Here is a 57,671-nt window from a genome sequence, read left to right as displayed (position 1 = left end):
TACAAATATGTCGTAAAGTTAGGATTCTGGCAGGAAGGACAAAAACCAGACGAAGCCGAAGGGGTCGAGATGAACTCTGATCCGGAATTTGCCGGAAATGGAGCCGGACCGGCTGGGGATGAATCTTTAAAGGCTAAGAGTGGTCCGGCATCGGAAGTGCCGTAAGAAAACGTGGTGGCAGCAGGAATTTGCCGTATGTAAATGCAAAGCCGCGGCAAATTCCGTTACTGGGCACGTATGCGTGAACAGTAACCACTACTCTGCCAATTCCTCCCACTTCTCATACAATCCCTCTAACTTTGCATTCAGTTCTTCCTTCTCTTTATTCAGTTTCATCAAACGCGGAACATCGGAAAAGACAGTCTCATCGCAGAGAAGCGCATCGATCTCCTGATCGCGGGTTTCAAGAGTGTGGATTTCTTCCTCGACGCGTTTCAATTCATTCTGTTTCTTACGAAGCCGCGTCTGTTCTTCCTTCTGCTGTTTCCAGTCCAATTTGCCGGAGGAAGCGCTGGCTGCCGCTTGAACTGCAGCGGTCACGGCAGAAGCGGACGAAGCAGCAGAGGTACCAGTGCCATTTCCGGAAAGAGCAGTCGGATTTGCGCCTGCCGCAGCGGTCAGATGGCTGGAAGTCCCTGTGTTTCCGGCTCCGGAAGATTTTGCAGAGCGGTTGGCTGCCTGTGCGGCGGAAGCCAGATAGGCTTTCTCCTGCGTCTCCTTCTTTTCCAGATAATAATCGTAGTTTCCAATATAATTAATCAGTGTTCCCATCGTCAGATCGAGAATCCGGGTCGCAGTTTTGTTGATGAAATATCGGTCATGGGAGACGTAGAGAACGGTTCCGGTATAATGAACCAGCGCGTTTTCCAGAATCTCCTTCGAGGCGATATCCAGATGGTTGGTCGGCTCATCGAGGATCAGGAAGTTCGCCTCCGAGAGCATCAGCTTCGCCAGGGAAACACGTCCGCGTTCGCCGCCGCTCAGATCGCGGATGCGCTTAAAGACATCGTCGCCGGTGAAGAGAAATGCCGCCAGCACATTTCGGATCTGCGTGTTGTTCATATCCGGGTAGGTGTCCTGTAGCTCGTCAAAGAGCGTCTTGTCCATGTGCAGAACCTGGTGTTCCTGATCGTAGTAACCGATATGCACCTTGGAACCTAACCGGATCTCGCCGTTGTCCGGGGTCAGAAGACCGTTGATCATCTTGAGAATTGTGGTCTTGCCGGTTCCGTTGTTGCCGATGATGGCGATGCGCTCGCCGCGTTTTACCTCAAAGTTCAGATCCGTGAAGAGTGTCATGCCGTCGAAACTCTTGGCAAGCTCACGGACGGAGAGAACGTCATTTCCGCTGGTAACGCACGGTTCCAGCGTAATATGCATCGCGTCGTTGATTTCGGTCGGTTTTTCCAGAAGATCCATCTTGGAAAGCATTTTTTCACGGCTCTCGGCACGCTTGATGGATTTCTCACGGTTAAAGGATTTGAGTTTGGTGATAACCTCCTCCTGATGGCGGATCTCCTGCTGTTGGTTTAGGTAAGCCTTGAGCACACCGGCGCGGATGATCGCTTTTTTCTCGCTGTAGGCGGTGTAATTGCCCTGGAAAGAGGTGGCGATGCCGCCGTCCAGCTCGACGATCTTGGTCACGACGCGGTCCAGAAAATAGCGGTCGTGGGCGACGATGATGACCGTCCCGGCGTAGTTCATCAGATAGGTTTCCAGCCACGCGATGGATTCCATGTCGAGGTGGTTGGTCGGCTCGTCCAAAAGGATGATATCCGGTTTGGAGAGCAGGAGCTTACCGAGGGAGACGCGCGTTTTCTGACCGCCTGAAAGTTCGGAAACCGGTTTGGAAAATTCTTCCTCGACAAAGCCGAGTCCCTTTAAGACACCGGTGATCTCGCTCTGCCATGCGTAGCCGTTTAAAAGTTCAAATTCATGGTTTAAGCGGCTGTAAGTGTTGAGCATCGTTTCGAGCTTTTCGCCCTCGGCGTGCTTCATCTGGAGTTCCAGCGTGCGGATCTGCTGTTCCATTTCCAGAATCGGACGTTTGACCTCCAGAAGAGAGTCATAAATGGTGGTCTGGCTATGCAGATCCTGGTGCTGTGCCAGGTAACCGAGGGTTTTGCCCTTGGCGATGGTCACGGAGCCTCGTCTGCTGCGAGTTCTCCGACAATTATTTTTAAAAGAGTCGATTTACCGGCTCCGTTGATGCCGACGATGGCGGCTTTTTCGTGATCTTCTACATGAAACGATACGTGTTTGAGGATTTCCTCCGTACCGAATGCTTTTGAAATATTGCTGCAAGATAAAATCATAGATTCCTCCTGTGGTTGTATCCATGTATTTCGGTTAAAAAATATACCGTCAATCTTAAATTATAATATAAATAAAGAAGCAATGCAAGAATGAGAACGGTTAATGGCTGTTTCTGGTCAGAAAATTTTGCAAAATACAATGTAAAATCCCTCATATAAAATAAAAAAAATTGACAATTATTTATCATATGACTATAATAAATTTATCAGATTGTCCGAAGGTTTGCGTAAACCATATGGACAACGTTATAGGAAAGAAAGGTGGAAGAAAGCCGTGGAACAGAAAGAGATATCTAAAGCGGTCATTTCTAGGCTACCCAGATACTATCGTTACTTGGGCGAATTGCTCGAGGAGGGAGTAGAGAGAATCTCATCGAATGATTTGAGTATCCGCATGAAGGTGACAGCGTCCCAGATTCGTCAGGATCTGAACAATTTCGGCGGATTTGGTCAGCAGGGATATGGTTATAATGTAAAGTATTTATATTCGGAGATTGCCCGGATTCTGGGAATTGACCGTCAGCATAACCTGATTATTATCGGTGCGGGAAATCTGGGTCAGGCGATCGCGAATTATACAAATTTTGAGCGGCGTGGTTTTTTAATCAAAGGCATGTTTGATGTGAATCCGCGTCTGGTCGGTCTGGTAGTCCGAGGAGTGGAGATCCGTGGTATTGAAGATTTGGAGCAGTTTATCAAGGACAATGAAGTGCAGATCGCAGCGCTGACGATTCCGAAGTCGAAAGCACCGGAGATTGCGGATCGGCTTGTCAAAGCCGGAATCAAGGCGATCTGGAATTTTGCCCATACAGATTTACAGGTTCCAGATGACGTTGTGGTGGAAAATGTCCATCTGTCGGAGAGCCTGATGCGCCTTTCTTACCGCGTATGCAGTATGCAGGATCAGAAAGCGAGAGAAGAAGCGCAGAGAAAGCAGGAAGAGGCAGCTGGTGCTGGAGAAATAAAATGATCGTCGGAATTGGTACGGATCTGATAGAGATAGAGCGAATCAAAAAAGCCTGTGAAAAAGAGGCTTTTTTGGTGCGTGTATATACAGAAGAAGAGCGTCGGCAGGCTGGGGGAAATGCGTCCCGGCTCGCCGGCGATTTTGCGGTAAAAGAGGCAGTCTCGAAGGTGTTTGGAACAGGCTTTAGGGGCTTTGGACTGCTGGATGTAGAAGTGCTCCGGGACGAGTTTGGAAAACCGTGGGTGCAGCTTCACGGGGGAGCGAAGAAACTTGCGGACAGCCTGAAAATCACCCGGATTCACGTGTCGATCACGAATACAGGCAGTCTGGCATCTGCTTACGCAGTCGGAGAGGGGGAATGGAAATGAGACGTCTGGTGACAGGAAAACAGATGAAAGAGATAGATGGATATGCAATCCGGAAAGTGGGTATTCCCTCTCTGGTACTGATGGAGCGAGCGGCGCTGGCGGTTGCAGACGAGATGGAAAAACGGTATGGGAAGCTTTCAGGGCAGAGGCTTCTGGTATTTTGCGGAACGGGCAATAACGGTGCGGACGGCGCGGCGCTGGCTAGGATTCTCTTTCTGCGCGGCGCGCTTCCGACGGTGCTCACGGTCGGTGACAAGGCACACTGGACGGGGGAGATGACCTGTCAGGTGGCGATTGACCGGAATCTGGGGATCCCGGTGGAGGCGTTTGAAAATTATGTGCCGGGGCATGTGGAGATCATGGTGGATGCGATCTTTGGCGTGGGTCTTTCCAGAGAGGTCGGCGGTGAATTTGCCGAGGCGATCCGTTTTATGCGTGAGCAGGAGCCAAAGGCGGTAGTTGCGGTTGATATTCCGTCCGGCGTCAGCTCAGAGACAGGGGCGGCGCTTGGCGAGGCAGCTGAGGCGGATCTGACCGTTACTTTCGGCTATGAGAAGCTGGGAATGGTGTTCTATCCGGGACGGAAGCTGTGCGGCGAGATTGTGATTGCCGACATCGGGTTTCCGGCGTATACAAAATATGAAGGGCATACCTATTATGCCTATGATCCGGAGGATCGGAGCCAGATCCCGAAACGGCGGGCAGACGCCAACAAGGGAACGTATGGAAAAATCCTGATCGCAGCCGGTTCGGAGGGAATGTGCGGCGCAGCGTATTTGAGCGCCCTGGCTGCGTACCGGATGGGCGCAGGACTTGTGAAGATCCTGACCGTCCGGGCAAATGTGCCGATTCTGCAAAATCTCCTTCCGGAGGCGATCCTGACGCCGTATGATCCGGAACAGGCACAGACGGATCCGGCAGGTTTTAAGAGCCTGGTGGAACAGGAGTGCGGCTGGGCGAGCGCGATCGTGCTGGGACCGGGACTGGGAAAGGAAGCCCATGTCGCAAGTCTGGTGCAGAACGTGCTGCTTTCCGCCTATGTGCCGATCATTGTGGATGCGGATGGATTAAATGCTGTCGCACAGCATCCGCATTTGTCCGGGTATTTTACGGAAAATGTGATCGTTACTCCACATCTGGGGGAGATGGCGCGTCTGACGGGACGCTCGATTGAGGATCTGAAACGGGATCTGGTCGAGTCAGCGGTGCGGTATGGCGAAGAAAAAGGCGTGACCTGCGTGCTCAAGGATGCCGTGACGGTGACGGCGGGGCGCGATGGCAATGTGTATATCGGCGACAGCGGCTGCGCCGCGATGGCAAAGGGCGGTTCCGGCGATGTGCTGACCGGTGTGATTGCCGGGCTTCTGGCGCTGGGATTTTCAGAGGATGAAGCGGCGGCGCTCGGCGTGTTCCTGCACGGAAGAGCTGGGGCGCAGCTGCCTGTAAAAAGGGAGAGCATTCCGTGCTGGCAAGAGATATCGCGGACTGTCTGCTTGAAAAGATAGATTGAAAATAAAAAGGAAGACAAAAAGATGGAAAAAGCATATACAATGGCAGAAGAACCATATACCCGGATTTATGCGCGGATTGACCTGGATGCGATTGTGAAAAATATGGAGGCGATGCGCGAAAATCTTCCGGCAAAAACGAAGATGATCGGCGTGGTTAAGACGGATGGTTACGGTCACGGGGCTGTCCCGGTGGCGAAGACGATCGCGTCGTTTGTCTGGGGCTATGCGGTGGCAACCTTGGAGGAAGGACAGAACCTGCGCCGCCACGGCATTGACAAACCGATTCTGGTGCTTGGTAGCACGCACCCGCGCCATTTTGCGGAATTGATTGAGGGCGATATCCGTCCAGCGATCTTTGAGGAAGACAAGGCAGAGCTGCTCTCAAAACTTGCGGTTTCGATGGGAAAGACGGCGAAAATGCATATTGCGCTCGATACCGGCATGGGACGAATCGGATTTCACCCGGATGAAAATAGCCTGGAAGAGATAAAGCGGATTGCAAAGCTTCCGGGCATTGAGATCGAGGGAATGTTTACACATTTTGCGCGTGCTGACGAGGCGGATAAGGCATTTACCCATTTACAGTATGAGCGGTACCAGAAATTCCATGAAGGTCTGGAAGCTGCAGGTGTTCATATTCCGATGTGCCACTGTGCGAACAGCGCGGCGATCATGGAACTGCCGCGGATGGGACTGGATGCGGCGAGAGCCGGTATCACGGTATACGGTCTGTATCCGTCGGATGAGGTAGAGCGGAACATGAAGATTTACCCGGCGATGGAGATCCGCAGCTTTATTACCTATGTTAAGGAAGTGGAGCCGGGCACGCCGATCAGCTACGGCGGAACCTTTGTGACGGACCGTCCGATGCGGATCGCGACGATTGGCGCCGGATACGGCGATGGCTATCCGAGAAATCTCTCTGGAAAGGGTTATGTCCTGATTCATGGACACCGCGCACCGATTCTGGGACGCGTCTGCATGGATCAGTGCATGATCGATGTGACCGATATCCCGGAGGCTGCTGAGGACACGCGGGTAACGCTGGTCGGACGCGACGGGGACGACGAGATCACGATGGAAGAGCTGGCGGAATGGAGTGGCGGTTTCCACTATGAGATCCCATGCGTGCTTGGAAAACGTGTGCCGCGCGTGTACGTGAGAGGTGGAAAGATCGTCGGGAAAAAGGATTATAATGATGATCGGTATGAGGATTTTATGGAGTAAAGCCGGTGTTTGAACCATTTAGAAAAAGGATTCATAAGATAAAGTAGATAGCTTCGGCAAAGCGGGAACCTGGACTGCCGGATGCATTTGTGGGACGACCCGCGTATAGGCGGTGTAAATCTGTCCATACTAACGGTATAAACGGACTGTGGAGCTGTGAAAGTACAAAGCAGTTATTTATATCTTAAAATAGTTTGGACGGAGTGTGAATCGAGTGGTTATCAGACGAGGAGATATTTATTACGCAGATTTAAGACCGGTCATCGGCTCAGAGCAGGGCGGCGTCCGCCCGGTGCTGGTCATCCAGAATGATATCGGCAACAAGCACAGCCCGACCGTGATCTGCGCGGCGATCACATCAAAGATGAACAAAGCCAAGCTGCCGACGCATGTGGAATTAAACACGCGCCGCTGTGCGATGGTGAGGGATTCGGTTATTTTACTGGAACAACTCCGCACGATCGATAAGCAGCGGCTGAAAGAGAAAATCTGTCATATCGACGGGGCGCTTTTACAGGAAGTGGACCGTGCGCTGAAGGTCAGTCTGGAACTGGATACATAAAATCAGCCGCGAACCCCTTGTCAAGCATACAGAATGGTGTTAAAATAGTTAAGATGCAGCTTTTTAGTGCCGAAATCGGCGTGATATAAAAGCTGATGAGCGAAAAGATACAACAAAGAAGATAGAAAGAGGAGTGTTATTTTATGTCAGGACATTCAAAGTTCGCCAATATTAAGCACAAAAAAGAGAGAAACGACGCAGCAAAGGGAAAAATCTTTACCGTTATCGGTCGTGAGATTGCCGTAGCTGTTAAGGAAGGTGGTTCGGATCCGGCAAACAACAGCCGTCTGCGTGATGTGATTGCAAAAGCAAAAGCGAACAATATGCCGAACGATACCATCGATCGTGGTATCAAGAAAGCAGCCGGAGATGCAAACTCTGTCAATTACGAGAATCTTACATATGAGGGATATGGTCCGAATGGCGTCGCTATCATCGTAGATACCCTGACCGACAACAAGAACCGTACCGCAGCGAATGTCCGCAGCGCATTTACCAAGGGCGGCGGAAACGTAGGTACTCCGGGCAGCGTGTCTTTCATGTTTGATAAAAAAGGTCAGATCATCATCGACAAAGAAGAGTGCGAGATGGATCCGGATGAGCTGATGATGCTTGCACTGGATGCAGGAGCTGAGGATTTCTCCGAGGAGGAGGACAGCTACGAAGTGATCACCGCACCGGAAGATTTCTCTGCAGTCCGCGAGGCGCTGGAGAAGGCTGGCGTTCCGATGATGGAAGCAGACGTTACCATGATTCCGCAGAACTGGGTAGAGCTTACCGATGAGGAATCCATCAAAAAGATGCAGAGAATCCTGGATCTTCTGGATGAGGATGATGACGTACAGGCTACTTACCATAACTGGGATGAGTAATTAATATCATATTTGATATAGATTTAAAAAAATAAAGATACGATTCATATAAAAACTGTCGCTGGAATACAATGGCGGGCTGGACTTTTCAAAGAAGAGGGCTGGCAGCCGGATGTATTTGGCGGCAGTTTTTGTGTAATAGGAATTTCCTTGGAGACACATTCGTTTTTATTTTGCAAATTTTATGGAAGCGTTAAAGAAAAAAATACCATGTCCGGCAGCAATAAACTTGCCTGAACATGGTATTTACTCGTATTTTATCTACTAGTTGCTTGTATAATGATAGCTGTCTAACAGCTGTGCCTTCATATGCCACAGCTCGTTGGAGAGATCCACATGAATCTCATGCGGGTTTACCAGACGGCGGGACTCATCCCACAGCGTCTCCTGTTCTTTCTTGCAGTATTCGCGGATGTCCATAACCTTTGGAGACTCGTAAACGCATTCGCCGTTTTTGAAGATTGGAACGAGAAGTTCGCGCATAGTGTAGGTGCCCGGCGCGAGGTGTGTCTTTTTCCATGTCTCGATCGGATCGAAGAGCAGAAGGGAATTCTTCTCATCGAACTCTTCATCCACGAGACAGATCAGATCTGCGATAATCTTGCCAGTCTCCTTGTCATAGATTCGCTGGATGGTCTTGTTGCCCGGATTGGTAACCTTTTCTGTATTTTCCGAAAGCTTGATCTTCGGGATAAATTTGCCTGTGTGACGGTCCATGATGGCAGCCAGCTTATAAACGCCGCCGAAGGAAGGACAGTCCTTGGAGGTAATGAGGTTTGTGCCGACACCCCAGGACGTGATGGCAGCGCCCTGAATCTTCAGGCTGTCGATCAGGTATTCATCCAGATCGTTGGAGGCGGAGATGACTGCATCCGGGAATCCGGCGTCATCCAGCATCTTGCGGGCTTTCTTGGAAATATATGCAAGGTCGCCGCTGTCGAGGCGGATGCCGTAGAAAGTCAGCGGGATACCGGCGTCGCGCATCTCCTGGAAGACGCGGATCGCGTTCGGAACACCGGAACCCAGGGTATCATAGGTATCGGCTAACAGGATGCAGGCACTCGGATAGAGCTTTGCATAAGCGCGGAATGCAGTCAGCTCATCTGGAAAACTCATGATCCAGCTGTGTGCGTGGGTTCCCTTGACCGGAACGTCAAACAGTTTTCCGGCCAGTACATTGGAAGTGCCGATACAGCCGGCGATCATGGCAGCGCGGGCGCCATAGGTACCGGCGTCAGCACCCTGCGCGCGGCGAAGCCCGAACTCCATGATTCCGTCCCCGCGTGCGGCGAAGACGATACGGGAGGTTTTGGTCGCGATCAGGCTCTGGTGGTTGATGATGTTTAAGATGCAGTCTCAACCAGCTGTGCTTCCATGATCGGCGCGATGACCTTGACGAGAGGCTCACGCGGGAAGACAACGGTGCCTTCCGGGATTGCGTAAATGTCACCCGAAAATTTGAAATTGTGAAGATATTCGAGGAAATCTTCATCAAAAATGCCGAGTCCGCGTAAGTATTCGATGTCGGCATCATCGAAGTGAAGATTTTTCACATAGTCAATGACCTGCTCTAAGCCGGCGCAGATGGAAAACGCATTTCCATCTGGGTTTGTGCGGTAGAACGCATCAAAAATGACGGTTTCGTTGGCATCTTTCTCCCGGAAATAGCCCTGCATCATCGTCAGTTCATACAGGTCGGTCAATAGGGTAAGGTTTCTTGGCTCCATAATATTCTCCTTTGTTGCGAAAGACGGCTGCGGGCACGCCCTTCTTTTTATATATAGTATACTTCATTGTTTATATTTGCAATGAATGTCTGTGTCTGTTTTTTAAAGTAAATACAGACATATTTTATATACTATACCATAAAATCAGGGGAATGGCAAAATAATGATAATTTTATAACATGTGAATCATATCCGAAACATTCCTTGACAACCATCTGGAAAAAAGATACAATGTCCATGTTAGTGATTTGATTACTAATTATGATAGGAAAAGCAATGATGGAGACAGTAGCGCCGCACGGAAAGCGGGAGCGAGGCAGGGACGGTGAGAGCCTGCTGTGAGTAAGGCGGATGCGAAGATCACTCCGGAGCTTCGGGCTGAACCATTTTTGGAAGTCTGAGCGCCGTTTCTGACAGCGCCCGGAAGGAAAATTCAGTAAGTACCGACGGTTTCCTCCGTTATAGGGAGCGCATATAAAGGTATGCAGTAATAGGTGGTTAAAAGCAAGTGGGCCCTTGTCCTGTTACAGGATGGGTCCATTTTTATTTCATATTTTTAGGAGGAATTTATCATGTACAACAAAGTTCCGGCAAACATGAATTTCGTGGAACGTGAAAAGAACATTGAGAAGTTCTGGGAAGATGAGCAGATTTTTAAGAAGAGTATCGACAGCCGTAAGCAGGGACCGACCTATACATTCTATGACGGACCGCCTACCGCAAACGGCAAGCCGCACATCGGACACGTGCTGACCCGTGTTATCAAGGATATGATTCCGAGATACCGCGCGATGAAGGGCTACATGGTTCCGAGAAAGGCTGGATGGGATACCCACGGTCTTCCGGTTGAGCTGGAAGTAGAGAAGATGCTGGGACTGGACGGCAAGGAGCAGATTGAGCAGTATGGTCTGGAACCGTTCATCGAGCACTGTAAAGAGAGTGTCTGGAAATACAAAGGAATGTGGGAAAGATTCTCCAACACCGTTGGTTTCTGGGCAGACATGGAGCATCCGTATGTTACCTACCACAACAGCTTCATTGAGTCTGAGTGGTGGGCATTAAAAGAAATCTGGAACAAGGGACTTCTTTATAAGGGCTTCAAGATCGTACCGTACTGCCCGCGCTGCGGCACCCCGCTGTCCAGCCATGAGGTGGCACAGGGATATAAGGACGTCAAAGAGCGTTCTGCGATTGCTAAATTCCCGGTAAAGGGCGAAGATGCATACATTCTTGCATGGACGACCACCCCGTGGACACTTCCGTCCAACGTGGCGCTCTGTGTAAATCCGGACGAGACATATGTAAAGGTAAAAATGAAAGAGGATGGCACGGTTTATTATATGGCGCAGGCGCTGTGTGATACCGTTCTGGGCGAGGGCACTTACGATGTTCTGGAAACCTTTGTCGGAAAAGATCTGGAATATAAAGAGTATGAGCCATTATTTGACTATGCCGTAGCAACCTGTGAAAAACAGCATAAGAAAGCATTCTACATTGTCTGCGATAATTATGTAACACTGACCGATGGTACCGGTGTCGTACACATTGCGCCGGCATTTGGTGAGGATGACTCCAAGGTCGGCAGAAAATATGACCTTCCGTTCGTACAGTTGGTAGACGGCAAGGGCGAGATGACGAAGGAGACTCCGTGGGCTGGTATGTTCTGCAAGAAAGCCGATCCGGAGGTTCTGAAAGCATTAAGAGAAAGCGGACTTCTGTTCTCTGCACCGGTATTTGAGCATAGCTACCCGCACTGCTGGCGCTGCGATACACCACTTATCTACTATGCACGTGAATCCTGGTTCATCAAGATGACCGCAGTCAAGGATGACCTGATCCGCAACAACAACACGATCAACTGGATTCCGGAGAGCATCGGTAAAGGGCGTTTCGGCGACTGGCTGGAGAATGTCCAGGACTGGGGCGTGAGCCGTAACCGTTACTGGGGTACTCCATTAAATATCTGGGAGTGCGAGTGCGGCTGCCAGCACGCGATCGGAAGCCAGGCAGAATTAAAATCTATGAGCCCGAACTACACGGACGTTGTGAAAAAATATGCAAAAGAGATGGATCAGGAGGCAAATGGAGAGGTTGAGCTTCACCGCCCATTCATCGATGATGTGACGATCACCTGCCGAAGTGCGGCAAACAGATGCACCGTGTACCGGAGGTTATCGACTGCTGGTTTGATTCCGGTTCCATGCCATTTGCACAGCATCATTATCCATTTGAAAATAAAGAACTGTTTGAGCAGCAGTTCCCGGCAGATTTCATCTCCGAGGCGGTTGATCAGACGCGTGGATGGTTCTACTCCCTGTTAGCTATCTCGACCCTGATCTTTAACAAGGCGCCGTACAAGAATGTTATCGTTCTGGGGCATGTCCAGGATGAGAACGGACAGAAGATGAGTAAGTCCAAGGGCAACGCGGTTGACCCGTTCGATGCACTGCAGACTTACGGCGCTGATGCGATCCGCTGGTATTTCTACATTAACAGTGCACCGTGGCTGCCGAACCGTTTCCACGGAAAAGCCGTTATCGAGGGACAGAGACGTTTCATGGGTACTCTCTGGAATACCTATGCATTCTTTGTACTCTATGCGAATATTGATAATTTTGACGCAACCAAATATACGCTGGAATACGATAAACTTCCGGTTATGGACAAATGGCTGCTGTCTAAGTTAAACAGCCTCATCAAAGAGGTAGACGACGATCTGGGCAACTACCGAATTCCGGAGGCTGCAAGAGCGCTCCAGGATTTCGTCGATGATATGAGTAACTGGTATGTCAGAAGAAGCCGTGAGCGTTTCTGGGCGAAGGGCATGGAGCAGGATAAGATCAATGCGTACATGACACTCTACACCGCACTGGTAACTGTAGCGAAGGTAGCGGCTCCGATGATTCCGTTCATGACCGAAGACATTTACCAGAATCTGGTTCGCAGTCTGGATAAAGAGGCACCGGAGAGCATCCATCTGTGCGACTTCCCGGTTGCAAATGAGGCGCACATCGACAAGGATCTGGAAGCGAAAATGGAAGAAGTCCTGAAGGTTGTCGTTCTGGGCCGTGCAGCAAGAAATACTGCTAACATCAAGAACCGTCAGCCGATCGGACGTATGTTCGTGAAGGCAGAGACCGCTCTGCCGGAGTTCTATCAGGAAATCATCCAGGATGAGCTGAATGTGAAGAAGGTAGAGTTCACGGATGATGTCCGCGCATTTACCTCCTACAGCTTCAAGCCGCAGCTTCGTACCGTTGGACGCAAGTATGGCAAGTATGTAAACGAGATCAAAGAGATTCTTGCAGGTCTGGACGGAAATCAGGCGATGGATACCTTAAATGAAACCGACCTTTTAAGCTTTGAGACGCAGGACGGTACAAAGGTAGAGCTGGCAAAAGAAGATCTTCTGATTGACATGGCACAGGTACCGGGCTTTGTATCTGAGGGTGACAATTTCGTTACCGTTGTTCTGGACACCAATCTGACACCGGAACTCATCGAAGAGGGCTTTGTCCGCGAGATCATCAGTAAGATTCAGACGATGCGTAAGGAAGCCGGTTTTGAGGTAATGAACCATATCAACGTCTTCCAGGACGGAAATGATAAACTTGCAGAAATTTTAAAGAAGCATACAGAGGAAATCAAGAAAGAGGTTCTGGCTGATAATATCCTGATTGGCACCATGAGCGGATACACAAAAGAGTGGGATATCAATGGCGAAAAAGGTATGTTTGGTGTTGAGAAAACGACTGACTGATGTGCCTGGCGGGAAACCGTGATACTACGAATATTAGGAGGACAGGATGCGCGAGATCAGCAAAGAAGAGTTTAAAAAGAGTATTATCGAAAATGTAAAGAACCAGTACCGCAGAACGATCGACGAGGCGACACCGCAGCAGATATTCCAGGCTGTGTCCTATGCGATCAAGGATGTGATTATCGACGACTGGATTGCAACCCAGAAGCAGTTTGACGAGACAGGCGCAAAGAAGGTATATTACCTTTCTATGGAGTTTCTGATGGGACGTGCGCTTGGTAACAATATCATCAACTTGGGTGCGAAAAAAGCAGTGAAGGAAGCACTGGAAGAGCTTGGTTTTGACCTCAATGCGATTGAGGATCAGGAGCCGGATCCGCACTTGGAAACGGCGGTCTGGGGCGTCTGGCAGCATGTTTTCTGGATTCCCTGGCAACTCTTGGTTATCCGGCTTACGGCTGCGGCATCCGTTACCACTACGGTATGTTTAAGCAGAAAATCAAGGACGGCTACCAGGTGGAGGTGCCGGATGAGTGGCTGAAAAACGGTTATCCGTTCGAGCTTCGCCGCCCGGAGTATGCGACCGAGGTTAAATTTGGCGGTTATGTCAAGACCGAGTGGGACGGTGAGCGCAACCATTTTGTACAGGAAGGTTATCAGTCTGTTCTGGCAGTTCCGTATGATATGCCGATTGTCGGCTACGGCAACAACGTAGTCAACACCCTGCGTATCTGGGATGCACAGCCGATCGACACGTTCAGCCTTTCTGCATTTGACAAGGGTGATTACCAGAAGGCGGTCGAGCAGGAGAATCTGGCGAAGAACCTGGTTGAGGTCCTTTATCCGAACGACAACCACTATGCGGGTAAAGAGCTGCGTCTTAAACAGCAGTATTTCTTCATTTCTGCCAGCTTACAGGTTGCTCTGAAGAAATTCAAAGAGACCAACGATGATATTCACAAACTGCCGGAGAAGATCGTATTCCAGATGAACGATACGCATCCGACCGTGGCAGTTGCTGAGCTGATGCGCCTGCTCCTGGATCAGGAAGGCTTAAACTGGGATGAGGCGTGGGGTATCACAACAAAATGTTGTGCATACACCAACCACACTATCATGGCAGAGGCGCTGGAAAAATGGCCGATCGAGCTGTTCTCCCGCCTGCTTCCGCGTGTATACCAGATTGTGGAAGAGATCAACCGCCGTTTTCTGATCGAGGTACAGAATAAGTACCCGAATAACTATGAGAAAGTTAAAAAGATGGCGATCATCTTTGACGGTCAGGTTAAGATGGCGCATCTGGCGATCGTAGCCGGATATTCCGTCAACGGTGTGGCAAAACTTCACACCGAGATTCTGAAAAATCAGGAGCTGAAAGATTTCTACGAGATGATGCCGGAGAAATTTAACAATAAGACAAACGGTATCACCCAGCGTCGTTTCCTGCTGCATGGCAATCCGCTTCTGGCAGACTGGATCACGGAGCAGATTGGCGACGAGTGGATTACCGATCTTCCGCACCTGGCAAAATTAAAAGTATACGTCGATGATCCGAAATTCCAGCAGGAATTTATGAACATCAAGTATCAGAATAAACTGCGCCTGGCAAAATACATCAAGGAGCACAACGGCATCGACATTGATCCGCGTTCCATTTTCGATGTACAGGTAAAACGTCTCCATGAGTACAAGAGACAGCTTTTAAATATCCTTCATGTAATGTACCTGTATAACCAGCTCAAAGACAATCCAAACATGGATATGGTTCCGAGAACCTTTATCTTTGGTGCGAAAGCAGCGGCAGGTTACCAGATTGCCAAGAAGACGATCAAACTGATTAACTCCGTAGCAGATGTTATCAACAATGATAAATCCATCAATGGTAAGCTGAAAGTTGTGTTTATCGAAGATTACCGCGTTTCCAACGCAGAATTGATTTTTGCGGCAGCGGATGTCAGCGAGCAGATTTCCACCGCCAGCAAGGAGGCGTCCGGTACCGGCAACATGAAGTTCATGCTGAACGGTGCGCTGACGCTGGGCACGATGGATGGTGCGAACGTGGAGATCGTCGAGGAGGTAGGCAAGGAGAACGCATTTATCTTCGGTCTGAGCGCTGACGAGGTTATCAATTATGAGAACAACGGCGGTTACAATCCGGAGGAGATCTTCAACACCGACCAGGATATCCGTCGCGTGCTGATGCAGCTCATCAACGGCTACTATTCACCGCAGGATCCGGAGCTGTTCCGCGATATTTACAATTCTCTGTTAAATACAAAGAACAGTGCCAAGGCAGATACCTACTTCATCCTGAAAGATTTCCGTTCCTATGCGGAAGCACAGAAACGCGTCGAGGCAGCTTACCGTGACGAGAACTGGTGGGCGAGAGCAGCCATGCTCAACACAGCAAGCGCTGGTAAATTCTCCTCTGACCGTACCATCGAGGAGTATGTGCGCGACATCTGGCATCTGGAGAAGATCCATGTGGACGATGATGATGTAAAGGCACTGTAAAAGGAGTAAAAAGAGGGAGGACACACTATGAGAGGATACAGAAAAAGACCGGGGACACAAGGATTTTCGGTTCCTCTTGTGGGTGCTTCCCTCTTTTTTATCATTTCGCTGTTTTTGTTTGCTTCTTATAAAAACAGCGCCTATCAGCAGGCGAAAAAGGAAATCTATTCGCTTTATACGGCGAACCGGGCGTTTGATCTGGATGAGGTGTATCAGGACGGTCTGACGGCGATCTACGCGAAAGAGTATGGAAAGACGGCAACCGAGGCTGGATGCGAGGCGCTGGAGCAGACGGGGCTTCCGTATGTTCTTTTATTATCGCAGTTTTCCGCACCGGTGGAACGCGTGTATGTGACGAACTGTCAGCTGAGCGAGACGGGGCGGGAGAAGAAGGCGCGGACGTATGACTACACGGTTTCGGTGCGTTTCTGCCTGGAAAAAGGCGATGAGGTGCTGGCACCGGAGAAGACGATGGACTTTCATGGAACTGTGGTGATGAAGAAAAAGGGATGGTTCCGCTGGCTGCTGGATGGTGTGACGCTGGGGGAGTAAAAGAATGATAGAGGGGAAACTGGAAGAGACTGCAAAGGGCGGCGGAGGAAAAGCCGGAGCGTAGACTTGTGATATTTTTTGAGTGCCTGTCATAAGATAAGGAAGGCAGAGAAAAGAAGCTGGTTTGTAAGGCATTGAAACCATAAGTTTACTGGTATGGCAAAACAGAAAATGCGTGAAACCGTACTGGAACAGTCAAAACAGGAGAACCGAAATGAAGAAGAGAACTGCCGCCGTACTGGCGGCTTTTTTGATCCCATATATCACAACACTGGCAGTTTCCGGGCGTGTGCAGGGGGCGGATGGAGGAAAAATCGGAGGAAATTCAGATAGAACATCTGGAGGGGGAAGTCAGACGGATGGTCGGCAGATCCTTCTGGATCGGGAGGATGGCGTCCGCAACAACGGAACCGGGTATGCTGTCCCACTGGAAGAATATCTGATCGGTCTGACTGCAGTGCAGATTCCGGACGGCTATCCGAAGGAGGCAGTCAAGGCGCAGGCAATTCTGGCGCGGACGGCGCTGTACCGGGAGATGGACGGGGCAGATTCGATCGAGGAATCGGCGTTAGATATGGATTATCTGGAGCCGGAGCAGATCGAGAGCCGGTTTGAGGCGGCTGGAATGCCGGAATATTACCAGACGATCTGTGGGGCGGTGCGGGAGAGCGCAGGACAGACGGCGATCTGGGATGGGAATTATATTGAGCCGCTGTTTCATGCAGTGAGCGCGGGGCGGACGCGCGAAGGGGATGAGGCGCATCCGTATCTGGCGTCGGTTGCGGCAAAGGAGGATGAGGGCGCTGGCGGCTACCTGACGCGGCAGGGCATGACACGGGAAGAACTGAAAAAACGTCTGGAAGAAGGACTGAATGCATTGGGAGAACACCCGGATCTGGAAAATTTGGAAGAAGAGCGGATTCTGGAGGAAATTCAGATCGTGAAACGGGACAGCGCCGGTTATGTGGAAACCGTGCAGATTGGGGCGGAGACGTACAGCGGGGACGCGGTGCGCTATGCGTTAGGCGTGCCGTCGCCAGCTTTTTCCCTCGAGGAAGACGGGGATGAAATCCGCTGTGTTACTTATGGGCGCGGGCATGGTTACGGGTTGTCGCAGTACGGGGCGGGACTCATGGCGGAGAATGGGAGCAGCGCGGAAGAAATTTTAAAGCATTATTTTAAAAATATTCAAATCGTTTCTGAATAAAACGATTCACTTCGGCAAGACTAATACCGAGGTGATAAACGTGAAAAATAAAGTAAGACAGTTATTCAGGGACAAACTTGTTCTGGTAATGACAGTGCTTGGTCTGCTGACAATCGTAGCCGCAGCAGGAACCGTAAAAATTCGAAAAGATAATGCACAGGATGGAAGAAATCCGTATCTGGATGTGCCGCAGACGGAGGGAATCCTGGCGGAAGAGATGCCGCAGAACCGTTTAGAAGAAAACGACGGACAGGCGGAAACACGCGCACAGGTGGCAGGAAGTTCGGACGCTTCGTATTCGGTCAATAACCGGGATGAAGCCGATCAGAAGCCGATGGAGGAGGAAAAAGAGAGCAGTCTGGGAGCCGGAGCAGCTGCCGCACGCGCACTTTCCTACAATGGAACCGATCGCTTAAGCTGGCCGGTCCAGGGCAATGTGATTCTCGATTACAGCATGGATTCGACCATCTATTTTCCGACGCTCGATCAATACAAATGCAATCCGGCGCTCATTATCCAGGGCGATGTGAGTGAGCCGGTCGCCGCACCCGCCGAGGCGCAGGTAACCGAAGTCGGTTCTAATGAGGAGATCGGCAATTATGTTGTGCTGGATCTGGGAAGCGGCTACACGGCGGTCTGTGGACAGCTCAAAGACGTTCAGGTGGCGCAGAAGCAGTATGTGGCAAAAGATACGATACTCGGATATGTGGCAGAGCCGACCAAATACTATTCGATTGAGGGAAATAACGTATATTTCGAGCTGATGCACGACGGAGAACCGGTGGATGCGCTGGACTATCTGGAATGACAGGCTGAAATGCTGTTTATGATACGCCTTGCAGTCTGGTTCTGGCTGTGGCAGAAATTGGAAATGAAGGGATAAGTTTGTGTTTTGTGACAGGTGGTTTTGAAACAGAAAGCTGCTGTATGAAAACATGAAGACAGGGAATTTTGTTGACTTGATACTGTTTACGGGTAGGCACTTTTGGAACCGAAAGTGCCGTAAGAAAACGTGGTGGTAGCAGGAATTTGCCGTATTTGAATGCGAAGCCACGGCAAATTCCGTTACTGGGCACGCATGCGTGAACAGTAACTTGACTTGAAGCAAGGCGGGCAGCTAATTTGCTCTGCCTTGTTTTTCTGCCAATATTTGATATACTATAGGTAAAGTACGAATATTTTCAAAGATCAAAGGCTGTCAATGTAGGTTATAAATAAAAGTTACTATAAATTGAACGATTTAATAAGGAGGACAAAGATGGAACAGGAACTGCTGAAGAATAATTTTGAACGTCACGGATTTAAAACGAGTTTCTTTGATACAAAGAAGGCTGCGTCGGACTATCTGAAAGATCAGATTTCCGGGAAAAAAGTTGCGATAGGCGGAAGTGTGACGGCACAGGAGATGGGACTTTATGAGGCACTTTCCGAGAAAAATGAGGTGATCTGGCACTGGAAAAAGGCAGGGCGCGAGATGCTTGTGGAAGCGAGAAGTGCCGAGGTGTACATAACCAGCGCTAATGGTGTTTCCAAAACCGGAGAACTGGTCAATATCGATGGAACCGGAAACCGCGTGTCGCAGACCTTATTCGGACCGGAAAAAGTATATTTTGTCATTGGAAACAATAAAGTCTGTCCGGATTTGACATCTGCGATGGAACGTGCAAAACAGATCGCAGCACCGAAGAACGCAGCCCGTCTGCAGGTCCAGACCCCGTGTGCGAAAACGGGCGTCTGCGTAGACTGCAACAGCCCGGCACGGATTTGCCATTCGATCGTGATCCTGGAGCGTCCGAGCAATGGGATGGAAGTAGAGGTTGTGTTTGTGGATGAGGAGATGGGTTATTAGGAGCGGAATATAGTTACTGGTCACGGGTATGAACAGTACCGATTACAGAAAAATTTGATGGAAAAATAAGGATTTCTTTATATCTTTTTTGGACGGATTTGGTATAATCAAGAAGAACGAAGGCAGATTTGAACGAAAATATACAAAATCTACAGATACGTATGGGGGACGTATGGGGAAAGATGAAAGGAGAACAGGTAAACCATGAATATATTATTTTTTCTGACACCGAAAAGCGAAGTCATTTATGTGAATGAGGAGGACACGGTTGGGCAGGCAATGGATACGATGGAAAAGTACAAGTATTCTGCGGTGCCGATCATCACGAAGGCAGGGCGTTACGCAGGAACATTAACCGAGGGCGACTTGCTGTGGGGACTCAAAAATAAGACAGATCTGGTGCAGAAAGGACTAGAAAAAGTGCGGATCACTGAGATTCCACGCCGTTCGGATAATCAGCCGGTACTTGTCAATGCGGATATGGAAGATCTTCTGGGAAAGATCATGAACCAGAATTTCGTGCCGGTGCTGGATGATCAGAAAAATTTTATCGGTATTATTACCAGAAAAGATGTTATCAGTTACCTTTGTAAAAAATAGTACATAATGATCGCTCTGTTTTTCAGCGGCGATCGCATTTATATATTTCCTGCATAAGATAAAGTATAACTGCTTTTGTAGGAGAATGAAATATGAATGGTTATCAGGATAACTCCAGCCGGAAAAATGCCTGCCGTTCGGGAATGCCTCTTATGTCATGCCCGGTGGCAGGCATTTCTGGCAATCGTTGCATAAATACCGCACCGCCAACCTGTCCGCCGGAAATACCTTGTGCTGGTTCGGTGCATCTTGTTTCGGAAAATGGGGCATTTTGCCCGCAGGGTCCAGAAATCCGACCTGCCCGCCCGTATCCGCAGACAGGAGGGAACAGGCCGCCGCAGACATTTCTGGGAGGCGGAAATTATCCGGTCGGCATGGGATATGTACCGATTCAGTCCTGGCAGCAGCCGTATGCGCTGGAAACCGCATTCAGGCGGGGAACTATTTTTCCGGATCTGGATCTGCCGTTTATGATGGGAGGTGCCTGCTGATGAATGAGACTGCCAGAAAATTGATGAAACGGATTGATGATGCCAGCTTTGCAATGGATGATGTGATTCTCTATCTGGACACCCACCCGGATGACAGGAATGCGCTGAATTATTACCGGTATGTGGTGGCACTTCGGAAAGAAGCTGTTAAAGCGTATGAGGCATCGTTTGGACCGCTCACGATCGAGGATGCGGACGATGCATGCACATGGTCCTGGCTTACAGAGCGCTGGCCGTGGGAAGGGGAGGTGTAGCGTATGTGGAGATATGAAAAAAGATTACAATATCCAGTCAATATCAAGACGCCGAATCCGAAGATCGCGCAATATGTAATGAGCCAGTATGGCGGTCCTGACGGCGAAATCGGAGCCTCTATGCGCTACCTGTCCCAGCGGTATACGATGCCTTATAAGATGCAGAAAGGACTTCTGACCGACATCGGAACCGAGGAACTCGCCCATATGGAGATGATTGCCGCCATTGTCCAGCAGCTCACGCGCAACCTTACTCCGGCACAGATCGAGTCATCCGGGTTCGGACCATACTATATCGACCACACCACGGCAATCTGGCCGCAGGCAGCAGGCGGAATCCCGTTCAATGCGTGCGAGTTCCAGTCGAAGGGCGATGCGATCACGGATTTATATGAGGATATGGCAGCAGAGCAGAAAGCCCGCACAACCTACGACAATATTCTCCGCGTGGTCAAAGATCCGGAAGTATGCGATCCGATCCGTTTTCTGCGCGAGCGGGAGATTGTACATTTTCAGCGGTTTGGCGAAGCTTTAAGAAATGTACAGGATCACCTGAGCAGTCGTAATTTCTATACGTTTAACCCAGAGTTTGATAAAGTGAAAGCGAAGGGATAAAACAAAAACCTCCGTAAACAATGTCAAATTCATTCTTTACGGAGGTTTTCAAACCAGCACCGAGTGCGGATAAATCCGAACCCTCAACCTCCGCCAGTGTGATGGTCTTAGAACTGTTCTTACAGTTAAAAGTAAGGAATTATCTTGTCCTCATAAAGATACACCGCATTTACAAAACTGTCAATCAGTCTTTGCCGCTGTTCCCGCTTTGTCACATCAAATTTACGGAAGCGGTAAATGAAAAATGCTATCTGTTCTCTTGTAAGCAGGGGCTTGTGCATTTCCTCCTGCAAAATGCTGACTTCAAGCTGCCTTTTGGTTTCCTCCAACTCGTCCAGTCTTTGCTTGGTGGACGGAGTAAAAATCCCTGCTTGAATGGAGTTGAGCATATTGTTAATACCTTTTTCCGTTTCTGCAAGCTACTTTTTCAAAAGAGGCAGATCGGTGCTTTCTTTCTTCTGCAACTCCATCAGCGTATCAATCAGTCGTTCCATGACTTTATCATTCATAATTGCTTTCATACAGTAATTGAGCGTACATATAAATTAGAGGAGACCGAGGCAGTGATGCAGAAACAGATCCGGGTGGCAAACCATCGGATCGCAGATTTGGAAAAGCAGATGGAGGGATAAGGTATGCAGATTAAAGATTATGTAAAGCCGGAATTACTTGTGGTAGCAGTAGTGCTGTACTTTATTGGGATGTGGCTGAAGCAGAGTGAGACAGTGAAAGACAAATACATCCCACTCATTAATGGGCTGATTGGCGTTGCGATTTGTGCCATCTATGTGTTCGCCACCTGTGCCTGCGGCAGTGGTCAGGATATCGCGCTGGCAGTTTTCACGGCACTTACACAGGGCGTCCTTGTGGCGGGATTGTCTACGTATGTAAACCAGATTTTTAAGCAGTCAGGAAAAGAAGAGTAGAAGGAGGCGATCCGACTATCTCCCGCGGCAGTTCGGGGCGTGGCTGCCGTTGCGACATCGCAACAATAGGGGAAAATCGACGAAAGCCGATAGTAGGAATAAAAACCCCCAAGGAGTCGCGATCCTTGGGGGTTTTGTCGTTGCCTGTGATGGACAACTACTATCTCTTAGCCTATCGGCATTATAGCATATGCGAAAATTCTTTGCAAGATACCCCGGAAAACAAAATTTCATATTTTTTCATATCATAAAGAAAAGAGGACAAATCTATGAGAGATATCACATTATGCCATCCGCGTCTCCAGCGCATTGCGTCCGCCTGGATCAAAGCCTGTGCGACCGAGGGTATCACAGTAGCCATCGGAGAGACACTGCGGACGGTGGCGGAGCAGGACGCTCTGTACGCGCAAGGACGTACCAAGCCTGGCAACATTGTAACCAATGCCAAAGGCAGTAGCTATAGCAGTCAGCATCAGTGGGGGTTGCTTTTGATTTTTATCTTAAGATGGATGTGGACGGCGATGGCAGCGTGTCAGACGATGCCTACAATGACAGCACAGGTATGTTTAAAAAGGCCGCAGAGCTGGCAAAAGCTTTAGGACTTGCCTGGGGCGGAGACTGGCGTAGCATCGTAGACAAGCCACATCTTTATCTGCCGGACTGGGGCAGCGGCACCAATATTCTTAAACAGCGTTACGGCACCTTTGAGGCGTTTAAAAAGACCTGGCCTAAAATGGATGTAGCGACAGTCAAAGCCGACAGCGATGCCGGAGCGGCGGATCTCAAGGACATCAAGAGCGGCGCACACGGCTTGAGCATCACTGCGTCCTCACTCATCATCCGGACAGCTCCGGCAGGTGCTGACTCTGGCAAGCGATACAGTAAGGATCAGCAGGTGCAGCCGATCCGGAAGTGTTTTGTCAGCGGAGCACCGTGGATCCAGACTGCGGACGGCTGGGTGTCTGGCAAGTATCTTACTGGCTGGGTGTGCCAGGACGGGCGCTGGTGGTATCTGCTGAGTGGGTACACCTACCGGCACGATGCAGTCTGCCAGATTGACGGGCAGGCGTATGCGTTTGATTCGGATGGCTGGATGATTACCGCAGATCGGATAGCAGAGGACGGACATATACGATAAAATATGATGAAAAACACAATATAAGCGCATAATAAGGGGCTGTCATTCCTTGAAAATAAAGGAAAAACAGCCCTTTTTCGTGTGATATTTCCCCAGAAAAAGGGGTTCTTTATACTGAAATATGCTTTCGTGGTAGATGCTCCAAAAACACCGGAAACCCTTGTAAATAAAGGAAAAATCCAGCATTTACAAGGGTTTCCGCATCCGTCAAAAAAAGCAGATAACGGGAATCGAACCCGCCTTTCCAGCTTGGGAAGCTAGCGTTCTACCGATGAACCATATCTGCAAATATATATTAAGTATACTGTTTTTTCTGAAAAAGTCAAGAAATTTATCTTGCCAAAAAGGGAGGAAAGTTACTGTACACGGGTAGGCACTTTTGGGACCGAAAGAGACAAATATATTCAAAACGCCCACAAAATCCCCTCTTAACACAATTTATATTTCAAAAACTCGCAGAAGGTGTTATAATAATTCCGTATGGATTAGGGCGCGGTTTTCAGGCACCCTTTTTCCGTCATAGGAAAGTGTTAAGGCACATTTTTTATTTTGTATATAAATCTGTATCGGTATGGCGGATAAACAGAAAATAACGGAGGAAACTATGGATATAATCATTATCGGATGCGGCAAGGTTGGTACGACGCTGGCGGAGCAGCTTGTCCGGGAAGATCACAATGTGGTGATGATCGATACGTCTGCGGAGCGGATGCAGCGGGTGTCAGATGATATCGATGCGATCAAGCTGGTGGGAAATGGTGCCAGCATTTCCATGCAGATCGAGGCAGGTGTGCAGACGGCGGACATGCTGATTGCCGTGACAGGGTCGGATGAGATGAACCTTCTCTGCTGCCTGATTGCGAGAAAAGTGGGGCATTGCCACACGATTGCGCGTGTGCGGAATCCGATTTACAGCAACGAGCTTACCTTTATCAAGCAGCAGCTGGGAATTTCCATGATTATTAACCCGGAATATGCGGCGGCGACGGAGATTTCGAGAATTCTGCGCTTCCCGTCAGCGATCAAGATCGATCCATTTGCCAAGGGAAAGGTAGAGCTTCTGAAATTTAAGGTAAAACCGGAGTTTAAGCTGGACGGGCTTTCGGTCATGGATATTGACAGCCAATTCCGCTGCGATGTCCTGATCGGCGGTGTTGAGCGCGGCGATGAGGTGGCGATCCCGGATGGTAAATTTGTGATCAAAAACGGGGATATGGTGTCGATTATCGCCTCCCCGGCAAATTCGGCAGAATTTTTCCGCAAGATCGGCATTCAGACAAACCAGGTCAGAAATACGTTGATTGTCGGAGGCGGTACGATTGCTTATTATCTGGCAAAACTTTTGGCGGCGATGAAGATCCGGGTTAAAATTGTGGAGAAGGATAAAGCGCGCTGCGAGGTTCTGACAGAACTTCTGGACGATGCGTTGATCCTCAACGGCGACGGAACGGACCGGCAGCTTCTTCTGGAAGAGGGGCTGATGACGGCGGAGGCATTTGTCACTCTGACGAATATGGATGAGGAAAATGTATTCCTTGCGCTGTATGCGAAGGAAAATTCCAGCGCGAAGCTGGTGACGAAGGTTAACCGGATCGCCTTTGACGAGCTGATCAGCAAGCTGGATCTGGGAAGTCTGATTTATCCGAAATACATTACGGCGGACTACATTTTACAGTATGTGCGCGCGATGCAGAATACCATCGGTAGCAATGTGGAGACGTTGTACCATATTCTCGACAGCCGGGCGGAAGCGCTGGAGTTTGTGATCCGCGAGGAGTCGGAAGTGACGGGCATTCCGCTGATGAATCTGAATCTCAAGAACAACCTGCTGATCGGATGCATCAACCGCGGCGGTAATATCAAGATCGCGCGTGGACAGGACTGCATCCAGCAGGGCGATACAGTGATCGTCCTGACGAGTCAGAAAGGTCTGCGGGATATCCGCGACATCCTGAGAAAGTAGGCGGCATAGATGAATTATTCGATTGTATTTTATATCATAGGCTGGATCCTGAATTTTGAGGCGGCTTTTATGGTGCTTCCGACGGTAGTGGCACTGATTTACCGTGAGTCAGAGGTATGGTGTTTTCTGGCAACGATGGCAGTATGCCTGATGGTTGGTATGCTTCTGGTACGCCGGAAACCGAAAAATCAGATCTTTTATGTGGCGGAGAGCTTTGTGGCGGTTTCTCTAAGCTGGGTTTTACTCAGTGTGATGGGAGCAGTGCCGTTTGTATTAAGCGGCTATATTCCAAATCCGATCGATGCCTTGTTTGAGACGGTATCGGGCTTTACGACGACCGGTGCAAGTATTCTGAGCAATGTGGAGCAGCTGCCGAAATGCTTATTATTCTGGCGAAGTTTTACGCACTGGATCGGCGGTATGGGCGTTCTGGTATTTCTTCTGAGTGTCCTGCCGATGGTGGGCGGTTCCCATATGAATTTGATGAAAGCGGAGAGCCCAGGACCCATCGTGAGTCGTCTCGTTCCGAAGGTTCAGATGACGGCGAAGCTGTTATACCAGATTTATCTGGGAATGACGATTCTTGAGGCTGTGATTCTGATTCTTGGGAAAATGCCGATTTTCGACGCGATCACGATCACGGTCGGAACAGCAGGTACGGGTGGTTTTGCAATCCGGAATGATAGTCTGGCGAGCTACACGGCATTTCAGAAAAATGTCGTGACGGTGTTTATGATTCTGTTCGGAGTGAACTTTAACTTTTACTTCTTTCTGCTGATGCGGAAGATGGGACAGGCCTTTAAAATGCAGGAGGTCCGGGCATATTTTCTAATCATTGCATCGGCGATTGGCATCATTACAGTCAATACGGTAGCACTCTGCGGCAATGCACTGCAGGCATTCCAGGATGCGGCATTCCAGGTCGGTTCGATTATCACGACGACCGGTTATGCCACGGTGGATTTTGATAAATGGCCGCAGCTTTCAAGAACGATTATGGTACTTTTGATGTTTATCGGCGCCTGCGCGGGCAGTACCGGAGGCGGTATCAAGGTGTCGCGTGTTTTGATTCTGCTTAAATCGGTAAAAAAGGAGCTGAAACAGTACCTGCACCCGAGTGCAGTGGAGAAGATCAAAATGGATGGAAAGATCGTGGAGCATGAGGTTGTGCGCTCGACGAATGTGTTTATGGTTGCGTATGTGCTCATTTTTACGGTATCTGTTCTGCTGATTTCTCTGGATGAATACGATCTGGTGACGAATTTTACGGCGGTTACGGCTACGTTTAATAATATCGGACCGGGTCTGGCGCTGGTCGGACCGACCGGAAACTTTGGATTTTTCAGTAATTTCTCAAAAGTGGTTCTGATTTTTGATATGCTGGCAGGACGTCTGGAGATTTTCCCGGTACTTCTGCTGTTTTCAAGGGAAACCTGGAAGCGGTTCTAGGGAAGGAGAATGCGGATGGATATACTGTTCTTTTTAACGGGGTGTCTGGGACTGGCAGAGACAATTGATTTGTTCTGCGGCAAAGATTTCCTGATTTTTATATCGGATTCGATCGATCCGAAGAAATATACCTGAAAAAGGTGTATGCGGTTGAAAAATGGCTGTTTGCGATTGATACGCTGTCGCTGTTTGGCATGGCGTTTCATCTGGGCGGCGGTACGGGCGATCTGGTGCTGGCGGCAGTTGTGCTGGTGACACTGTTCGCACATGTGTATGTGTTTAAGAGCCGGAACTTCCGGGTGTAAGTAGATAAAAGTGGGCGTGATGTGTCTGGCATGCGCCCATTTTTGCTGCCATGATGCAGAGAAAATGGCTGGTGGCTTGTTTTGGGACAGATGCTTGAAACGGCTGACAGTGTGGCTTCCGGGGAAGTGGGACACACTTTGCGTTGACAGGCATATGATATAGTATCAATGAAAAATGAAAAGGAGATTATCATATGTGTTGGTCTTGGGGTAATGGTTGTGGACACTGCGGAGGATGCGGCGGCTGTGGAAATAATGGATGGGGCTGGAATAGCTGTGGAAATAACGGAAGAAATTCCTATCGGAGAGGTTTCAACGATGGTTATGCAATCGGCTATCGGGATGGCTATGATGCCGGAAGAGACAGCCAGTCTGGCTGCGGCTGCGGCAATAATGGCGGCTGTGGCTGCGGAAACTAGAGAGGGCGATTCAATTTGCACGAGGTGTGAACTGAGGGAAAGAAAGCCGGGCGGTGAGAGCTGCCCGGCTTTCTTCCCTTCAGTTATTAAGAACTCTAAGAATACGCTAAAAATCGGGGCAACAGGATTTGAACCTGCGACCTCTCGGCCCCCAGCCGAGCGCGCTACCAAGCTACGCCATACCCCGAAAATAAATCATAGCTGCACTTTGCCAAATGTTCAGCTGACATATACCGCCATTTGTTGAAATATTATATGCATGATACCAGGGTCAAAAGGTCAGAAGTTCGACGCAAGCTTGCTTGCAGGAGAATTTTTGACCTTGGGACCCGCCAAAAACATGAGTAAGTAGCCATTTTTCAAAGAAAAATGAGCGAATTGCGAATGTTTTTGAGAATTGCGGGAGCACGCAGTGCAGAGCAATTCGGTATCAGAGGGGTCAAAAGCTTTTGCCCCCAACATCATATGCATATCATTATATCAAAATTACATCAAAAATCAACTATGACTTCTAAATTTTCGCTGCCGGATGTTTGTTTTTTGATGTAATTTTGATGGTTGAGTGGAATTTTATGAATCAATGGAATGGATCAATAGAATGAATATTTTCCAAATATTGACTCCAAATTTGAAAAATGGTATGATGAAAACGTGGATAATTAAAAGAAAAGGTCATAGCAGAGTCTTCGGCTGTGACCTTTTGTAGTAACCAACCCCAAGGAGAACATCATGATAAGTTTTGACCTTGACATGACCCTCTTAGACCACCGGACGGATCAGATCACACCGAGTGCGCTGGAGGCGATTGAAAAGCTACGCCCGAAGTACAAGATTGTGCTGGCAACGGGGCGCGATATGGATAATTATTACAGTACATCGTACCGGGACATCGTCCGTCCGGATGCGATTGTACATATGAACGGGACGAAGATCACAGTGGGAGATAAGCTGCTGTTTGAGCACATCTTTGATCCGGAACTCCTGCGCCGGGTGCTGAGTTTCTGCGATGAAAAGGGATTCGGAATCGGCATGACGGTGGGGGATGAAGATTACTATATCCATCCGGAGATCATTGCGGCTAATGATATCCGCTTCTGGGGAAGCTGCGGGCGGCAGTTCCAGAATCCGTGGAAGATGCTCACGATGCCGGTCCGGACACTGGCGTTTGTCGGCAGCCGTGAACAGGTGAAGGAGATGGAACGGGAATTTCCGACCCTGAAATTGCCGATGTTTGCGAGCGGACATGGCGCGGATGTGGTCGAGAAAGGCAATTCCAAGGCGGACGGACTCCGCAGGCTGGCGGTGTATTTTGGAGAAAAAGAAGATCTCTCCGATACAGTGGCATTTGGCGACAGCATGAATGATATTGAGGTTGTGCAGGAAGCCGGCATCGGCGTGGCGATGGGAAATGCAGTGGATGCGCTTAAAAAAGTAGCCGATTACGTGACGGCACCGATCGGGGAAGATGGAATTTATAAAGCGTGCGAACACCTTCATTTATTTTAAAGAAGTTATTTTCCTATTTTACCTGTTCCCATTTTCCTATATAAATGATATAATAGCTACCAAACGGTTATTGTCCACAGGTGAGTTTCTTTGAGTAGAAATTCCATGCAGTACAATAACAAGAAATGACTTAAAAGGCGCGTGCCTGCAAGCTTTGACTAAAAGGATGAACTGCGGCTGCAGAAATCGGCAGTGCGGCAGGGAACCGGACACGCACCGGGAAAAAGAGAGGATGTAACAGATGGAACATTTAATTACTCCGGCTGGTTATAAACCGGTATTGGATTTGAGAGAAACACAGGTTGCTATCAAGGAAATCAAGGACTTTTTTCAGAGAGAACTGGCAAAACAGCTCAATCTGACCCGTGTGTCCGCACCGCTTTTTGTACTGCCGGAATCTGGTCTGAACGATAACTTAAACGGCGTAGAGCGCCCGGTATCCTTTGGGATTCTGGAGCAGAAAGATCGGAAGGCTGAGATTGTACATTCTCTCGCCAAATGGAAACGTCAGGCATTAAAAGAGTACGGATTTCAGGAAGGTGAAGGCCTTTACACCGACATGAGCGCGATTCGTCGTGATGAGGATACAGACAACATCCATTCCATTTATGTGGATCAGTGGGACTGGGAGAAGATCATCAGTAAAAAAGATCGTACCCGTGAGACACTGGAATCCATTGTCCGTTCGGTTTACAAGGCACTGAAAGTGACCGAGGACTATATGGCATATGAATATGAGTACATTGGACGTTATCTTCCGGAAAATATCACATTTGTGACGACCCAGGAACTGGAAGATATGTATCCGGATTGCACACCGAAGGAGCGCGAGTATAAGATTGCGAAGCTGCATGGTGCGGTATTTATTGAGCAGATTGGTGACAAGATGAAATCCGGTGAGAAGCACGATGGTCGTGCTCCGGACTATGATGACTGGAAATTAAACGGCGATATTCTGGTATATTATCCAGTTCTGGATATCGGACTGGAGCTTTCTTCCATGGGTATCCGTGTTGATGAGGATTCCCTGAAAGAGCAGCTGGTAAAGGCGGGATGTGAGGAACGCGCGGAGCTGCCATTCCAGAAAGCAGTTCTGGAGGGAGAGCTTCCGTATACAGTCGGCGGCGGTATCGGTCAGTCCCGTATCTGTATGTTCTTTCTGCGGAAAGCACATATCGGAGAGGTGCAGGCGTCGATCTGGCCGGACGGTGTGCGCGCAGAGGCAGAGGCTCACAACATTCATCTGCTGTAAAAATAAAATTGATGAAAAGCTGCCCGGGAAAGTGATTTTCTGCGGCAGTTTTTTGTGTAATAAGAAATTCATTAGAATTCCCTATTACACAAAAAGGCACATTCTTTTTATGTAATGGGAAGCCCATAGAATGAGAGGATAGGATATTTATATGGCGGATCATATCTATGATTTAATTATTATCGGTGCGGGACCGGCGGGATATACGGCAGCGCTGCGTGCGGCAGCGATGGGGATGGATGCAGTCCTGATCGAGAAAAAAGCGCTGGGCGGCTCATGCGTCAATACCGGCTGTATTCCTGCCAAGGCGCTTCTGCAGGCGACGGCAGTCTACCGGGATATGCTGAAAGCATTCCGGTTTGGCATCGTGGCGGAGAAGGTCAGCTTTGACTGGCGGCAGATGCAGATTTATAAAAATGAGTCCGTGGAATCATTCCGCTCAATGATTCAGGGAATGTTAGAAAAAGCGGAGGTGGAGATGATTCACGGCGATGCGCGCCTGCATGCGGATAATGTGGTGCGTGTGACGACCTCCAAAGGCGCATTGACGCTGAAAGGAAAAAATGTGATTCTGGCAACCGGTTCCAGCCCTGTGATTCCGGATATCCCGGGAATTGATCTGCCGCAGGTTATGACAAGCCGTGATATTCTGCGGATGGATGACTGGAATTTTGACTGTCTGACGGTCATCGGCGGCGGTGTCATCGGTGTGGAGATCGCGACGATCTTCGCGGCGCTCGGTTCCCGCGTGACGCTTTTGGAGCAGGCAAATCGTCTGCTGGAGTCGATGGATCCGATGATTTCCGAGCAGATGGAAGCAAATCTGCGTTCTAAGGGTATTGAAGTCCACTGCAATGTACAGGTCATGGAGATCAAGGATCGCGGCAATGACACGGTGTCGGTCAATTACCGTTGTGAGCGCGGCTGGAAGGAAAGCCCGGCGGACCGCGTGCTGGTGGCAGTCGGCAGACGCCCGAATATGTCGAGGTTCTGGCGGACGATTGTCAGGTACAGCTGGAAAATGGGCGTCCGCTCATCAAGGGAACCTACCGCACGACGCAGGAAAATGTCTATGCGATCGGCGATACCGTGGCGCGGAAACGTCTTGCCCATGTGGCAGCGTCCCATGCGGCTTATCTGGTCGAAAACCTGGCGGGACGCGGACACCGGATGCAGCTTTCGGTCGTGCCGAACGGTATGTATGTCGTGCTTCCGGTTGTGCCGACCTGTATTTATACGGAGCCGGAGATTGCGGCGGTTGGATTTACGGAAAATGATGCCCGCCTTTATAATATGAAGATCAAGTGCGGTGTGGCATATATGACGGAAAATGGAAAAGCGCTTCTGGCGAGAAACAGCCGCGGTTTTGTGCGCCTGATTTTTGAGGCGTATACCAACACGCTGATCGGGGCGCAGATCATGTGTGCGCGTGCGACGGACATGATTGGAGAGATGGCAACGGCGATCGCCAACGGTCTTACGGCATATCAGCTCTCGACGGCGATGCGCGCGCATCCGACGTACAGTGAGGCGATCACGGAGGCGATCGAAGATGCGTTGAAAAATGGATAATAGAGAAACAATAGGAGGCAGAAAAATGGGACGTGAGGTTCGGGAGAGAATTGAACAGCTTCGCGAGAAGATGGCGGAGCGTGGAATGGACGCATATCTGATTCCGACATCGGATTTCCATGGCTCGGAATATGTGAGCGAGTATTTCAAATGCCGGAAATATATGACAGGCTTTACCGGCTCGGCGGGAACAGCGATCATCACGATGGAGGACGCAGGGCTCTGGACGGATGGCAGATATTTTGTGCAGGCGGCAGCAGAGCTTTCCGGCAGCGGGGTGAAACTTTATCGCTCCGGTCAGGAGGGCGTGCCGACAACGCTGGAATTTTTGAAAAAACATATGCCGGAACAGGGTGTTCTGGGCTTTGACGGCAGAGTGGTCGATACGGCAGAGGGCGAGCACATCGCGAAAGCACTGTCTGGGAAAAAGGTACGCATTTCGGAGGGAGAGGATCTGATTGGGAGTATCTGGGATGACCGCCCGGCGCTTCCGATGAACCCGGTCTGGATTCTGGAAGAGAAGTATGCGGGAAAACCGGCGGCGGAGAAGATTGCAGATCTGCGCGGGGAGATGAAAAAGTGTCAGGCGACGGTGCATCTGCTGACGAGTCTTGATGATATTGCGTGGCTTTTAAATATCCGGGGCGATGACATTGTACATACGCCGGTTGTATTGTCCTACTTGATTGTGACAAAACAGGAATTATTCTTCTTTATTCATGAGAAGACGCTGAACGAGGAAGTACGTGCCTATCTGCATGGACTGGGCGTTCGGATCATGCCATATGAGGCGGTATACCAGATTGCATCCGCATTCCGCTATGAGCGTGTATTATTGGAAAAGTCGAAGATCAATTACCGTCTGTTCCGGTGCCTGGATGCGAGTGTGAAAGTGATCGAGGCGATGAACCCGACGGCAGCGGCAAAAGCAGTCAAAAATCCAGTGGAACAGGAAAATATGCGCCGCGTGCATGTGCAGGATGGTCTGGTATTGACCCGTTTCCTGCGCTGGATGAAGGAACATGCAGGTGAAAAAGGACTGGATGAGTGGACCGCCGGGGAATATCTGGATAGCTGCGCTTGGAACAAAAAAACTGCCTGGATATGAGCTTTACGACGATCTCTGCGTGGGGACCGAACGCGGCGATGTGCCACTATACGGCGTCTGAGACAGAGAAGAGCAGTGTGCCGAATAAGGGGCTGTATCTGGTCGATTCCGGCGGACAGTATTATGAGGGAACGACGGATGTGACGCGTACCATCGCGGTCGGACCGATCACGCAGGAAGAAAAACGCTGCTGTACGCTGGTGGCGTGCTCGATGCTGCGTCTGCTGGATGCGAAGTTTATGTATGGCTGCCGCGGTATCAACCTGGACTATATTGCGCGCGAACTCCTGTGGAGAAACGGCCTGGATTTCAACCATGGAACAGGGCATGGTGTCGGCTATCTGGGCTGTGTGCATGAGCGCCCGAATTCCATCCGATGGAGGCTGCTCACATCGCCCGCTGAAAATGCGGTTCTGGAGGAAGGCATGGTTACCTCTGATGAGCCGGGTCTTTATCTGGAAGGAAAATTTGGCATCCGGACGGAGAATCTGATGCTCTGTGTGAAAGATGTGAAGAATGAATTTGGTCAGTTCATGAAATTTGAAAATCTGACCTGGGTTCCGATTGATCTGGACACGATCGATGTATCGCTGATGGAAGGGCGTGACCGCGAGCTTTTGAACGCGTACCACAAGGGCGTGTTTAAGAAGCTGTCTCCGTATATGACGGAGGAAGAGAAAGCATGGCTGACAGAGGCGACGCGAGCGATTTAGAGGAGGAGAACAAGGAAGATACGGCAGTAAAACATTAAAAAGCGGTTAAAAACCGGCATAGATAAAAGATGCCGGATATAAACTGTAAATGACCATGTAAAATAAATGCGAGGCTGCGTGTATGCGCTATCATTTGTTCGACCGTGTTCGAATCTGTGAGACAACTGGAATGCAGGACGGCTATCTGAGGATCGATGTGGTAAACCGTGAAAACAATTTCCCGATTGAGGGAGCAGAGGTTTCGGTCAGCTATGGCAATTCAGGACAGACGCAGGAAGTGCTTAGAACCAATTTATCCGGGCAGACGGAGGAGATTGCGGTAGCGGCGCCTCCTGCGTTGCTTTCACTGGAAGAACAGAACCGGGAAAAGCCGTATGCGAATTATACGGTGGAAGTGCGGGCAGCGGGCTATGAGCCGGTAAGGGTAAAGGGAACAGAGGTGCTGGCGGGCGTGCTGGCAGTCCAGCCGATCCGGATGATTCCGCTTCCGGCTCAGACCGGAGCGGAGGAGAATATCCAGATTCCGGACCATACCTTATATGGTTCCTATCCGCCCAAGATTGCCGAAGATGAGGTAAAACCGGTGCAGGAGAGCGGCGAGATCGTGCTGAGCCGCGTGGTGGTACCGCAGACGATCGTCGTGCATGACGGCGTACCGACCAATGCCTCCGCAAAAGATTACTATGTGTCATACCGGGATTATATCAAAAACGTGGCGTCGAGCGAGATCTACGCGACCTGGCCGCGCAGCACGATCGTCGCCAATGTGCTTGCGATCATGTCATTTACACTGAACCGGGTGTATACGGAGTGGTATCGGAACCAGGGCTACGATTTTACAATCACTTCCTCGACGGCATTCGATCACAAGTGGATTTACGGGCGTGATATTTTCGAGCCGATCTCAGAGGTGGTGGACGACATTTTTGACAACTATCTGTCCCGCCCCGGTGTGCGGCAGCCGATTCTGACACAGTACTGCGACGGGCGGCGGGTGTCCTGCCCGGGCTGGATGACCCAGTGGGGATCCTGCAGTCTGGGAGAACAGGGATACAGCGCGATCGAGATATTGCGGCGCTTCTATGGAAATAGTATTTACATCAACACTGCGGAACAGATATCAGGAATCCCGATCTCCTATCCGGGGGAACCGCTTAAGGTGGGGTCCAGCGGCGATAAGGTGCGGCAGCTGCAGCAGCAGCTTGACGCGGTGGCGACTGTGTATACAGCGATCCCGCGGGTTACGCCGGACGGGATCTACGGATCCGGAACGGAGGCGTCCGTACGGGCGTTCCAGTCGGTGTTTGGACTTCCGCAGACGGGCGTGGTCGATTTTGCTACCTGGTACAAGATTTCTCATATCTATGTGGGGATCTCGCGGATTGCGGAGCTGAATTGAGTTGGAAATGGGATTTGCGGGAGAAGAATAACGAAAAGACATATGAATTCATATAGGTGAAATATCTGTGAGCAGGATGCATACAGGAAACAGAGACAAAGAACATAAGAGGGGGTGGATTGGATGAAAGATACCAGACGGGAAGAGGGAGTCAGACAAACCGGGGGGACTGGCCGGGCAAATGCGATCACAGAGGGAGTGATCTGGAAACAGCTTCTGCTATTTTTCTTCCCGATTTTATTTGGAACTTTTTTTCAGCAGCTCTATAATACGGCAGATGCGGTGGTAGTAGGCCGTTTTGTCGGAAAGGAAGCGCTGGCGGCGGTCGGCGGAAGCACATCGATGCTTACGAACCTGCTGGTTGGCTTTTTTGTGGGACTTTCTTCGGGTGCGACAGTTATCATCGCCCAGTTTTACGGGGCGGGACGCGGTCAGCGGGTCAGCGAGGCAGTCCACACGGCGATTGCCTTTTCGCTGCTGTGCGGTATCCTCATGACGGTTGGCGGACTCCTTTTTTCTGACACGGCGCTTCGCCTGATGGGGACGCCGGAGGATATCATGGACAATGCAAGCGGGTATCTGCACATTTATTTTGTCGGAATCACGGCGAACCTCTTATATAATATGGGTGCCGGAATCCTGCGGGCGATCGGTGATTCCAAAAGACCGTTCTATTTCCTTGTGATCAGCTGTTTTACAAACATTGCGCTCGATCTGTTGTTTGTAGTAGGACTTCGGATGGGCGTGCGTGGTGCGGCGGTGGCGACGATCCTTTCCCAGGTGGTCAGCGCGTGTCTGGTATTGGGAACGCTGATGCGTGCGGATGGCTCGTACCGGTTTGAGATCCGGAAAACGCGGATCACACCGGTGATTCTGGTGCGGATCATCCGGATTGGGTTTCCGGCTGGACTCCAGTCGGTTATGTATTCCTTTTCCAACCTCGTGATCCAGAGCAGCGTCAATGCACTGGGAACAGACACGGTGGCGGCGTGGGCTGCATATGGAAAGATCGACAGCACTTACTGGATGATCATTAATGCGCTGGGGATCTCCATCACGACCTTTGTCGGACAAAATTACGGCGCGGGGCGGCTGGACCGTGTGAAACGCAGCGTGTACGTCTGCCTGGGAATTTCCTGTATTATCACGGTGGGGCTGAGCACGATCCTGTATCTGACGGGCGGCTATATTTATCTGTTGTTCACAACGGATGCGGCGGTAATTGCGATCGGCATGAAGATTCTTCACTTCCTGGTGCCGGCATTTGTGACATACCTCTGTATTGAGATTTATTCCGGCGCACTGCGCGGTGTGGGAGACTGCTGGATTCCGATGATTATGACGGCGCTGGGCGTGTGCGTCCTGCGGGTTGTCTGGATCCTGATCGCTGTTCCGATCCGCCCGGATATCCTGACAGTGGTATTCAGCTATCCGCTGACCTGGACGATCACAACGGTTCTCTTTAATATTTATTATTATTTTTTCAGTGCGCTGAAAAAATGGAATGTGCCGCTTCCGTGGAAGAAAAAGAGGCGGGAGCTTCATAACCTGTAAATAGTTATGCATGGTTTCGAAAATGATTGACAAAACGGGGTGGTACTGGATTTTTTTCAGAAAGTGTGATATTCTTATGTTACAAAAGATAGGTGACAGTGTTTCTTCCTGGATGGATGCCGCGCAAGCGGCAGATAAAACGGAGATTCGAAACAGAGGGCAGAGGCACTTGCCGCTGGTCAGAAAGAGAGGCAGAATTATGGGCTATGAACCAATGAATGAGTCCTGGCAGATGGCGGGGGAACGCCATGAGACACTGGGACAGTATGTGGCGAAGACATATTTATGGATGTTTGCAGGGCTTCTTGTGACATTTGGCATCGCATTAGCCGGATACGTGACGGGAGCGATTTTGTATGTATTTCAGGTTCCGTATGCGACCCTCGCATTGACGGGACTGGAGCTTTTGACGGTGATCTGGCTGAGTGCCCGGATTCACAAGTTATCGGTGGGAGCGGCGAGAGGGCTGTTTCTATTCTATGCAGCTTTAAACGGCGTTGTTTTCTCGATGTATTTCCTGATCTTCGGTGTTGTGGAGATGGTGTTTGTATTTGCGGCGACCGCGCTGTTCTTCGGAATGATGGCGGGCGTCAGCCTGATCTTCAAGCTGGACTTGAGCGGAATCCGTCCACTGCTCGTTGGCGGATTGCTGTTTCTGATTCTCTTTGGTCTGCTTTCAATGTTTTTAAATCTAGGCAGCTTTGAGACAGTGCTCTGCTATGCCGGTATCGTGGTATTCTTAGGCTTTACCGCTTATGATACAACCAAGATCCGGGATAATTACCAGATTTTCTCTGCGGATCCGGAGCTGCTTCAGAAAGCATCGGTATTCTCGGCGTTGCAGCTGTATCTCGATTTTATCAACCTGTTTCTGTACATTATCCGCCTGATGAACCGGAATCGGAAATAGGAAAAAATCTTTCAGGAGAACGAAAGTTCCTTTGCAGGAATAAAGAAAAGTGGAATTTTGCGGAAAACTGAATATGCAAAAATGAAATGCCGGAACGGGGGAAAGCTTTGTTCCGGCATTATTGTGTTTTTCTGCTTGAAAATCCTGTTTTTGGCATGGACGGCTTCATTCTTTTAGCAGAAAGGGAAGCATTCTGTAATAAATTTGACAGATTTTATTTAAAGTTTCTCTATTGAAGTGGATGGGGAGTATCTGTTAAACTAGATTATAATAGGGAAAGTCCTGCTGTTGGTTACACAGTGTGTGGATGAACCATATCTGTTTCGCATATGCCCCCGCCGGATCAGGCGGGGAAATGTATATAAAATGGTGAACAGACAACAGGAATAAAAGGATAATCAAGGAGGTTTTTTGGCATGAATCGGAATAGAGTGAACAAAAAAAGGATGGGGGGCGCGCGTGTGCTTTCACGGGCAGCGGCTGGCATGCTGGCAGCAGCGCTGTGTTTTCAGCCGATGACAGCGCTGGCAGGACCGGCGGGAGATTCTTCTCTTACATCGTCATCCTCGAATGCGGGGCCGGGCGGCGGTTCGGGCAGCTCCAATTCGGGAAGTACAGGCAGCTCTGGCGGTTCGACTTCTGTTTCCAATGGGGGTGTGAGCGCGGTCACATCGGGGCTTGGCGTGTACCGGGTGACGGAGAATGAGGGGATCGGTGCGATTGCGCGCGGCGTGGATGTGTCTTACTGGCAGCAGAATGTAAATTGGAGCCAGGTGGCATCGGATAATGTACAGTTTGCGATGCTGGCAACCCGGTTCCGCGGTAATGTGGATCCGTTTTTCGCTATGAACGCGGCAAATGCGAGCCAGGCAGGGCTGCGGCTGGGCGCGTACATTTATTCGTATGCGACTTCGGTCGAAATGGCGCAGCAGGAGGCGGATTTTGTCCTGAATCTTATCAAGGATTATCCTATCTCCTTCCCGGTTGTCTTTGATGCCGAGGATGCTAATACGCTGGGAACTCTGACGCAGTCTCAGGTCAGCGATGTGATCAACGCGTTCTGTAAGCGGATTCAGGATGCAGGATATTATCCGATGGTCTATGCAAATGAATACTGGATTGCCAATAAGATTGATATGTCGAAGATTTCGTATGATATATGGGTGGCAAAATACCAGCAGAAGTATACATATTCAAAGACCTCGATGTGGCAGGCGTCCAACACCGGTTCGGTCAAGGGCGTGAACGGCAATGTGGATATTGATTATCTGTATAAAGATTATATGCAGATCATTCCGGGCAATACCTGGCGGACGATCGCGGGGAACCGTTACTATTATCAGAACCATGTGATGCAGAAATCGGCGTGGATTAACGATGGTCAGAATTGGTACTATATGAATGCGGCGGGCAATCCGTCTACAGGATGGCTGGAGCTTTCAGGCAAAAAGTATTATCTGGAGGCGGATGGTCATATGATTACCGGCTGGAAGACACTGGATGGCGGCTGGCGTTATTTTGATGCATCGGGCGAGCAGGCGACGGGCTGGCGTGCGGTTGATGGGAGCTGGTATTTCATGGCGGACAATGGTCTGATGCAGACCGGCTGGCTGGAGACGGGCGGCAAGAAATATTATCTGAACGCATCCGGCGCGATGCAGGCGGGCTGGCAGAACCTGGGCGGAAGCTGGTATTACTTTGACGGCTCCGGCGCCATGACGACGGGCTGGCAGGCAGTCGGCGGAAAGTGGTATTACATGAACGAGTCCGGCGTGATGCAGACCGGCTGGCTGGATCTTGGCGGTAAGAAATATTACCTGGATGCCAGCGGCGCGATGTACGCAGGTATTACGTTCGAGATGGATGGAAATACCTGGCAGGCAGCGGCAGACGGAAGCTGCACGGTAGTTCTGCCGGAGGAGAATGCGGCGGGAAATGGCGGTTCGACGGATGGACAGACTCCGATAACCGGAAGCCAGTCACCGGTGCAGCCGTCCGGTCCGGCAGGGGTATAATATAAATATGATTTGAACCAGTACCCAGATATTGGAGCTGATTCAGTTAAAAAAATGAAAAAGTAAACAAATTCGAACGGAAATAACTTGCTTTTTTGCCGACCTCATTATACAATGTTAAACAGGCAAAAAAATGGACTTGCTTATGGGATGGAGGAAACCAGCATAAGTAATCTGGCATAACATGACGTTTCAAACTGCTATATCAACTGTATGTGCAAGATAAGCTGCGGCTGTTCCGGTGCGGATTTGACGAAAGATGCGAGGCTCTTCTGGCTGCAAATTAGGAAGAGCCTCGGTATGCGTTATATCGGCAAAAGCGCAGAATCGGGATGGCGGGCACAGAAGTAGTGCGAAAGCGGGGGCGTTTGTCAGCAGGAAACTGTGAAAGCAGTGGTTCGCAGGCAGGTAGCTGCGCTAAGACGCAGGCAGGGAAAGGTCGGAGAATGCAGATTCCGGATTTAGTACTGCATGGAAGCAGCGTGTTTTTACATATTGTATAATGATTATATAATCAGAACCGTCGGCGGAGTTGTAGTGCTAAAAAAGGGATGTCAGTGCGGCTGGCTGCCGGAATCATTTCCGGAAACAGGGATGAGGGCAGTGTTTGTCATCAGTCAGGCACCGGACAGCGCTTATGTGAGAATCGAATAACAAGTCAGTGGTACAGATGTTTATGTATGCATGGCCATTAAAGTCGGATTCGCATAGACGGAAGTGCATGCCATTTATGTATGCAGAGGAGAGTGTACAATCCTCTGCTGCCGCAGCGTGTCAGATGGAGAATTCCCGGAGTGATGACAAGCTCTGGAAATTTTGCAAAAACACCTGCAAACACAGATAGGTGGGAAGTATCACGGATGGCGCCATGAAAGAAACATGGATGCTGTCAGGATATGATTCACGAAGAAAGAGGGACGTCCGTCAAAGCATGGAACGATCTAATTACGAGGTGACACATTTATGAAACAGAATATGAAAAGAATGCTGCTTGTACTTTGCATGGCAGTCTGCTTTTTCGCTCTGTCCGCCTGTGGTAGCGCTTCTGAAGAAGCGGTAGAGCCGATTTCTCCGGAGATCGAGCAGACCATGAGCGATGGCGCTAAGAGCTATCTGGAGCAGTTCGCCAGCTACAGTGACGAAGATCTGGCAGCACAGCTGAAACAGGCTGAGAAGCAGAAAAACACAGTCATTGAGTCTGCAATTTCTTCCTGGACTAGTTCTAAGGACGATTTAGGCAAGATGGGTGAGGTTCAGAGCGTGACCGTAGAGCGCGCCGATGATGACAGCTACACAGCAGTTGTTCAGGCTTCCTTTGAGAAGAGAGACTTGACTTTCTCCCTGACCGCTGAGGAGAGCGTAAGCAGCTACGGCGGTACTTCTCTGGTACCGACCGAGTTATCCTTTGTTGTAAACTACAGCTTCGGTGAGAAGATGGAGAAGGCAGCATTAAATACCCTGATGGGTATGGGTACCGTATTCCTGGTACTGATTTTCATCAGCTTAATTATCAGCAGCTTCAAGAAGGTTAACGAGATTGAGGCAAATGTAAAGGCTAAAAAAGCAGGAGCAGAGGCACCGGCAGCAGCACCGGCACCTGTACAGACTGCAGCACCGGCAGCAGCGCCGGCACGTACCGCAGCACCAGCAGCAGGCAATGCGGCAAACGATGGAGAACTGGTAGCAGTTATCACTGCAGCGATCGCAGCAGCAACCGGCGTACCGGCAGACAGCGTAAATATCCGCTCCATTACACGTAAATAATCATCGATAAAATCTGGAGGAATTTAAAATGAAGAATTATACTATCACCGTAAATGGTACAGCATATCAGGTAACCGTAGAAGAGGGATTTGCAGGCGCAGCAGCACCGGCTCCAGCAGCAGCTCCAGCACCGGCAGCAGCACCGGCTCCAGCAGCAGCACCGGCAGCAGGCGGCGTAACCATCACATCCCCGATGCCAGGTAAGATCCTTGGTATTAAGGCAGCAGCTGGCACAGCTGTAAAACGTGGTCAGGTTATCCTGCTTCTGGAAGCTATGAAGATGGAGAACGAGATCGTAGCTCCTCAGGACGGTACCGTTGCCAGTGTTAATGTTGCAGTAGGCGATATGGTAGAACCGGGCGCAGTTCTTGCTACATTAAACTAATCTAATTTTTATAAAACTGGCTGAAAAAATACGGGATATGTTATTCCGTTTGGAGGAATTAATATGGAATATATAACAACTACATTGTCCAATCTTCTTCAGCAGACAGCATTCTTAAACCTGACATTTGGAAACATCGTTATGATTTTCGTAGCGCTGATTTTCCTGTATCTGGCAATCGGAAAAGGATTCGAGCCGTTACTGCTTCTTCCGATTTCCTTTGGTATGCTGCTTGTAAATATCTATCCGGATATTATGAGATCGATTGAAGACTCATCGAACGGAGTTGGTGGACTTTTACATTACTTTTATTTACTGGATGAGTGGAGTATCTTACCATCCCTCATCTTCATGGGTGTCGGTGCGATGACAGACTTCGGTCCGCTGATCGCTAACCCGAAGAGCTTCCTGCTCGGTGCAGCTGCTCAGTTCGGTATCTACGGCGCTTACTTCATGGCTATCTTCATGGGATTCAACGATAAGGCTGCGGCTGCTATCTCCATCATCGGTGGTGCAGACGGCCCGACCTCTATCTTCCTGGCTGGTAAACTTGGTCAGACAGGTCTGATGGGACCGATTGCCGTAGCAGCTTACTCCTACATGGCTCTGGTTCCGATTATCCAGCCGCCGATCATGAAACTCCTTACCACCAAAGAGGAGAGAGAGATCCGTATGGAGCAGCTTCGTCCGGTATCCAAACTGGAGAAGATTCTGTTCCCGGTTGTTGTTACAATTGTTGTCTGCATGATTCTGCCGACAACTGCTCCGCTGGTTGGTATGCTTATGCTTGGTAACCTGTTCCGTGAGTCTGGTGTTGTTAAGCAGCTGACAGAGACTGCTTCCAACGCCCTGATGTACATCGTCGTTATCTTCCTGGGTACTTCCGTAGGTGCTACTACCAGTGCAGAGGCTTTCTTAAACCTGGATACCATCAAGATCGTAGTTCTGGGTCTGATTGCATTCGCTCTGGGTACTGCAGCAGGTGTTATCTTCGGTAAGATTATGTGCAAGGTAACTCATGGTAAGGTAAACCCGCTGATCGGTTCCGCAGGTGTATCTGCAGTTCCGATGGCAGCACGTGTATCCCAGAAGGTTGGTTCTGAGGCAGATCCGAGCAACTTCCTTCTGATGCACGCAATGGGACCGAACGTAGCTGGTGTTATCGGTACTGCCGTAGCAGCAGGTACATTCATGGCTATCTTTGGCGTGAAATAGGATAGAGCAGATTTATTCTGAATAATGTATTTATATAGTAGGGTGGGATTCTTCGGGATTCTGCCCTATTGTTATATGCAAACGCCGGTTGCTGTTCACAGGTAGGATTTTTCTGAACTGAAAATTCCGTACGATACAGTTCCGGCAGCAGATTTTGCCGATTTGGAATGCGTAGCATCGGCAAAATCCCGTTGCTGGGCACACGTGTGTGAACAGTAACAAACGTCGTTTTTTGTCGAATTTAATCGGTCGAAATAGTTTGCTTTTTGCTGGTGGAAGACGTAAAATGACAGTGAAGTAAGGAGGAATGGCACTAGAGAATAGAAAAGGAGAATGCATAGGATGGCGGATATGAGAGAAGAATTAGTTCAAAAGATTGAACGGGCAAGACAGCAGCTGAATCAAAATATTGACACAAAGGCAGCATATGACACAATTTATCACTACAGTGTGGAGCTTGACAAACTCTTAAATCAGTATATCGGGCTGGAGACGGAAACTGAAAGAGGGCTGGAGACGGCGCTATAAAATAAGAGTGGAAATAGAAACAAATATAGATAAGTACAGAAAACTCAGGTACGTGTGTTCGGAAAAAGAACCGGTGCCTGAGTTTTCTGATTTTTTTCGATTTAGACCTTGCCATTTTGATGGGCATGTACTAAAATAAACATAACAAGTGGTAGAAAGTGGTGAAAAGTGGAACGAAATGGATTTTCGGGACACAAAAGTGGTACACATCGGATGACGGGTGATTGATATGTTCATGGGAGAATACAATCATACAATCGATGCGAAGGGACGTTTGATCGTCCCGTCGAAGTTCAGGGAACAGCTTGGAGACGAATTTGTGGTGACAAAGGGGTTGGATGGCTGTCTTTTTGTGTACGATAACACCGAGTGGAAAAAGTTCGAAGAGAAGTTACAGGCACTCCCACTTACCAATCAGAATGCCAGAAAATTCTCCCGTTTCTTTCTGGCAGGTGCCTCGGCGTGTGAGGTGGATCGTCAGGGACGAATCCTGCTTCCTTCAGTTCTGCGGGATTTTGCAGGACTCGAGAAGGAGGTTGTCCTGGTCGGCGTCGGAAGCCGGATCGAGATCTGGAACAAGGCGACCTGGGCGGAGAAGAATGTCTATGATGACATGGAAGAGATTGCAGAAAATATGGAAGGCCTTGGCATATGATATTTAATCACAAATCAGTATTATTAAATGAGACGGTTGACAGTCTCTGTGTAAAGCCCCAGGGTATCTATGTGGATGGGACACTGGGAGGCGGCGGTCACGCGAGCGAGGTAGCGGCACGGCTGGGAGACGGCGGACGCCTGATCGGGATTGATCAGGATGCGGACGCGATTGCGGCTGCGTCAGAACGTCTGGCTCCCTTTGGAGATAAGATAACCGTTGTGCGGAGCAATTATGAGCGGATTGCACAGGTGTTAGATGAGCTGGAGATTCCGCAGGTGGATGGAATTTATCTGGATCTGGGTGTTTCTTCTTTCCAGCTTGACACAGCGGAACGGGGATTTACCTATCGCGAGGACGATGCGCCGCTGGATATGCGGATGGATCAGAGAAATGAGCAGACCGCGAAGGACATCGTCAATACCTACAGTGAGATGGAACTGTACCGGATCATCCGGGACTACGGTGAGGATCGGTTTGCGAAGAATATTGCAAAACACATCGTACAGGCACGACAGAAAAAAGAGATTGAGACGACAGGCGAGCTGACGGAGATCATCCGGGCATCGATTCCGGCAAAGGTCCGGGCGACCGGCGGTCATCCGGCAAAGCGTACGTTTCAGGCGATCCGGATCGAGTTAAACCGGGAACTGGATGTGCTGGAAGATTCGATCGATACGATGATTGAGCGCCTGGCACCGGGCGGACGGCTTTCGATCATTACGTTCCATTCCCTGGAAGATAGAATCGTAAAGAACCGTTTCCGGACGAATGAAAATCCATGCATCTGCCCGCCGGATTTTCCGGTCTGTGTCTGTGGACGCAAAAGCCGCGGCCGGGTGATTACAAGAAAACCGATTCTTCCGACCGATCAGGAGATGGAAGAAAACCCGCGTTCCAAGAGCGCAAAGCTCCGGGTATTTGAAAAATCATAAACAAAAGCATAACTGCACCGCAGAACAGAGATCGTTTCAGGTGCGGGGGAGATAAAAGAGAGAAAAAGCGAAAGAGCAGGGAGGGAACGTTATGTCTGTCAGAAGGAGACAACATGTATCGGCCTCCACGTATGTGGACGGTAATACCGTGCGAAAAGTTCAGAGAACCGTGGAGATAAGACCAGAAAGAGATGAGAGAGAGGAGTACCGGCATAAACACGCCGTGCGCCGCAACCAGGAAAAGGCGCTTTACATGAACGGACCGTATGTGCTGGCGCTGACCATCGCTGCGCTGATCACGCTGGTTTTATGTATGAATTATCTGCATAAGCAGGCGTCGATCACGACCCGTATCAACCACATTGAGGATCTGGAGCTGAAACTGGAGAACCTGAAGTCCGAGAATGATGCACTTCAGACCCGGATTGACACGTATGTGGATCTGGATCATGTATATAAAGTGGCGACCGAAGAGCTCGGCATGGTATATGCAAATAAGGATCAGATTCTTTTATATGACAAGACGGAAAGCGAGTATGTAAGACAGTATGAGGACATCCCAAAACACTAACGGCAGACAGACCTTTCGGAAATATATGCAGGAAAAGCTGGCAATTACCGTCCTGGTAATTATGCTGGCTTTGTTTGCATTGGTGCTGGTGCTTTATAATCTGGTAAAAAGTAAGGGCGAGTCGTACAATCAGATAGTCCTGAGCCATCAGGACTATGAGAGCCGCACGATTCCCTACAAGCGCGGCAATATTATCGACCGGAACGGGACGTATCTGGCGATTAGCGAGAAAGTTTACAATCTGGTCATCGATCCGAAGCAGATTCTGGATACGGAGGAAAACTACCAGTATCTCGATGCCACGCTGGACGCGCTGGTGGAGTGCTTCGGTTACAAGCGGGACGAGCTGCAGGCGATGATCGAGGAGAAAAAAGACAGCCAGTATGTGATCTATGCGAAACAGCTTCCAGCGGAAGACAAAGAGAAGTTTGAGACTTATGAGAAGGACAAGAACAAGGAATACCGGGCGCTGCCGACGGAGGAAGGCGGCAACCAGCGTATCACGGGCGTATGGTTCGAGGAAGAATATAAGAGAACGTATCCGTACAATGAGCTGGCATGCAATGTGGTTGGTTTTGCCCTCAAGGATGGCAATGCATCCGGCGGTGTTGAACAGTATTATAATGATATCCTGAACGGTGTGAGCGGTCGTGAGTATGGTTATTTAAACGGCGATTCGAACGTCGAGCGAACGGTAAAACCGGCGCAGAACGGAAAGACGCTGGAGTTGACGATCGACGTCAACATCCAGAAGATTGTCCAGAAATATCTGGATGAGTGGCAGGCGGGCATTGGAAGTAATCTGGCGGCGGCGATCGTCATGGATCCGAACAGCGGTGAGATCCTGGCGATGGATACGACGACCCGTTACAATCTGAATGATCCGTACAATTTAAGCACCTACTATACGGATGAGGAAATCCAGGCGATGGATGAAAAGACGAAGTCCGAGGCGTGGTATAAAATGTGGAGAAACTTCTGCGTGAGCGACTCTTATGAGCCGGGTTCTCCACAGAAAGCATTTACGGTAGCCGGGGCGATCGAGGAAGGCGCGATTTCCGGAAACGAGGTCTTTGAGTGCGGCGGAAAACTGCATTTCGGAGACTGGGATATCCGGTGTGTTGCCCGAGCCGGCCACGGACCGCTGACGATCACACAGGGATTGATGAAATCCTGCAACGTCGTTATGATGCGTATTGTATCACTGGAAGGAAAAGAGAAGTTTGTCCAGTATCAGAAGATTTTCGGATTTGGCGGGAAAACGGGCATCGACCTTCCGGGCGAGGCGTCAGGTCTGATTTATCAGGCATCCAATATGGATCCGGCTTCTCTGGCGACCAACGCATTTGGACAGAACTATAACTGTACGATGGTGCAGATGGCAGCCGGATATGCGTCCTTAATCAACGGCGGTTCCTATTATGAGCCGCATGTGGTAAAAGAAATTCTGAACGACGAAGGATCCGTTGTCAAATCCGTTTCCCCAAATCTGGTGCGAGAGACGGTTTCGGAATCGACCTCGAACTTCATTAACAATGCGCTTTACCAGACAGTATCAGGTGACGGCGGTACCGCGGGCGCGGCGGCAGTTGCCGGTTACGAAGTGGCTGGTAAGACAGGTACGGCGCAGAAGCAGCCGCGTGCGGAGAAGAATTATCTGGTTTCCTTTATCGGATATGCACCGGCATACAATCCGCAGGTACTCTGCTATGTGGTAGTAGATACCCCGCATCTGCCGGGCGAGCAGCAGGCACATTCGACTTTTGCCAGCGAGATTTTCAGCAAGATCATGGCGGAAGTCCTTCCATATAAGAATGTATTCCCGGCAGGAGACGCGGCACAGGATCTCGAGACCAATCTTTCCAGCCAGGAAGAAGGCATTATAAGCGGCACAGCAACCGAGGATCCGAATGCAGCTGAAACACCGGCAGAGACGACTCCGGCTCCGGAGGGCGGCTGGGCGAACTACGATGAGGAATTTATCGATTCCGGAGACGAGTACAGCTATCCGGATACGATGGGAAATGTGCAGGATGAATCGGCGGCGGTTGGAAACGGTGAAACGGCTGGAACGGGCAGAGACACCGGAACAGCGGATAATGCCGGAGAAACGGCAGCTTCCCAGGAAGCGCAGGCAGCGGGAGATTAAGAATTGTGCCTGTCGGCAAGAGCTATCTATCTTGTGTGGAAAATACGTAACTGTTCACAGGTAGGAATTTTCTGAACTGAAAAATCCGTACGATACAGTTCTGGCAGCAGATTTTGCCGATTTGGAATGCGTAGCATCGGCAAAATCCCGTTGCTGGGCACACGTGTGTGAACAGTAACGAAAATACAGAATAAAGAAACGGTTCTTATGATATACTGTAGCAATGAGATCAGACAGGAAGCAGTATGAATCGGAACCGGACGCATCACAGAGGAAGAACTGTCTTTTTGTGCGCCGCCATCTGCCTGTGCATGGCAGGATTGGCGGGGAGACTGTTCTTCCTCATGCTGTATAAAGCGGATTATTACAGCCAGATGGCGGAGGAGCTGCATCAGCGGGAGCGCAGTATCAAAGCGCCGCGCGGGCGGATCCTTGACCGGAACGGAACGGTGATTGCTGATAACCGGACTGTGTGTACTATCTCAGTGATTCATAATCAGGTAAAAGATCCGGAGACAGTTATCCGGGTTTTAAGCGAAGAACTGGGACTTCCGGAGGCGGAGGTGCGGAAAAAGACGGAAAAGCGATCTTCCAGGGAGGTGATCCAGTCCAATGTAGAGAAAACGCGGGGCGATGCGATCCGGGCAAGGCGCCTGGAGGGGGTCAAGGTGGATGAGGACTATAAACGATATTATCCATATGGACGTCTGGCATCGAAAGTGCTGGGATTCACCGGGGGAGATAATCAGGGGATCATCGGTCTGGAAGTACAGTATGAGAAGTATTTAAAGGGCACGGATGGCAAGATCCTGACGCTCACGGACGCGGCGGGGATCGAGCTGGAAAATGAGGCGGAGGATCGCATCGAGCCGGAGGCAGGGCGGGATCTGCAGGCGAGTCTGGATGTCAATATCCAGATGTACGCGGAACAGGCGGCGTACCAGACGATGCAGAAAAAGAATGCGAACCGCGTCTCGATCATCGTGATGAACCCGAAGAACGGGGAAATCTATGCAATGGTAAATGCACCGGAGTTTTCATTGAATGAGCCGTTTGAGCTGGTGACAGATAAAAAAAACGAAGATTCAGAAACAGAAGAAGACATATCCTGGAAGAATGAAGTGCAGTCACACGCAGCATCAGCGCAAAATAAACAAGCTCTCCTCAATCAGATGTGGCGCAATCCCTGTTTAAATGATACATACGAACCGGGATCTACATTCAAAATTGTGACTGCCGCTGCGGGACTGGAGGCGGGCGTGGTCAACCTGACTGACCAGTTTTCCTGCCCGGGATTTCGGATCGTGGAAGATCGGAAGATTCGGTGTCACAAGGTGGGCGGACACGGCGGGGAGACGTTTTTACAGGGAATGATGAATTCCTGCAATCCTGTTCTGATCGATGTCGGGCAGCGGCTGGGACCGGAGCGGTACTATCAGTATTTTAAGCAGTTTGGTCTGCTGGGAAAGACTGGGATTGATCTGCCGGGTGAGGCGGGGACGATCATGCACCAGCCGGATCAGATCGGACCGGTGGAGCTGGCGACCGTCTCTTTTGGGCAGTCGTTTCAGATCACGCCGATCCAGCTCATTACAACGGCGTCCTCCCTGATCAACGGAGGCACGCGCATCACACCGCACATCGGTATCCGCGCCGTGCGGGCAGATGGTCAGGCAGTCCACGTGTTTGCTATCCAAAAGGGGAGAGAATCTTATCGGAGCAGACGAGTGAGACGCTGCGTTATATTCTGGAACAGGTGGTGGCGGAGGGGAGTGGAAAAAACGCCCGGATCGAGGGCTACCGGATCGGCGGAAAGACGGCAACCTCGGAGAAACTTCCAAGGAGCCGGAAAAAATATATTTCCTCATTTTTAGGGTTTGCACCGGCGGACGATCCGCAGGTGATCGCGCTCATCACCATCGATGAACCGGAAGGAATCTACTATGGCGGGACGATTGCCGCCCCGGTGATCCGCGATCTGTTTGAGGTCATTTTGCCGTATCTGGGGGTGGAGAAAAGAGGTTGATTATTCCCCTAAAAAGACGTATACTATTGAAGTGTATAATTTGAGGAACTATCTCTGTATACATAGGAAGATAAGTTAGAGGTGTGACATGGTAAATGAAACAATACTGGCGGTTATCATCGCATTTGTGGTCAGCGCAGTGCTGTGCCCGATCGTGATACCGTTTCTCCACAGGTTGAAATTCGGACAGCAGGTGCGCGATGACGGACCGCAGACGCATCTGAAAAAGCAGGGAACCCCGACGATGGGCGGTCTGGTAATTCTTTCCAGCATCATCATTACGTCTCTGCTCTATATCCGGGATTATCCGAAGATCATTCCGGTGCTGTTTATGACCGTTGGATTCGGCGTGGTTGGATTTCTGGACGATTACATCAAGATCGTGATGAAACGTTCGGAGGGCTTAAATCCGATCCAGAAGCTGATCGGACAGTTTGTGATCACAGGTATTTTTGCCTATTATATTGTAACCTCACCGGACATCGGAACAGGGATGCTGATTCCATTTACCGGCAAGTATTTACAGCTTCCGGTCTGGCTGTTTGTACCGGCACTGTTCTTCATCATTCTGGGAACTGACAATGGCGTGAACTTCACAGATGGTCTGGACGGCCTGTGCACCAGTGTGACGATTCTGGTAGCAACGTTCTTTACGATCGTGGCGATCGGGGAGAACAGCGGCATTAGCCCGATTACCGGCGCAGTAGTTGGAAGTCTTCTGGGCTTTCTTCTGTTCAATGTCTATCCGGCGCGTGTGTTTATGGGCGATACCGGTTCACTGGCACTCGGCGGTTTTGTCGCTTCCAGTGCCTTTATGATGCAGATGCCGATCTTTATCGCGATCGTGGGTCTGATTTATCTGGTGGAAGTATTATCTGTTATTATTCAGGTAACCTATTTTAAGAAGACGGGCGGAAAGCGCTTTTTCAAGATGGCGCCGATCCATCATCATTTCGAGCTCTGCGGATGGTCTGAGACCAGGGTCGTAGGCGTATTTTCGATTATTACGGCAATCCTTTGCCTTATAGCATACTTAGGATTATAGGAGGAAGATTATGAGTCAGAAAGTATTAGTAGCAGGAACAGGTATCAGCGGTATTGCAGCTGCAAAGCTCCTTCTCTCAAAAGGCGGAGAGGTAGTGCTTTACGATGGCAATGAAAAACTGGATCCAGAGGAGCTGAAAAAGAAATTTGACGAAGGCGCGACGATCACGTTCGTCCTCGGAGAGCTGAAAAAGACGGATTTGTTAGGCGTGGAGCTGGCAATTTTAAGCCCGGGCATCCCGACCGATGCACCGTTTGTAGAGATGATTCGTGAAACCGGTATTCCGATCTGGGGCGAGATGCAGCTTGCATATCACTGTGCCAAAGGACGTATGGCAGCCATTACCGGCACGAACGGAAAGACAACGACGACTTCCCTGACCGGCGAGATCATGAAGTCATTCTATGACAGCGTATTTGTAGTTGGAAATATCGGTGAGCCGTTTGCATTCCATGCATTGGAGACAACGGATGAGACCGTAACCGTCGCAGAGGTATCGAGCTTCATGCTGGAGACCATGACCGATTTCCACCCGAATGTAAGCGCTATTTTAAATATTACCCCGGATCATCTGGATCGTCATAAGACGATGGAATGCTACATCGAGACGAAAGAGAGCATTACCAAGAACCAGAAAGAGGGCGATGTCTGCGTCCTGAACTATGAGGATCCGGTACTGCGTGAATTTGGTGAGACTTTAAAAGACATCAAGGTGGTATATTTTTCCAGTCTGCGTACCCTGAAACAAGGTTTCTACCTGAAAGAGGATGAGATTGTATACAACGACGGCGAGAAAGAGACCGTGATTGTCAATATCCACGATCTGAAGTTACTTGGCCGTCATAACCATGAAAATGTTATGGCAGCGGTTGCTATCAGTATGAACATGGGCGTTCCGCTGGAGAAGATCCAGAAGGTGATCAAGGAATTCAAGGCAGTTGAACACCGCATTGAGTTCGTAACCGAGCGTTTCGGCGTCAAATACTACAACGATTCCAAGGGAACCAACCCGGATGCAGCGATGCAGGCGATCAAGGCGATGCCGGGACCGACCTTATTAATTGCAGGCGGATATGATAAGCATTCCGAGTTTGACGAGTGGATCGAGAGCTTTGGCGGAAAGGTACGCTATCTGGTGCTGATCGGCCAGACCCGCGACAAGATTGCCGAGTGTGCAAAACGCCACGGCTTCAATGATATCATGTACGCGGAAGATCTGCAGGAGGCTGTACAGGTATGTGCATCCTACGCAAATCCGGGCGATAACGTCCTGCTTTCACCGGCATGTGCAAGCTGGGGGCAGTTCAAGAACTTTGAAGAGCGCGGACGCAAATTCAAAGAGTTTGTGAGAAATTTGTAATACCAAGGTTCAAAGGTCGGAAATCCGACGCAAGATTGCTTGCAGGAGGAATTGTGACTTTTGAGAATTGCGGAGTGCAAAGCACGCAGCAATTCGGTATTGGAAGAATAAAGGTTACTGGGCACGTATGCGTGAACAGTAACGAATAAAGGCTTAATGTATTTAAGGGGGCTGTCGCAGCCGGCATTTGTCTGCGGCAGCCCTGATTTGAAGGAAAAACTGCCGTTTACAGGCAGAATTTCGAAACTGTAACAACAAAAAGCAGGGGAGTGGAAGTATGCCGGAACCGGGAAAAATTAAAAAGAAAAAACCACATCGGTTTTATGATTACAGTCTGCTGTTTACCATCATTTTCCTGACGGTATTCGGACTGATCATGATTTACAGCGCGAGCTCCTATAAGGCGCAGCTTGATTACGGCAATCCGGGATATTTTATGCTTCGTCAGGCGGGCATCGCGGGTGTCAGCTTTGTTGCGATGTATATCGTCTCCAAGATAGATTATCACTGGTTTGCGCGGTTTGCGATGCTGGGATATATCGTTTCATATGTGACGCTGCTTCTGACGCGTTTTACACCTCTGGGCGTGGCATCGCATGGTAAGAAGCGCTGGCTGCGCCTGGGACCGCTCCAGTTCCAGCCGACCGAGATTGTCAAGATTTCCCTGATTCTGCTTCTGGCGGTTCTGATTGCCAATCTGGGCGTGCGGATCAACCAGCTGCGGGCAGTCGGATTTATCGTGGCGCTGTCGGCGCCGCTGGCACTTTTAGTTACGGCGAACAACTTAAGTTCTGGTATCATCATCTGCGGCATCGTGTTTGTGATGCTGTTTGTGGCGTGCAAGATCAAATGGCCGTTTTTTCTCTGCATCGGAGGCGGCGTTGGACTTCTGGCGGTCGCCCCCTATATAGGGCATTTGCTGGTAAAGCTCCATATCCTGAAGGATTATCAGCTGGGACGAATCAATGTCTGGGTCAACCCGGTGCAGTATGCACGTTCCGGCGGTTATCAGGTGCTCCAGGGTCTGTACGCGATCGGTTCCGGCGGTCTGTTTGGAAAGGGACTGGGCGAGAGTCTCCAGAAGCTCGGTTTCGTGCCGGAGGCGCAGAATGATATGATTTTTTCGATTATCTGTGAGGAATTAGGTCTGTTTGGCGCGATTTCGGTCATTCTGATTTTCATGTTTATGATTTACCGCTTCATGGTAATTGCTGGAAATGCACCGGATCTGATGGGTGCGATGATCGTGATCGGCGTGATGGCACACATCGCGATTCAGGTTATCTTAAATATCGCGGTTGTTACGAATACGATCCCGAACACGGGTGTTACGCTGCCGTTTATCAGTTACGGAGGTACGTCCGTCATGTTCCTGATGCTGGAGATGGGGATGGTGTTAAGCGTCTCGAACCAGATTAAGCTGGAGCAGTAGGAATATTTGGCGGAGTTACATATTTACTTCGGGAAATATAGAAAATGAGAACCATTTTCTCTCGTTGGCATATAATAATACATAGATGCCGGTGGGAGGGGATTGTTTGGCTTTCATCGAGATTCACGGACCGTGCCGGATTCAGGGCGGACTCACGGTGCAGGGGTCGAAAAATGCAGTTTTGCCGATGATGGCGGCGTCAGTGTTAAACCGCGGAATTACCGTGCTTGAAAATGTCCCCAGAATACAGGATGTGTTCTGTATGATGGGGATTCTTGATTCTCTGGGATGCCGGTGTGCGTTGCACGGAAACCGTCTGGAAATCGATACTTCGAAGATGAATGGCTGGCGGATCGAGCAGAAAGCGATGGGGAAAATGCGCTCGTCCATTATGCTTTTGGGAGCGCTCCTGGGACGCTTTTGCGAGGCGGGTGTCTACAGCCCCGGCGGATGTATGATCGGAAAACGTCCAATCGACTGGCATTTGCGGGCACTCCGTGCGCTGGGCGCGGAAATACAGGAACCGGAGTCGGACGGCTTCCTGCATGCACAGACAACGGGACTTCGCGGGGCAGAGATTATTTTTCCGTTCCCGAGTGTCGGCGCGGTGGAAAATGCCCTGTTTGCCGCTGTGGCAGCGGTGGGGCGGACGGTTCTGCGGGGATGCGCGCGGGAACCGGAGATTGGACAGCTGTGCCATTTCCTAAATGGTATGGGGGCATCGATCCGGGGGATCGGGACGGATGCGCTGATCATAGAAGGCGGATTGCCGCTTCATGACAGCCGGTTTGTGATCGGCGGCGACCGGATCGTAGCCGGGACCTATCTTCTTGCCGCTGCGTCCTGCAGCGGTGAGGTGATCGTGGACGGCGTGCAGACACAGGAGCTGCGTGCATTGACCGGGGTGCTGGAGCATATGGGCGTTTCGCTTTATCAGGAACCGGAACTTATATATGTACACAGCGGACAGCGCCTGCGGGCGGTATCGGTGAAAACCGGACCGTATCCGGCGTTTCCGACCGATCTGCAGCCGTTTTTGATGGCGGCGCTGTCACGGGCAGATGGAACCAGTATGCTGCGGGAGACGGTATTTGAAAACCGGTTTGGCACAGCGGCGGAGCTTCAAAAAATGGGGGCGAACATCGAATGTAGCGGGAACATTGCCCGGATTGACGGAGTGGAAACCTTGCGGGGAGCTTTGGTGCGTGCCCGCGATCTGCGGGGCGGCGCAGCCCTGACGGTGGCAGCCCTGGGGGCGGACGGATGGACCAGAGTATCAGAATGTGAACATATTGAGCGGGGATATGAAGATATTTGCCGGGACTTGCGGGCATTAGGAGCAGAGATCCGGCGCCGGGAGGATGATGGAGATAGAGAAGATACAGATTGAAAAAAAGACAGAGGAAAAGGTATGGCGCCGCCGTGGAAAAAAACATATCTGGATCACGGCGGCAGCACTTCTTGTGGCAGCCGCGTTTTTTGTCGGTCTGTCGCTGCTTCAGATTAATACAATCCATGTCAGTGGAAACCGGCAATATACGGCAGAGCAGATAGAGGCGTCTATTTTCGATTCGCGGCTGAGCCGGAATCCGGTGTTCTGCTATATGCAGTACCGCTTCCGGCCGCACAAGTCAATTCCGTTCGTGCAGGATTACAAGCTGGTGTTCCGCAGCCCGTCGGACGTGGAGGTGATCGTCTACGAGAAGAGTGTGGTTGGTTACGTTTCCTACATGAACAGCCGGATGTATTTTGACAAGGACGGCATCATTGTGGAGAGCACAAGCGAGACATTGCCGGGTGTGCCGAAGATTGCCGGACTTTCCTTTGGACATATCGTGCTGCATCAGCCGCTGCCGGTCGAGGATATCAGCGTTTTCAACGAGATTCTGAACCTGACGCAGGTACTGTCGGTCAACGAGGTTGCGGTGGACGAGATCCGTTTTAATAAGGAAAAGGAAGCGACGCTTCAAATCAGGAGCTTGAAGGTTGAGCTGGGAAGCAACAGTGAGATGAACGGGAAACTTTCGGAGCTGACGGATATTCTGCGGGATTATCCGGATCTGTCCGGAACCCTCTATCTGGACAGCTACGATGAATCGAATGCAAATCCGATGTACCGGTTTGATAAAAACTAGGAAGAATCGGCATAATCCGTTACTGGCACGTATGTGTGAACAGTAACATTGTGACTGGTTTATTGAAAATTTATAAAAGAAACGATTGATTTTTTGCTGAAAATCAAATATAGTATTAGGTAGGCTAGATTTAAAAGACCCTAATTTTAGTATAAAGATGATAAAACCGGAACAGATGGGAAAATGAAGGAGGAAGTATCTTGTTAGAGATAAAGATAAATGAAGCAGAGAACTCTGCCAGAATTATAGTAGTAGGTGTCGGCGGAGCCGGTAACAACGCTGTCAACCGTATGATCGATGAAGATATTGCCGGTGTAGAATTTATCGGTATCAATACAGATAAGCAGGCACTGCAGTTCTGCAAGGCGTCCACAGCTATGCAGATTGGTGAGAAGCTGACCAAGGGACTTGGTGCAGGCGCAAAGCCGGAGATCGGTGAGAAAGCAGCTGAGGAAAGCCAGGAAGAGCTGGCACAGGCTCTCAAGGGTGCAGATATGGTATTCGTTACCGCAGGTATGGGCGGCGGTACCGGTACAGGTGCAGCTCCGGTTATTGCACGTATCGCAAAAGATATGGGCATCCTGACGGTCGGCGTTGTCACAAAGCCGTTCCGTTTCGAGGCAAAGACCCGTATGAGCAATGCGCTCAATGGTATCGAAAAACTGAAAGCAGCTGTCGATACTCTGATCGTTATCCCGAATGATAAACTTCTTGAGATCGTAGACCGCCGTACCACGATGCCGGATGCACTGAAGAAAGCAGATGAGGTTCTTCAGCAGGCAGTACAGGGTATTACCGACCTGATCAATGTTCCGGGTCTTATCAATCTTGACTTTGCAGATGTTCAGACCGTTATGGTGGACAAGGGTATCGCTCATATCGGTATCGGTCATGCGAAGGGTGATGACAAAGCACTTGAGGCTGTTAAGCAGGCTGTATCCAGCCCGCTGCTTGAGACAACCATCGAGGGTGCAAGCCACGTTATCATCAATATTTCCGGCGATATCAGCCTGATCGAGGCAAATGACGCAGCCAGCTATGTACAGGAGCTTGCAGGCGACGATGCCAATATCATCTTCGGTGCGATGTACGATGAGAATGCACAGGATGAGGCGACGATCACTGTTATTGCGACTGGACTGGATTCCCACGGTGTGAACACACCGGTCGCAAAAGCGATGACTGAGTTCAAGACTCCGTTCAAGGCAAAGACGACTGGCAATACATACGCTCAGCCGGCAGCACAGACTGCAGCGGCAGCGCAGCCGACCTACAAGGCACCGACCTTCCGTGCACCATCTGCAGCAGCACCGGCACAGCCAGTCGCTCCGAAGGAAGCACCGCAGTCGGCACCGGCACAGCCGTTCCGCCCGATGCGCCAGGAAACACAGATCAATATTCCGGATTTTCTGAGAAATAAGAAATAATATAAGAGTGAGAGATGAACTGCTCTTGCTTTAGCAAAAATACAAAATATATACAGAAGCAGTTGTTTTTGGAAGAGACACGCATTAGAAGTAAAAATTTCTGATGCGTGTTTTTTTGTGTAATAGGAAATTCCTTGGAATCCCCTATTACACAAAAAGGCACATTCTTTTTTATCGTCGATTCAGACCTTCGACTTATGTCGAATCTATTCAAATTTTACGTTTTTCCCCCGATTTTTGGCGATCAAAACAGGCGTTTTGCACCCTCGGTTTGACAAATTTTGCGGAACTTTTTTCTTATAATATCCCGTGTCGGACAGAAAGGTGGGAAGAGACAGTGACCTATCGTGTGTATGCGGATGTCATCCTGCTGCAAAATCTGGCAGCGGATTTCCTGCTTCTGTCGGTGGTGAAGAATTGCCTG

The 57,671-nt window shown here is 49.9% G+C and carries 48 protein-coding genes, 2 tRNA genes and 5 pseudogenes (2 of these 55 cut by a window edge); 50 read left to right on the top strand and 5 right to left on the bottom strand.

Annotated elements, in window-relative coordinates; translation table 11 throughout:
- Positions 1 to 165: the end of an N-acetylmuramoyl-L-alanine amidase family protein gene (locus DWX91_RS09390; RefSeq protein ID WP_118472921.1), read on the top strand. The gene continues 1,128 nt to the left of window position 1, outside the view; the window shows 165 of its 1,293 coding nt (coding positions 1,129-1,293); its start codon lies off the left edge, out of view; the stop codon is at positions 163 to 165.
- A gap of 90 nt (positions 166 to 255) precedes the next feature.
- On the opposite strand, the pseudogene DWX91_RS09385 reads toward DWX91_RS09390, so the two are convergent.
- Positions 256 to 2,315, bottom strand: a pseudogene (locus DWX91_RS09385) (ABC-F family ATP-binding cassette domain-containing protein).
- A 274-nt stretch (positions 2,316 to 2,589) separates the two neighbouring features.
- Between DWX91_RS09385 and DWX91_RS09380 the strand changes: the two are divergent.
- The 6 genes from DWX91_RS09380 to DWX91_RS09355 all read left to right on the top strand — a co-directional run bounded on the left by DWX91_RS09380 (position 2,590) and on the right by DWX91_RS09355 (position 7,822).
- Positions 2,590 to 3,285, top strand: a complete 696-nt coding sequence (locus DWX91_RS09380) for a redox-sensing transcriptional repressor Rex (RefSeq protein ID WP_106999697.1) — start codon at positions 2,590 to 2,592, stop codon at positions 3,283 to 3,285.
- Positions 3,282 to 3,650: a holo-ACP synthase gene (gene acpS / locus DWX91_RS09375; protein ID WP_118472919.1), complete on the top strand. Its 369-nt coding sequence runs from the start codon at positions 3,282 to 3,284 to the stop codon at positions 3,648 to 3,650. Before DWX91_RS09380 ends, acpS begins: the two co-directional genes overlap by 4 nt.
- Entirely contained in the window at positions 3,641 to 5,155 is a 1,515-nt protein-coding gene (locus DWX91_RS09370; RefSeq protein WP_412693870.1) for an NAD(P)H-hydrate dehydratase, read from the top strand. Before acpS ends, DWX91_RS09370 begins: the two co-directional genes overlap by 10 nt.
- 27 nt (positions 5,156 to 5,182) lie before the next feature.
- Positions 5,183 to 6,388 (top strand): alanine racemase, encoded by a 1,206-nt coding sequence (gene alr / locus DWX91_RS09365; protein ID WP_243017843.1) that lies wholly within the window; start codon positions 5,183 to 5,185, stop codon positions 6,386 to 6,388.
- Positions 6,389 to 6,602: 214 nt separating this feature from the next.
- Positions 6,603 to 6,950 (top strand): type II toxin-antitoxin system PemK/MazF family toxin, encoded by a 348-nt coding sequence (locus tag DWX91_RS09360; RefSeq protein ID WP_022360133.1) that lies wholly within the window; start codon positions 6,603 to 6,605, stop codon positions 6,948 to 6,950.
- 143 nt (positions 6,951 to 7,093) lie between these two features.
- Positions 7,094 to 7,822, top strand: a complete 729-nt coding sequence (locus tag DWX91_RS09355; RefSeq protein WP_022360132.1) for a YebC/PmpR family DNA-binding transcriptional regulator — start codon at positions 7,094 to 7,096, stop codon at positions 7,820 to 7,822.
- Positions 7,823 to 8,086: 264 nt separating this feature from the next.
- Here the strand turns inward: DWX91_RS09355 and DWX91_RS09350 are convergent.
- Positions 8,087 to 9,549 (bottom strand): annotated as a pseudogene (locus DWX91_RS09350) (nicotinate phosphoribosyltransferase).
- A 572-nt stretch (positions 9,550 to 10,121) separates the two neighbouring features.
- On the opposite strand from DWX91_RS09350, the pseudogene ileS reads away from it, so the two are divergent.
- The 10 genes and pseudogenes from ileS (at position 10,122) to DWX91_RS09300 (ending at position 21,391) form a co-directional block, all read left to right on the top strand.
- Positions 10,122 to 13,309 (top strand): annotated as a pseudogene (gene ileS, locus DWX91_RS18090) (isoleucine--tRNA ligase).
- A gap of 46 nt (positions 13,310 to 13,355) precedes the next feature.
- A pseudogene (locus DWX91_RS09340) lies at positions 13,356 to 15,823 on the top strand (glycogen/starch/alpha-glucan phosphorylase).
- Between the two features lie 27 nt (positions 15,824 to 15,850).
- Positions 15,851 to 16,375, top strand: a complete 525-nt coding sequence (locus tag DWX91_RS09335) for a hypothetical protein (protein WP_118472915.1) — start codon at positions 15,851 to 15,853, stop codon at positions 16,373 to 16,375.
- A gap of 214 nt (positions 16,376 to 16,589) precedes the next feature.
- On the top strand, positions 16,590 to 17,582 hold the full coding sequence (locus DWX91_RS09330) for a SpoIID/LytB domain-containing protein (protein WP_118472914.1): 993 nt from the start codon (positions 16,590 to 16,592) through the stop codon (positions 17,580 to 17,582).
- A gap of 40 nt (positions 17,583 to 17,622) precedes the next feature.
- Entirely contained in the window at positions 17,623 to 18,390 is a 768-nt protein-coding gene (locus DWX91_RS09325; RefSeq protein WP_106999706.1) for a M23 family metallopeptidase, read from the top strand.
- Between the two features lie 450 nt (positions 18,391 to 18,840).
- A complete protein-coding gene (locus DWX91_RS09320; protein WP_106999707.1) occupies positions 18,841 to 19,431 on the top strand; it encodes a lactate utilization protein in 591 nt (196 codons plus the stop codon).
- Positions 19,432 to 19,635: 204 nt separating this feature from the next.
- Positions 19,636 to 20,031 carry a CBS domain-containing protein gene (locus tag DWX91_RS09315; protein ID WP_022360124.1) on the top strand — a complete coding sequence of 132 codons (396 nt, stop codon included), beginning with the start codon at positions 19,636 to 19,638 and terminating at the stop codon, positions 20,029 to 20,031.
- A gap of 92 nt (positions 20,032 to 20,123) precedes the next feature.
- Complete coding sequence (locus tag DWX91_RS09310; protein ID WP_233430131.1) at positions 20,124 to 20,522, top strand: spore coat associated protein CotJA; 399 nt, start codon at positions 20,124 to 20,126, stop codon at positions 20,520 to 20,522.
- Positions 20,522 to 20,776, top strand: coding sequence for a spore coat protein CotJB (locus tag DWX91_RS09305; protein ID WP_022360123.1), 255 nt, complete (start codon positions 20,522 to 20,524; stop codon positions 20,774 to 20,776). Before DWX91_RS09310 ends, DWX91_RS09305 begins: the two co-directional genes overlap by 1 nt.
- Positions 20,777 to 20,779: 3 nt before the next feature.
- Positions 20,780 to 21,391 carry a manganese catalase family protein gene (locus DWX91_RS09300; protein WP_118293749.1) on the top strand — a complete coding sequence of 204 codons (612 nt, stop codon included), beginning with the start codon at positions 20,780 to 20,782 and terminating at the stop codon, positions 21,389 to 21,391.
- A 125-nt stretch (positions 21,392 to 21,516) separates the two neighbouring features.
- Here DWX91_RS09300 and DWX91_RS16620 read toward each other — a convergent pair whose 3' ends face one another.
- Positions 21,517 to 21,780 carry a hypothetical protein gene (locus tag DWX91_RS16620; protein WP_182430745.1) on the bottom strand — a complete coding sequence of 88 codons (264 nt, stop codon included), beginning with the start codon at positions 21,778 to 21,780 and terminating at the stop codon, positions 21,517 to 21,519.
- A gap of 246 nt (positions 21,781 to 22,026) precedes the next feature.
- On the opposite strand from DWX91_RS16620, the gene DWX91_RS09290 reads away from it, so the two are divergent.
- The 3 genes from DWX91_RS09290 to DWX91_RS18085 all read left to right on the top strand — a co-directional run bounded on the left by DWX91_RS09290 (position 22,027) and on the right by DWX91_RS18085 (position 23,455).
- A complete protein-coding gene (locus DWX91_RS09290; RefSeq protein ID WP_022359091.1) occupies positions 22,027 to 22,317 on the top strand; it encodes a phage holin family protein in 291 nt (96 codons plus the stop codon).
- 269 nt (positions 22,318 to 22,586) lie between these two features.
- A complete protein-coding gene (locus DWX91_RS17410) occupies positions 22,587 to 22,916 on the top strand; it encodes a M15 family metallopeptidase (RefSeq protein ID WP_412693869.1) in 330 nt (109 codons plus the stop codon).
- Complete coding sequence (locus DWX91_RS18085) at positions 22,823 to 23,455, top strand: M15 family metallopeptidase (protein WP_412693871.1); 633 nt, start codon at positions 22,823 to 22,825, stop codon at positions 23,453 to 23,455. The genes DWX91_RS17410 and DWX91_RS18085 overlap by 94 nt, the downstream gene beginning before the upstream one ends.
- 215 nt (positions 23,456 to 23,670) lie before the next feature.
- On the opposite strand, the gene DWX91_RS09280 is transcribed toward DWX91_RS18085, so the two are convergent.
- A tRNA-Gly gene (locus tag DWX91_RS09280) sits at positions 23,671 to 23,741 on the bottom strand.
- A gap of 318 nt (positions 23,742 to 24,059) precedes the next feature.
- On the opposite strand from DWX91_RS09280, the gene trkA reads away from it, so the two are divergent.
- The 4 genes from trkA (at position 24,060) to DWX91_RS09260 (ending at position 27,591) form a co-directional block, all read left to right on the top strand.
- A complete protein-coding gene (gene trkA / locus DWX91_RS09275) occupies positions 24,060 to 25,418 on the top strand; it encodes a Trk system potassium transporter TrkA (RefSeq protein WP_118472912.1) in 1,359 nt (452 codons plus the stop codon).
- Between the two features lie 9 nt (positions 25,419 to 25,427).
- The gene (locus DWX91_RS09270) at positions 25,428 to 26,867 is read left to right on the top strand and encodes a TrkH family potassium uptake protein (protein WP_117795212.1); all 1,440 of its coding nucleotides are present in this window, start codon (positions 25,428 to 25,430) and stop codon (positions 26,865 to 26,867) included.
- A 140-nt stretch (positions 26,868 to 27,007) separates the two neighbouring features.
- A complete protein-coding gene (locus DWX91_RS17405) occupies positions 27,008 to 27,172 on the top strand; it encodes a hypothetical protein (protein ID WP_243015170.1) in 165 nt (54 codons plus the stop codon).
- Between the two features lie 194 nt (positions 27,173 to 27,366).
- Positions 27,367 to 27,591 carry a hypothetical protein gene (locus DWX91_RS09260; RefSeq protein ID WP_106999714.1) on the top strand — a complete coding sequence of 75 codons (225 nt, stop codon included), beginning with the start codon at positions 27,367 to 27,369 and terminating at the stop codon, positions 27,589 to 27,591.
- A gap of 113 nt (positions 27,592 to 27,704) precedes the next feature.
- On the opposite strand, the gene DWX91_RS09255 is transcribed toward DWX91_RS09260, so the two are convergent.
- A tRNA-Pro gene (locus tag DWX91_RS09255) sits at positions 27,705 to 27,778 on the bottom strand.
- 542 nt (positions 27,779 to 28,320) lie between these two features.
- Here DWX91_RS09255 and DWX91_RS09250 point away from each other — a divergent pair.
- The 26 genes and pseudogenes from DWX91_RS09250 to DWX91_RS09130 form a co-directional block, all read left to right on the top strand.
- Complete coding sequence (locus tag DWX91_RS09250) at positions 28,321 to 29,097, top strand: HAD family hydrolase (protein WP_118293745.1); 777 nt, start codon at positions 28,321 to 28,323, stop codon at positions 29,095 to 29,097.
- A 241-nt stretch (positions 29,098 to 29,338) separates the two neighbouring features.
- Positions 29,339 to 30,349, top strand: a complete 1,011-nt coding sequence (asnA, locus tag DWX91_RS09245; RefSeq protein WP_022360200.1) for an aspartate--ammonia ligase — start codon at positions 29,339 to 29,341, stop codon at positions 30,347 to 30,349.
- 151 nt (positions 30,350 to 30,500) lie between these two features.
- Positions 30,501 to 31,646, top strand: a complete 1,146-nt coding sequence (locus tag DWX91_RS09240) for a dihydrolipoyl dehydrogenase family protein (RefSeq protein ID WP_243099011.1) — start codon at positions 30,501 to 30,503, stop codon at positions 31,644 to 31,646.
- Entirely contained in the window at positions 31,547 to 31,921 is a 375-nt protein-coding gene (locus DWX91_RS17400; protein WP_243099012.1) for a hypothetical protein, read from the top strand. Before DWX91_RS09240 ends, DWX91_RS17400 begins: the two co-directional genes overlap by 100 nt.
- Positions 31,922 to 31,946: 25 nt before the next feature.
- Complete coding sequence (locus tag DWX91_RS18080) at positions 31,947 to 33,029, top strand: aminopeptidase P family N-terminal domain-containing protein (protein ID WP_412693868.1); 1,083 nt, start codon at positions 31,947 to 31,949, stop codon at positions 33,027 to 33,029.
- The gene (locus DWX91_RS18075; RefSeq protein WP_412693867.1) at positions 33,002 to 33,742 is read left to right on the top strand and encodes a M24 family metallopeptidase; all 741 of its coding nucleotides are present in this window, start codon (positions 33,002 to 33,004) and stop codon (positions 33,740 to 33,742) included. The genes DWX91_RS18080 and DWX91_RS18075 overlap by 28 nt, the downstream gene beginning before the upstream one ends.
- 121 nt (positions 33,743 to 33,863) lie before the next feature.
- Entirely contained in the window at positions 33,864 to 35,141 is a 1,278-nt protein-coding gene (locus DWX91_RS09230) for a peptidoglycan-binding protein (RefSeq protein ID WP_118472911.1), read from the top strand.
- A gap of 123 nt (positions 35,142 to 35,264) precedes the next feature.
- Positions 35,265 to 36,695, top strand: coding sequence for an MATE family efflux transporter (locus tag DWX91_RS09225; protein ID WP_106999719.1), 1,431 nt, complete (start codon positions 35,265 to 35,267; stop codon positions 36,693 to 36,695).
- A gap of 199 nt (positions 36,696 to 36,894) precedes the next feature.
- Positions 36,895 to 37,605 (top strand): Bax inhibitor-1/YccA family protein, encoded by a 711-nt coding sequence (locus DWX91_RS09220; RefSeq protein WP_107000382.1) that lies wholly within the window; start codon positions 36,895 to 36,897, stop codon positions 37,603 to 37,605.
- A gap of 416 nt (positions 37,606 to 38,021) precedes the next feature.
- Positions 38,022 to 39,620 (top strand): GH25 family lysozyme, encoded by a 1,599-nt coding sequence (locus tag DWX91_RS09215; protein ID WP_243017841.1) that lies wholly within the window; start codon positions 38,022 to 38,024, stop codon positions 39,618 to 39,620.
- Positions 39,621 to 40,583: 963 nt separating this feature from the next.
- Complete coding sequence (locus tag DWX91_RS09205; protein ID WP_118472910.1) at positions 40,584 to 41,384, top strand: OadG family transporter subunit; 801 nt, start codon at positions 40,584 to 40,586, stop codon at positions 41,382 to 41,384.
- A gap of 28 nt (positions 41,385 to 41,412) precedes the next feature.
- Complete coding sequence (locus DWX91_RS09200) at positions 41,413 to 41,769, top strand: biotin/lipoyl-containing protein (protein ID WP_106999722.1); 357 nt, start codon at positions 41,413 to 41,415, stop codon at positions 41,767 to 41,769.
- A gap of 63 nt (positions 41,770 to 41,832) precedes the next feature.
- Positions 41,833 to 42,984 carry a sodium ion-translocating decarboxylase subunit beta gene (locus tag DWX91_RS09195; protein WP_022360208.1) on the top strand — a complete coding sequence of 384 codons (1,152 nt, stop codon included), beginning with the start codon at positions 41,833 to 41,835 and terminating at the stop codon, positions 42,982 to 42,984.
- Positions 42,985 to 43,326: 342 nt separating this feature from the next.
- Positions 43,327 to 43,512 (top strand): aspartyl-phosphate phosphatase Spo0E family protein, encoded by a 186-nt coding sequence (locus DWX91_RS09190; RefSeq protein WP_106999723.1) that lies wholly within the window; start codon positions 43,327 to 43,329, stop codon positions 43,510 to 43,512.
- Between the two features lie 229 nt (positions 43,513 to 43,741).
- Positions 43,742 to 44,167 carry a division/cell wall cluster transcriptional repressor MraZ gene (mraZ, locus tag DWX91_RS09185; protein ID WP_022360210.1) on the top strand — a complete coding sequence of 142 codons (426 nt, stop codon included), beginning with the start codon at positions 43,742 to 43,744 and terminating at the stop codon, positions 44,165 to 44,167.
- On the top strand, positions 44,164 to 45,102 hold the full coding sequence (gene rsmH, locus DWX91_RS09180; RefSeq protein ID WP_022360211.1) for a 16S rRNA (cytosine(1402)-N(4))-methyltransferase RsmH: 939 nt from the start codon (positions 44,164 to 44,166) through the stop codon (positions 45,100 to 45,102). The genes mraZ and rsmH overlap by 4 nt, the downstream gene beginning before the upstream one ends.
- 91 nt (positions 45,103 to 45,193) lie before the next feature.
- The gene (locus DWX91_RS09175) at positions 45,194 to 45,673 is read left to right on the top strand and encodes a hypothetical protein (RefSeq protein ID WP_022360212.1); all 480 of its coding nucleotides are present in this window, start codon (positions 45,194 to 45,196) and stop codon (positions 45,671 to 45,673) included.
- On the top strand, positions 45,651 to 47,822 hold the full coding sequence (locus tag DWX91_RS09170; RefSeq protein ID WP_243017839.1) for a peptidoglycan D,D-transpeptidase FtsI family protein: 2,172 nt from the start codon (positions 45,651 to 45,653) through the stop codon (positions 47,820 to 47,822). The genes DWX91_RS09175 and DWX91_RS09170 overlap by 23 nt, the downstream gene beginning before the upstream one ends.
- A gap of 245 nt (positions 47,823 to 48,067) precedes the next feature.
- Positions 48,068 to 49,848 (top strand): annotated as a pseudogene (locus DWX91_RS09165) (penicillin-binding transpeptidase domain-containing protein).
- Between the two features lie 88 nt (positions 49,849 to 49,936).
- Positions 49,937 to 50,893, top strand: coding sequence for a phospho-N-acetylmuramoyl-pentapeptide-transferase (mraY, locus tag DWX91_RS09160; protein ID WP_022360215.1), 957 nt, complete (start codon positions 49,937 to 49,939; stop codon positions 50,891 to 50,893).
- Between the two features lie 10 nt (positions 50,894 to 50,903).
- The gene (gene murD, locus DWX91_RS09155) at positions 50,904 to 52,253 is read left to right on the top strand and encodes a UDP-N-acetylmuramoyl-L-alanine--D-glutamate ligase (protein WP_106999726.1); all 1,350 of its coding nucleotides are present in this window, start codon (positions 50,904 to 50,906) and stop codon (positions 52,251 to 52,253) included.
- Positions 52,254 to 52,530: 277 nt separating this feature from the next.
- On the top strand, positions 52,531 to 53,685 hold the full coding sequence (locus DWX91_RS09150; RefSeq protein WP_117795227.1) for an FtsW/RodA/SpoVE family cell cycle protein: 1,155 nt from the start codon (positions 52,531 to 52,533) through the stop codon (positions 53,683 to 53,685).
- 106 nt (positions 53,686 to 53,791) lie between these two features.
- On the top strand, positions 53,792 to 55,075 hold the full coding sequence (murA, locus tag DWX91_RS09145; protein ID WP_118293738.1) for a UDP-N-acetylglucosamine 1-carboxyvinyltransferase: 1,284 nt from the start codon (positions 53,792 to 53,794) through the stop codon (positions 55,073 to 55,075).
- Positions 55,047 to 55,820: a cell division protein FtsQ/DivIB gene (locus tag DWX91_RS09140; RefSeq protein ID WP_242995691.1), complete on the top strand. Its 774-nt coding sequence runs from the start codon at positions 55,047 to 55,049 to the stop codon at positions 55,818 to 55,820. The genes murA and DWX91_RS09140 overlap by 29 nt, the downstream gene beginning before the upstream one ends.
- A gap of 200 nt (positions 55,821 to 56,020) precedes the next feature.
- Positions 56,021 to 57,247 carry a cell division protein FtsZ gene (gene ftsZ / locus DWX91_RS09135; RefSeq protein ID WP_022360220.1) on the top strand — a complete coding sequence of 409 codons (1,227 nt, stop codon included), beginning with the start codon at positions 56,021 to 56,023 and terminating at the stop codon, positions 57,245 to 57,247.
- 337 nt (positions 57,248 to 57,584) lie between these two features.
- Positions 57,585 to 57,671: the beginning of a sigma-E processing peptidase SpoIIGA gene (locus DWX91_RS09130; protein WP_182431329.1), read on the top strand. It continues 702 nt past the right edge of the window; the window shows 87 of its 789 coding nt (coding positions 1-87); its start codon is at positions 57,585 to 57,587; its stop codon lies beyond the right edge, outside the window.

Source organism: Clostridium sp. AF22-10, assembly GCF_003478725.1.
Taxonomy (GTDB): Bacteria; Bacillota; Clostridia; order Lachnospirales; family Lachnospiraceae; genus Otoolea; species Otoolea fessa.
The sequence above is the reverse complement of the archived record's forward strand: the minus strand, read 5'-3'. Positions and strand labels throughout refer to the sequence as shown.

Excerpts from the sequence above, each read along its gene's own strand:
- DWX91_RS09220 (WP_107000382.1), top strand. The coding sequence starts at position 36,895 with ATGGGCTATGAACCAATGAATGAGTCCTGGCAGATGGCGGGGGAACGC.
- DWX91_RS09335 (WP_118472915.1), top strand. The coding sequence starts at position 15,851 with ATGAGAGGATACAGAAAAAGACCGGGGACACAAGGATTTTCGGTTCCT.
- DWX91_RS09355 (WP_022360132.1), top strand. The coding sequence starts at position 7,094 with ATGTCAGGACATTCAAAGTTCGCCAATATTAAGCACAAAAAAGAGAGA.
- DWX91_RS09370 (WP_412693870.1), top strand. The coding sequence starts at position 3,641 with ATGGAAATGAGACGTCTGGTGACAGGAAAACAGATGAAAGAGATAGAT.
- trkA (WP_118472912.1), top strand. The coding sequence starts at position 24,060 with ATGGATATAATCATTATCGGATGCGGCAAGGTTGGTACGACGCTGGCG.
- DWX91_RS09300 (WP_118293749.1), top strand. The coding sequence starts at position 20,780 with ATGTGGAGATATGAAAAAAGATTACAATATCCAGTCAATATCAAGACG.
- DWX91_RS09305 (WP_022360123.1), top strand. The coding sequence starts at position 20,522 with ATGAATGAGACTGCCAGAAAATTGATGAAACGGATTGATGATGCCAGC.
- DWX91_RS09200 (WP_106999722.1), top strand. The coding sequence starts at position 41,413 with ATGAAGAATTATACTATCACCGTAAATGGTACAGCATATCAGGTAACC.
- mraY (WP_022360215.1), top strand. The coding sequence starts at position 49,937 with ATGGTAAATGAAACAATACTGGCGGTTATCATCGCATTTGTGGTCAGC.
- murD (WP_106999726.1), top strand. The coding sequence starts at position 50,904 with ATGAGTCAGAAAGTATTAGTAGCAGGAACAGGTATCAGCGGTATTGCA.
- DWX91_RS09320 (WP_106999707.1), top strand. The coding sequence starts at position 18,841 with ATGGAACAGGAACTGCTGAAGAATAATTTTGAACGTCACGGATTTAAA.
- DWX91_RS09225 (WP_106999719.1), top strand. The coding sequence starts at position 35,265 with ATGAAAGATACCAGACGGGAAGAGGGAGTCAGACAAACCGGGGGGACT.
- mraZ (WP_022360210.1), top strand. The coding sequence starts at position 43,742 with ATGTTCATGGGAGAATACAATCATACAATCGATGCGAAGGGACGTTTG.
- DWX91_RS16620 (WP_182430745.1), bottom strand. The coding sequence starts at position 21,780 with ATGCTCAACTCCATTCAAGCAGGGATTTTTACTCCGTCCACCAAGCAA.
- DWX91_RS09290 (WP_022359091.1), top strand. The coding sequence starts at position 22,027 with ATGCAGATTAAAGATTATGTAAAGCCGGAATTACTTGTGGTAGCAGTA.
- DWX91_RS18080 (WP_412693868.1), top strand. The coding sequence starts at position 31,947 with ATGGGACGTGAGGTTCGGGAGAGAATTGAACAGCTTCGCGAGAAGATG.
- rsmH (WP_022360211.1), top strand. The coding sequence starts at position 44,164 with ATGATATTTAATCACAAATCAGTATTATTAAATGAGACGGTTGACAGT.
- DWX91_RS09250 (WP_118293745.1), top strand. The coding sequence starts at position 28,321 with ATGATAAGTTTTGACCTTGACATGACCCTCTTAGACCACCGGACGGAT.
- DWX91_RS09175 (WP_022360212.1), top strand. The coding sequence starts at position 45,194 with ATGTCTGTCAGAAGGAGACAACATGTATCGGCCTCCACGTATGTGGAC.
- alr (WP_243017843.1), top strand. The coding sequence starts at position 5,183 with ATGGAAAAAGCATATACAATGGCAGAAGAACCATATACCCGGATTTAT.
- DWX91_RS09215 (WP_243017841.1), top strand. The coding sequence starts at position 38,022 with ATGAATCGGAATAGAGTGAACAAAAAAAGGATGGGGGGCGCGCGTGTG.
- asnA (WP_022360200.1), top strand. The coding sequence starts at position 29,339 with ATGGAACATTTAATTACTCCGGCTGGTTATAAACCGGTATTGGATTTG.
- DWX91_RS18085 (WP_412693871.1), top strand. The coding sequence starts at position 22,823 with ATGGATGTGGACGGCGATGGCAGCGTGTCAGACGATGCCTACAATGAC.
- DWX91_RS09230 (WP_118472911.1), top strand. The coding sequence starts at position 33,864 with ATGCGCTATCATTTGTTCGACCGTGTTCGAATCTGTGAGACAACTGGA.
- DWX91_RS09270 (WP_117795212.1), top strand. The coding sequence starts at position 25,428 with ATGAATTATTCGATTGTATTTTATATCATAGGCTGGATCCTGAATTTT.
- DWX91_RS09260 (WP_106999714.1), top strand. The coding sequence starts at position 27,367 with ATGTGTTGGTCTTGGGGTAATGGTTGTGGACACTGCGGAGGATGCGGC.
- DWX91_RS17400 (WP_243099012.1), top strand. The coding sequence starts at position 31,547 with ATGTATGTCGTGCTTCCGGTTGTGCCGACCTGTATTTATACGGAGCCG.
- DWX91_RS09190 (WP_106999723.1), top strand. The coding sequence starts at position 43,327 with ATGGCGGATATGAGAGAAGAATTAGTTCAAAAGATTGAACGGGCAAGA.
- DWX91_RS09150 (WP_117795227.1), top strand. The coding sequence starts at position 52,531 with ATGCCGGAACCGGGAAAAATTAAAAAGAAAAAACCACATCGGTTTTAT.
- DWX91_RS09330 (WP_118472914.1), top strand. The coding sequence starts at position 16,590 with ATGAAGAAGAGAACTGCCGCCGTACTGGCGGCTTTTTTGATCCCATAT.
- DWX91_RS09240 (WP_243099011.1), top strand. The coding sequence starts at position 30,501 with ATGGCGGATCATATCTATGATTTAATTATTATCGGTGCGGGACCGGCG.
- DWX91_RS09170 (WP_243017839.1), top strand. The coding sequence starts at position 45,651 with ATGAGGACATCCCAAAACACTAACGGCAGACAGACCTTTCGGAAATAT.
- DWX91_RS09310 (WP_233430131.1), top strand. The coding sequence starts at position 20,124 with ATGAATGGTTATCAGGATAACTCCAGCCGGAAAAATGCCTGCCGTTCG.
- DWX91_RS09205 (WP_118472910.1), top strand. The coding sequence starts at position 40,584 with ATGAAACAGAATATGAAAAGAATGCTGCTTGTACTTTGCATGGCAGTC.
- DWX91_RS17410 (WP_412693869.1), top strand. The coding sequence starts at position 22,587 with ATGAGAGATATCACATTATGCCATCCGCGTCTCCAGCGCATTGCGTCC.
- DWX91_RS09315 (WP_022360124.1), top strand. The coding sequence starts at position 19,636 with ATGAATATATTATTTTTTCTGACACCGAAAAGCGAAGTCATTTATGTG.
- DWX91_RS09140 (WP_242995691.1), top strand. The coding sequence starts at position 55,047 with ATGATGGAGATAGAGAAGATACAGATTGAAAAAAAGACAGAGGAAAAG.
- DWX91_RS09195 (WP_022360208.1), top strand. The coding sequence starts at position 41,833 with ATGGAATATATAACAACTACATTGTCCAATCTTCTTCAGCAGACAGCA.
- acpS (WP_118472919.1), top strand. The coding sequence starts at position 3,282 with ATGATCGTCGGAATTGGTACGGATCTGATAGAGATAGAGCGAATCAAA.